The organism is Enterovirga sp. CN4-39, from assembly GCF_049446235.1.
In the GTDB taxonomy this organism is placed as follows: domain Bacteria; phylum Pseudomonadota; class Alphaproteobacteria; order Rhizobiales; family Beijerinckiaceae; genus Enterovirga.
Genome location: NZ_JBMSEF010000005.1, coordinates 163,108 through 220,045, shown reverse-complemented (window position 1 = coordinate 220,045; position 56,938 = coordinate 163,108). Strand labels below are relative to the sequence as shown.

Below are 56,938 nucleotides of genomic sequence, written 5' to 3'. Positions count from 1 at the left end.
AAGCAGGCGAGAAGAACGTCGACCCGCCCATGAAGGCGGTGATGGAGAAGATCCGCGGCGACATCAACCTGTACTCGGGCGGCATTACGATCGTCGATCCGGACTATGACGAGAAGACGGGCGCCATCCTCGAGCCGATCTATGGCGGCCGGCAGGATGTGAACCTTGGCGTTCAGCTCCTACTCCGCACGGGCGCCTCTCTGAAGGACGCATGGTTCCTGTCCAAGCTGAACCTGCCGGGCGGGGCCAAGACGGCCTACGAGACGGCGCAGATCGTCGAGGAGTTCGTTCGCGCCAACATCCCGCTCTTCGAGCCGATGGAGACGGAATACAACGCGGCCATCCTGGAACTCGCCTACTCGATCATGATGCGGGAGCGGGCCTTCAACTACCGCGAGATGCCCCCCGAGCTTGAGGGGAGGGACTTCGAGTTCTCGTTCTCCAACCCGCTTCAGGACGCGATCGAGCGGAACAAGATCAACCAGGCCACGACGGTCTTCGGTGCGCTCGCGGGCGCCATGCAGGTCGACCCGACCGCGGCGAAGACAATCGATGTGAAGCGCATCGTCCGTGACGTGACCCGTGGCTCCGGGGCGCCGGCCGATTGGCTGGTCGACGAGGCGCAGGCGGACGAAGAGATCCAAGGGCAGCAGCAGGCCGGCAACGTCCTCGCCGCTCTCTCGGGGGCCGGTCAGGCCGCAGAGGTCGTAAACCAAGGCGCGGATGCGGCTCTGAAGCTGCAATCGGCGGGCATGCTGCCGGCCCCGGGTGCGGAGATGGTGCAGTGATCGACGGCGACACGATCTCCCGCATAGTCGGGACGCGGTCGCTCCGGACCTACCTGACCGGCGAAGACCCCGCGACCGGCGACACGGTCCGACTGGCATCTGGCGGGCCGCCGATGCTTGTCACGAGCATCGATGCAGAAGGCTTCAGTGACGCGGCGGTTTGCTGGTTTGACAAACACGACCACCTCCAAAGGGCCGCCTTCCCCCTGGGGTTCCTGGTCAAGGTCGAAACTCCCGAATTGCCATCGGACAACGACCGGTGAGCACCGTTGCCGAGCGCATGCTCGCGGCCCCGCCTCTCGACGAGAAGACCGTCTACGCGGTCAAGGCTCTCGCGAAGGGCGAGGCCAGCGGGACGGACCAGATCAAGGCTGTCGAGTTCATCCTGCACGCGCTCTCCGGCGCGGACAACCAGAGCTTCGTCCCGAACGATGCATCGGGCGGGCAGAACACGGCGTTTCTCGAAGGCCGGCGCTTCGTCGGCCGCGAGCTGCGCCGCATCATCATCACGCCCAGCGAGCGGCTGATCCCCAAGCCCGCACGCACGGCGCAACGCAAGGTGACGAATGGCTGAAGGTGCAGGTGGTGATGCCGGTTCCGCTCCGGCGCCAGTTCCCGGTTCTCCCGCGTCCGGTGCCCCTCAGGACGGTGCTGCCGTTCCTGGTGATGCTCCTCTGCTCGGAGGCGGCGCGGGCTCTGACGCGGCGCCTGAGGGCCTGGACGGGGGCGATGGTGGCTCTCCGGCCGAAGCCGCATGGCGCGACGACTGGCGGGACCGCCTGGTCGAGAAGCTGCCGGCTGCGGAGCGCGAGAAGGAACTCGCCCGGCTGAAGCGCTTCGCCTCGCCGGAGAACGTCTACAAGTCGCTCCGCGAACTGGAGCGCAAGCAGTCCACCGGGGCTCTGAAGGCGGCTCTCCCCGAGAACCCGAGCCCGGAAGAGGTCGCGGCCTACCGCAAGGCGAATGGCATCCCGGACAACCCGGACGGCTACGGCCTCGCGTTCCCGGAGACGATCCAGGCCGACGACGGGCTGAAGTCAGATCTCGCCGGCTTTCAGAAGCACATGCACGACGCGAACGTGCCTCCATCCGCGGTCAAGCCTGCCTTCGACTACTTCATGAAGATGACGCAGGATGCGGCCCAGCGCCGGCATGAGGCGGCGAAAGAGGCCAAGGTCAACAACCTCGTCGAGCTTCGCTCGGAATACGGCAAGGACTTCAAGGCGAACGTCTCGGCCGCGAACGGCTTCATCGCGAAGTATGCCGGGGAGAAGGCGCCGGACCTCGTCGGGCTCCAGCTTGCGGACGGGACGGTCCTGGGCGACCACCCCGAGTTCATCCGCTTCGCCGTGAATGCGGGGCTGGAGCTTGCAGAGGACGGCGCGATCGAGACGGGCGGCGGTGCGTCGGGCGGCTCGATGCTCGACCGCTACAAGACGATCATGATGAACCCGCGGTCCACCCCGGCCGAGAAGGCGGAAGCTCAGGAACTCGCCGCCAAGATGGATAAGAAGGGCATCAATTACGCGCTGTGATAGAGGCGGCACTCTCTCAACTGCCGCGATGCTCGCCTGCGCCTATGCCGGTCGGACCCAACAGCTAAGGCCAGAGATCGCCACCACCTAGTCCAAGGCGGCGCACCTAAGCCGAGCCCACCCATGTCGGCCACGGCATGTAATCCGGCCGCTAGTGCGTCGCGCATCCCTGGAATCTAGCTTCGCTCTCACCTGAGAGCAAGAACCCGACGACCTGACGGACAACCCGCATAGCGGCCCCGGAAGCCTCGTCGCCCACCACCACAAGCCAACGAGAAGCCCCGCACCCTGCGGCTCATAGGGCGGCCCTCACCAGAGGCAACCCGCTCTCCAGCCGCGCCCTCGCGGACAACCCGATCGACGGCCCTCCCGAACCTCCCAGACACAGGAGACCGGAATGGCTACGAGCGTTCCCGTCACTCATTATCGCAACGAGTTCGTTGCGGGTTTCGAGGCCCGCCAGTCGGCGGCACGCAACACCGTCACCACCGAGGCGATGGTCAACGGCAAGGAAGCCGTCTTCCTCATCGTCAACACGAACCGCGAGGCCGTCACCCGCGGGCCGAACGGACTGATCCCGGCTGCGGTCGACGACCAGAGCCAGGTCACCGTGCAGCTCAAGGAGAAGCACGACCTCGTCCAGCGCACCCGGTTCAACATCTTCACGGACCAGGGCGACCAGCGCCGCATCATGCAGGAAGGCGGCATGGCGGTGATCAACCGGGACATCGACGCGGAGATCTTCGCGGCGCTGCTCTCCGGGACGATCTCCTTCCCCTCCGCGTCCATGACGAAGGCGGCGGTCAACGAGGCCATCGTCCGTCTCGGCAACGCCAAGGTGCCGCGCCGCGACATCTTCGGGGCCCTCACCCCCGCGGCCTGGGCGGAACTCTCCGACCTGCAGTCCTTCGCGTCGGCTGACTACGTCAACGACCGTCCGCTCGTCGAGGGCATGCCCGAGCCGACCCGGATGAAGGATTGGATGGGCGTGAAGTGGTACGTCCCCGAGACGGACCTTCCCGGCCAGGGCACATCCACCGCCTCCTGCTTCGTCTACTCCAAGAACGCTGTCGGCCACGCGATCAACCGCGCGGGCATCGGCGTCTTCGGCGGCTACGACGAGGAGCAGGACTACTACTGGGCGCGTCACTCGCTCGATCACGGCGCCAAGCTCCTGCTCAACGCAGGCGTCGTCGAGATCGTCCACGACGACACGACCCTCAGCGCCTAACCGGAAGGAGAAGGCATCATGGCATATTCGACTTCCGCACCCCCGGTCGCGATGCACCACGCCGGCATCGCCAATCCCACGGGCGCCCAGCACTGGGCTCTTTCCGGGACCGACGCTGTCACGGCCGTCCGTGTGACCGGCTACATCTCGAACGCCAAGACGCTCGGGATGAAGAAGGGCGACATCGTCTGGTACACGAAGACCGACGCCTCCCCGATCACCTGCCAGATCATGATCGTCTCGGCGATCAACGCGAATGGCTCGGCCGACCTCTCCGATGGGGTCGCTGTGACCGGCACCAACACGGACTGAAGACCACCAGGGGCGGGCTTCGGCCCGCCTCTCCCTCTCGCATGGGTGAACCATGATCCAGCTTTCCCCGACCGCCCTCAAGCAGGCAGGCTTCGGCTTCAACCGCTACGACGTGCTGATCCCCAAGGGGGTCCCGTTCTCGGCTCTGCTCGTGCCGGAGTTCTGGACCAATGTCGGCATGCGCCTGCGCCGGTTCGATGTCGTCCGCGCGGTGGCGGATGACGGTGCCTTCGACGCGGAACTGACCGTGGCGAACGACCCCGCCCCGAAGCCCGGCTTTGCCTCCCTCCCGAACGTGCAGATGCGGCTCCTCCGTTACTGGGACCCGTCCATGGAGGACACGCAGGCCATCGGGGAGATCGCGGGCGACACGGAGGTCGGCTTCCGTGCCGAATGGGGCGGCCCGAACCACAAGTACCGCGTCATAGACCCGAACGGCGGGGTGATCGCCAAGGGCATGACTTCGCAGGCTGAAGCGGATGCGTGGCTGGCCGCCCATCTCGACCAGCGTGCCGGGCGTCAGGCGGCGTGACGACGATCGCTTACCGGTCCGGCGTTCTCGCGGCCGATACGGGCATGACCCGCGGCGCGACTCTCGCTGGGCGCATCGTGAAGATCCACAGCGCTACAGGGGGGAGACTTGCCGCCGCGGCGGGCCGGGCTTCCTACAATGGCGCGTTTCTCAGGTGGGCGGACATCATGGATGGCGATCCGCCTGAGGCCAAATCAGATGATGACTGCCACGACACCGGCATCATCTTCGAACGAGATGGCCGCATCATGCTTTTCGAGCCTGACGGCTGGTTCGAAGCCAGCGCCCCTTACTTCGCCATAGGCTCCGGCCGCGACCAAGCTCTTGGCGCTATGTTCATGGGCGCTGGGGCGGAAGACGCGATCCGGGCAGCTATCGCGCACGATGTATGGACGAACGGCGATGTCGTCACGCTGAGGCATGGTGACGCCTGATGGCCACAAAGCTCTCCGTTTGGAACGATGCGCTCCGCATCCTGGGCGAGCACCCGCTCTCCAGCCTTTCGGAGAACGTCGAGCCGCGATATGTCATCGAAGCCGAGTACGACGCAGCCGTTGTGTTCGTGCTGCGCTCCGCGAGCTGGCGCTTCGCTCTCGTTACTGCCGTCCTCACCCATGACGCCGGCCTTCCGAGCGTCCCCGGCTACACTTACACCTTCGGCAAGCCGGAAGGCTGGCAGCTGACCCACGCGCTCTTTCTTCAGGCGGACGGTGCGCGCGAATGCCCGTTCGACGCGAAAGAGTACCTCAGCACGATCCATGCAAATGCCGCGTCGTCTATCCTCATCCGGTTCGTGTCGGGTGCGCCGACGTTCCGGGACGAGGCGATCTGGCCGGTGCATTTCGCGAAGGCGGTCTCCTCGTATCTCGCATCTGTCATCGCAGAGCGGCTGACGGGCAGCGCTGATTCATCCGCCATGGCTGTCGAGACGTTCCGTCAGTTCATGGCCGATGCTGTTTCTCGGGACGCCATCCCACCTGACCGCTGGCTCCCCTTCCAACTCGACGGCACCCTGAGATCGGCGACGGCCGCGGTCCTCGAGCACGAGTCGTGGCGCTTCGCAACCAAGACCGTCACCCTGACGCCATCAGGGACAGCATCGGCCGGGTTCGGCTATCGCTTCGCCAAGCCCGCCGATTGGGCCAAGACGGTCGACGCTTACGACCTGGTCGGAGGAGGCCGGGTCAATCTCCCTTACCGGGATGAAGGCGGCGCCCTGCACGCCGACCGCAGCACGATCACGCTGCGGTACATCTCGACGGACGGAGCCGAATCTCAGGCCTGGCCCGAAGCGTTCAGTGACGCGGTCTACGCGCGTTGCCTCTATCAGTCGGCAACCACTCCAGAGGGGGTGGCCAACGCCCTGAAGCTCTACAAGGACCGGATCAAGGACGCTGACAACCGCAACGAACTGAACGAGGTACACCGCGTCGTCGGGCCCGGTCGCTTCGCGGCGGCGCGGAGAGGCGGCGTGGGCCGGTTCGGCTATGGCCGTGAGCAGGGCTGGCCGATCTAACGATGTCCGGCCTGAACGCACCGCTTCTGAGCCTGAATGCCGGCACGGTCTCCAAGCTTGCCTTGGCGCGCGTCGACCTGGCCAAGATGCGCCTTGCCATGGAGGTTCAGACCAACCTCCTGCCGAAGGTCATGGGCCCGGCTGAGTTCAGGCCAGGGACGGAGTACCTGACATCGACGAGGGATAACCAGCCCGCCCGGCTGATCCCCTTCGTCTACAACACCGCCACGACGGCCGATATCGAGCTGACGCCAAACCGGATGCGTATCCTGCTCGACGACGGACCGCTGACGCGCCCGGCCGTCTCCGCTGTCATCACCAACCCGGACTTCCCGGCCGACCTGTCCGGCTGGACGAGCATCGACGAAACGGGGGCGTCATCGTTTTGGGGCGGCTTCGGCCGGATGGACCTTCTCGGGACGGGGTTCAATTATGCCGGGCGCCGCCAAGAGGTCGCAACGAGCAACGCAGGGACGGAGCATTCCCTCCGCATCCTGATCGGCCGGGGGCCGGTCGTTCTTCGCATCGGATCGGCTGCCGGCTACGACGATCTCCTGGCCGAAACAAGTCTTTCGGCGGGGTGGCACAGCATCGCCTTCACGCCCACTGGGGGCTCATTCTGGGTAGACGTGAGAGGTCTAGAGGAGTCGGCTCGGGTCGTTAATTTCATCCAGATCGAGTCCGCCGTCACGGTCGAGATCGAGACCCCGTGGGGCACCAACGACATCGCGAATGTTCGGTACGATCAATCCAGCGACGTTCTGTTCTGCGCCGCCGGGGGCCACCGCCAACAGCGTATCGAGCGGAGGTCGCAGCGGTCCTGGTCGATCGTGGGCTACCTCACCGATGACGGGCCGTTCCTCTCGCCGAACCTCACGGCGACCACGATGACGGCAGATTCGACGTTCGGCATCGTCACGGTCACTTCGTCTCGCCCGGTTTTCACGACCGGCCACGTCGGCAGTTTGCTGCGCATGACCACTGCGGGCCAGAGCGCTTCGGCAAACCTGGCCGGCGCGGAACAATGGTCGGACGCGATCCGGGTCACGGGCGTCTCGTCTGATGGCTCCAACTCGCGGTCTATCGGTGTCGCGGTCACCGGGACCTGGGCGGGGACCGTGAAACTCCAGCGCTCCCTCGCGGAGCCGGGGGCCTGGACGGATGTTGCGAGCTACGCAACCAACCAGGGGTTGTTCTACGACGACGAGCTGGACAACCAGATCGTCTATTACCGGGTCGGGTTTCCGAGCGGGGGGTACACGTCGGGGGTCGCGTCGGTTGCGCTGACCTATGGCAGCGGCGTGCAAACGGGCATCGTTCGTATCGACGCGGTGAACAGCACAACGTCGGTGTCAGGCTACTTCCTGAGGCCGATCAGCAGCGCCTCCGCGGCGACCGTGGATTGGGCAGAGGGTTCCTGGTCGGAAGGTCGGGGCTGGCCCACCTCTGTTGCCTTCCATGACGGCCGGCTCTGGTGGTTCCGGCGAGGCATGACCTACGGGTCGGTCTCCGACGCCTACCATAGCTTCGACGCCGATCTGGCGGGGGATGCCGGGCCGATCCAGCGCTCGATCGCCACGGGTGGCAACGAGGGGATCAACTGGGCGCTCTCCCTTCAGAGGCTGCTTGTCGGGACCGCGGCGCAGGAGGTGTCGATCCGCTCCTCCTCGTTCGATGAGCCCTTGACGCCGACCGCCTTCACGGCCCGGAGTTGCTCGACGCGAGGGAGCGCAAATCTCGCGGCGGTCGAGGTCGATACGGCGGGTATCTTCGTCCAGCGGGACGGCAAGCACGTCTTCGAACTGGCATACGACGTTCAGGGGCAGGACTACGCATCGGCGAACCTGACCCGCATCAACGAGGACATCTGCGCCCCCGGCGTGGTGGACATCGCGGTTCAGCGCCAGCCGGACACGCGCATCTGGTTCGTGCTCGCGAATGGAGATTGTGCGGTCCTGACCAGGGAACGCGCCGACGAGGTGGCGGCCTGGACGCTGGTGACCTCCACGCACGGGGCTTTCGAGGCGGTGAGCGTGACCCCGGGCCAGGACCAGGACGACGTGAAGTTCGTCGTCCGCCGCGTCATCGGCGGGGTCACGAAACGGTATATCGAGCGCCTTCGGGGCGCCGGGGAGTGCATCGGCGGAACCCTGTCCCGCAACCTGGACTGCCACGTCACCTATAGCGGGGCTCCCACGACGGTCATCCCCGGGCTCAGCCATCTCGAGGGGCAGGCCGTCGCGGTGTGGGGGGATGGCCGGACCATCGTGTCCGGGCGGAGCACCGTTGCCGTGTCGGGTGGCTCCGTGACGCTGCCCGCGGCCGTGTCCAACGCCGTCGTCGGGATTCCCTACGCCTGGCGCCTGAAGACGACGAAGCTCGCCTATGGCGCCCGTCAAGGATCGACGCCGCTTCTCCAGCGTAAGCGTGTCGACCATGTCGGGTTCGTGGCGCAGCACTTCGGATGGAAGGGCACCCGCATCGGAAGAGATTTCGACACGATGCGGGATCTCAGCTCGATCCTCGACGGGCGGACGCTCTCTCCTGACGAGACGATCGAGGATTACGACTACGACGCGACCTCTTTCCCGGGCGGCTGGTCGACGGACGCCCGGGTCTGCGTCGAGGGTGTTTCGCCATATCCGGCGACGATCCTAGGGATGGTCATCGGCATGAACGCGAACGAACGGGGCCTCGGTGGCAACCCGCGTCCGTCTGGCGAAGGCGGCTGATTTCGTCCGCGCCTTCGGGCGCGAGCCGCCGGCCAAGGTCTGGTTCGGGATGGTGGCGGAGACGGACGGCGAGCCGGTCGGGTTCGGCACCGTCGTCTGGGACGAATACGGCCGGGCCTGGGGCGCCTTCGACAGGATCGGGCCGGTCTCGGCCTTCACGATGCACAAGACGGCGCAGACGGTCATGGGCTGGCTCGCACGGACGGGCCAATCGGCCCTCTACGTCCAGTGCAGCGAGACGATACCGGGCGCTCAGTTCTGGCTCGAAAGGTTGGGGTTTCACCATGAAGCAGATGGGATCTGGGTGAAATGCCTCACGACCTGAGCGTCGGACGCTTTCTCTTCTCCGCATCTCTGCTGCGGGACCCGCTGACGGCAACGCTCGGGGTCATCAGCGGCATCGGGACGATCGGCGGGAGCATCTTGCAGGCCGGCGCGGCTCGGGATCAGGCCGAAGCCGCCGCGCGCGCTCAAGAGATGGAAGCGGCCGCACTGGAGCGTGAGGCTGCGGAGAAGCAGGCCGCCGCGCAACGCCAGGCCATCACGGAAGGCCGGAAGACGGACCTTGTCCTGTCGCGTACGCAGGCCCTCGCGGCGGCAAGCGGGGGCGGAGCTACGGACCCGACCGTGCTCGACATCATGGGCGATGCGGCAGGGCAGGGCGCCTATAACTCGGCGGCAGCGATCTATGAGGGCGCAGCGCAGGCACGCGGGCTCGAGGAGCGCGCGGAGCTTTCCCGCTTCAGGGCCAGGGAGAGCAGGCGAGCGGCAGGGCCCGCCGCAGCGGCGGCCATCCTGTCCGGCATCACGGGCATGGCTGACAAGGGCCTGAGCCTGAGGAGATTCCGGTAAATGCCGCGTCTTCCCTCCGCGGAGCAACTTGGGCGCCGTGATCCACGCGCAGCTTACAGCGCGCCCAACTATCCGACCGACTCCCCGGTTGCCCAGGCCAATGCTGCGCTCGGGCGCGCCGCTCAGGGTTTGGGCCACGTCTTTGGCACGGCAGCTGTCGAGCGAGACAATGAGGCCATCACCCGCGCCGACGTTCTCAACGTAGCCGAGCAGCAGTCGGGCTGGACGACCGACAAGCTGGAACTCGATCGGCGGTTCACGGTCGGCGCAGAGGGGGCGGATACCGATTACGGGACGTGGTCTACCCGGCATGCGGCTGAGTTGGAGCAGCGGCGGCAGGCGCGGGCTGCAGCCATTGCCGATCCAAACAAGCGCGCCCTATTCCTCGCCCACACTGCCGACGATGCGGCGGCAAGCGCCCAACGTGTCGTGGCTCGTGCTTCGGAGGTCGTCAGGACAGAGAACCGGACGCGCTTTGTTCAGTCCTATGACCAGGACATTTCGAACGAAACCGCCCCGAACGCGACGGACGGGGACCGGGAACGCATCCGGGCGGAAAGGCTCGCGAAGGTCGATAGCGCGGCCAAGACGGGCCTGCTGACGCCAGCCGAAGCGCTGGAGCTGAAGCGGAGCGGAGACAGCCGCAGCGCAAAGCTGATCCTCGATCAACTGCCCCCTCAGGAGAGGGTTCAGCTGTTCGGCTCCCCCGCCGAACGCCCGAGCCTGAAGGGGCTCAAGCTGAAGAGTGGCGAAGCTGTGGCCGGTGGGGACATCCACCCCGCTACGGTGGGACTCGCCCACTCGATCCAGCAAGCTGTCCCTGATCTGCGTTACTTCTCCGCGTTCAACGACGACTATCATAAGGGCACTTCGTCTAGGCACGCCAAAGGGTTGGGCATGGACTTTACGGTCCAGGATGCGGCCAACAGCGGGCAGGCGGCCCAAACGGCGAAGGGCCTGCTCCTCAAGGCCGGGCTGAGCGAGAACGACTTCGAGGTCATCGACGAGTACAAGAGCCCGTCTGCGCGTTCGACCGGCGGGCACATCCACGTTGCGTTCCGGACGCCGGAAGCGGCGGCGAAGTTCTCAGGGATCGGGGGCGCGCCGCAGTCGGCCACGGCGAGCCTTGTGGACCGGATCGTCGGTGTGGAATCGGCGGGCGATCCCAACGCGAAGAACCCCAACTCCTCGGCGACAGGGGCAGGCCAGTTCATTGCCTCGACGTGGATCGGGATGGTGCGGAAGTACCGCCCCGAGATAGCGGGCACCATGGGGCGGGACGATATCCTTGCTCTGAGGAACGACCCGGCTCTGTCCCGCGAGATGGTCGCTCGCTATGCGGAAGAGAACGCGGCGACGCTGAAGGCCGCGGGCATCGAGCCGACGCCGGGGCGAATCTATCTGGCGCATTTTCTCGGCCCGGAGGGCGCGAAGGCGGTGCTCAGCGCTGGGGCCGATACGCCGATCTCGGATCTCGTCGGCGCCGATGCGGTCAGCGCAAATCGCTCTATCCTCGCTGGTAAGACCGCGGCGCAGGTCCAGGCATGGGCCGACCAGAAGATGGGCGCCTCCGGTGGCGGGGCTGTGTCGCCCTACAGCCGATATGTAGAGCGGCTCTCGCCAGAGGAGCGGAACGCCCTCTACAAGACATCTGTCACGGGCGCGGTTCAAGTCGCGCTCCAGAGGGCAGAGCAGTACGAGAACGCCGTTCTGAATTTCTCGGCAGGCCGCGGGGCCCTGCCGTCGCGGGAGGCGATCGAGGCCGATCCGCAGCTGGACCTCGCGCGGCGTAATGCAGTGCTGCGGCTGTACGATGCTGCGACTGGCGGCCGGGCCGCACAGCAACAGGGCACGCTCGTCGAGATGTACGAGCGCAACTTCATCGACGCTCAGGAAGGCGCTGGCGAACTCGTCGAGCGCTCGGCCATCGAGAATGACCCGCGCCTCGACCTCAAGCAGAAGAACGACCTCCTCAGGAAGCGCGATCAGGTCCGGCGCGTCGCAGACACGGGGGCTCTCCAGGCATCAGAGAAGCAGCGAAAGGAGGCTGCGGAAAACAGGGAGCAGACCTACAACCGCATGCTCATCGAGGCCGAGCGTGGAGCGGCGCAGCTGCCGGCCCGGACGGTCATCGAGAACGATGCGACACTCGACGAGAAGCAGCGCAACGTGCTGCTGACCAAGTTCGACAAGGCATCGGAGAGCGTGGGGCAGCTCGGCGCGGCCGTGTCCCGGCTCCAAGCAGGGCAACTCGACGGCATGGGCTTCTCGAAGGATGCTCAGAAGGATGTCGATCGGATCATTACGGCGAACATGCCCATCCCCGCAGTACTATTCGCGGAGGACGAGGAAGGCGCCCGATCCCGCTCGCGGGTGACAGAGATCGCGCGGCGGGTTGGCTACGTCCCGGACGTGGCGACGGACATGATCCGCGGCGGCCTGACCTCCGCAGACCCCGCTCGAACCGAGATGGCGCTCTCCTTCGCATCACAGATCATGAGCGCCAACCCGAACGCGTTCGCGACATCTCAGGGGGCGAACGAGATCCAGCAAGCAGTCTCACAGTTCGAGTTCCATGTGAACACGCGGGGACAGAGCCTGCGGGACGCTGCCACCATCATCGCCATGCAGAATGACCCGCAGTGGCGCGCGAAGAACAAGCGCTCGGAAGAAGACCTGCGATCCTTTGAGAAGGGGATCCGGGATGATGATGCCGGGCTCAAGGAGTTGCGCCGGCACCTCTCTTCCTTTTCGGTCGGGCCCGTCACGATCGGCCGCCCCCAGGCGGGGTTCACGGCAGGCGCTGAGAACGAGCTTCTGACGGACTACCTGATCTCGGCGCGCTATCACTACGAGCGAACCGGCGATGCCGAAGCGGCGAAGAAGATCGCCCGCAATGAACTCCTCGGCGACCCCGCCAAGGGCAATCGTGGGGTATACGGGGCGACTTGGTTCAACGGCTCCCGGACGCTGATGAAGTTCGCGCCCGATGCCGCACCCGGCTATCCGGCCATGCCCGACACCGGGCACGAATACGTCGCGGATCAGGCGGTGGCGCACATCAAGGCGACGACCGGCCTCGACATCAAGAAGAGCGACATCATCATCGATATGGCGACTCGGCCGCGGGATACGGCGGAGGCCTTCAAACAAGGGGTCCGGGTCCCGTACCGGCTCCTCTATCGGGATAAGGATGGGCTCATCCAGGAGGCCAGGCCAAACGTTCGGGAGGGGTGGGCTGCTGACCCCGTGAAGGCCCGGGCTGAGTTCGATGAGCGGTCGAGCATGATGGCCGTGGAAAGTCGGGCTCGCGCCGCTGGCCCCGCGGTCCCAGGGCCGGAGGCGATCACGACGCCGTCTAACCCAGGGCGCGCGCCGACCGCCGCCCTTGAGGCAGAGCGGCGCGAGCAGGAGGCCTTGCGGCAAAGGGTAGAGGACCAGAAGGCCTTCTATGCGCGCCAGCGAGCCGCAGATCTGGAGAATGAGCGGAAACGTCGGGAGGCGCTAGACGCGCCTTCGGCGCCCCGCAAAGGGCAGCCAGGCCGCGGCGCTATTCAGTAGGCCTTGGGGGGAGAGATCAGACGGGCGGCCATCTCGGGGAACCAGTAGCGGGACCACGTGATAGCGCTCATGCAGCCCCCCTTCGGGTGCTGCTCGAAGCTCGCCGCTTCGGCCGCGAGACTCACATCGATCGCTTGCTGATTGGCGCGGGGCGAGCCGGGACCGACGCTTTCGGCCCCCAGTTTCAGGAACAGTTCGTCCCACGCCTTACTGTCCACCCGGTAGCCCAAGGCCGGGCAGTGCTTCTCGACCCCAGCGCGGTAGCCCATCGCGCTCACGGCCATGATGTGCACAGGCGGGCGAGCGGGTGGGGCGAACTGAGCCCCGGCCGACCCCGCCCATAAGGGCAGCGAGAGAATCGCAATGATGCGCATGTACGAGAGATATGGAACCGAACGCCTCGCCTGACAACTCGGCGTTGCCGTCCGTCTTCCCCGGAGGGTCGGCCGGCGCCCCAGCGGCGCCGCTATCCTTTGCGCCCGTGGGCTTCGACGAGATCAACAAGGGCTCGGACGCGCTCGATAGGCCGTCGCTTCTGGGTGCTGCGTTCCGGACGGAGAACGTCGTCGGATCGGGCATTGCTTCGAACGCGCTTGGCGTGTCGAACGACCTCGACCCGATCTTCGACGCTTGGAGCGCAGTGAAGGGCACGAGCTTCGAGCCCCATTGGGGCAGGTTGTCGGGCGCCTTGAATCCGACGCGCATGGCGGCGCTCATGCGGGACATCACGCGAGAGGAGGAGGACAGGAAGACCCTCGCGGGCAGCCCGGTTCTGGGCACCCTCGCCAGCATGGGCGCCTCGATCGTTGACGTTCCGACGCTGCTCCCCGGCGGGGCGCTCGCACGAGGCGGTGCGCTCGGGTACTCGGTCGGCCGATCCGCCCTCGCCGTGGGAGCCGCAGCCGCGGCCGGCACGGCTGTCCAGGAAGCGGGCTTGCAGGCCACGCAGCAGACGCGGCCGCTCACGGACACTGCCATCGCAATCGGCGGTTCGGCGATCGTCGGCGGGCTTCTCGGGGCGGCCGGCGCCCACCTGTTCACGAATGCCGAGTGGAACCAACTCGCGAAGAAGGCCGACGCGGTCCTTCAGGAGGCGCAAGGGGCACAGCAGCGGCTTTCCGATTTCGAGGCCGGAGCGCGAGAGGCCGCGAACAACAACATGCCCCTGGCTGATGCCGGTGCCGCAGCGGTTCCGGCGCCACGCATTGAGGATTTGACCCTGTCGGGGAAGGCGGCCCGCGCGGTGGGCGCCGCAACAGCATGGCTTAACCCGTCGCTCCGGCTCGGCAGTTCGCCGTCTCCAGAGGTCCGAGCTGTCAGCGAGAAGCTTCTCAAGAACAGCCTATACCTCAACATGCACGATGAGGGCCGGACCCTCGGCGTCGCGGCCGAAACGGCCATGATCGAGCATATGGGCGCCTATGCCCGCTCGGTGCAGGCAATGGATGCCATCTACGGCGAGGCCCGGAAATCGGGGCTCAACATCGCGCCCGACGAGTTCAACCGTGTGGTTGGGCGAGCTATGCGTCGGAACGACACGGCGGACCCGGCAGACGCGCAGCTGTGGGAGCCGGTCAAGCGGTTGGTCGACGAGTCGGACGATGCGTACTCGGCCCGCATCCGCGCGGCAGCCGAGCCTGTTTCACGGGCCGCCAAGGCATGGCGAGAGACCCTGATCGAGCCCCTGAAGGAGCAGGCGATCAAGCAGGGTCTTCTCCCCGAAGATGTCTCGGTTGAGACCGCGGCCTCGTATTTCTCCCGTGTCTGGCGGCGGGAGATGATGGTGGCCCAAGAAGGGGCGTTCAAAGCAAAGGTCGCGGAATACTACTCGCGGGCCGTCGAGGGCGAATACGGCAAGGCGGTTCAGTCCCTCACGTCGCGGTTCTCGCGGATCGATCGCGAACTCGAGGATCTTCAACTCGGCCCTGAGCAAAGGACCGCGGCGCTCGCTGAGATCGAGGGGCGGCTTGAGCAGCTTCCGTCCAGAGTTTCCACCGAGACGATCGAACGAGCGGACAGGCTAAGCCAGATCCGGGCCGATCTCCGCCTCGCCCGGGAAGGCGGGGACACTGCGCTCGTCGCGCAATCGCGCGATGCCATCAAGCAGATCGAACAGGAGGGCGGACAGGAACTCGTCGACTTTCTGAAAGAGAGGGCGACACTCCGTTCCCGCATGAACACGGTCAGCATGAACACGGCTGGCCTTCGTGAGCGTTCGGACGAGATACTCAACCGGCTGGCGGACCTGGAAGAAGCGAACCTCCGGTCGATGGGGCGTCTCGTCCAAAAGGGCGAGCAGCTCCAGCGGGAACTGGATCGTCTCGACCCGGAAAGGCTGGAGGCCCGCGTTGGCCAGCTGCGCGATCAATTCGAGGCGGCGGCGCAACGCGCGGAAGCCTCGGCCGAGCGGGCCAGGCGCGACATCGAACGGGTCAAGACACAGGCCCAGCGTCGGCTCGACAAGGAGGCCACAAACGCTCAGCGGGCCTCGGTAGAGGCAGGGCTCCTGCCCGCGGACCAGAAGGCCGGGAAGCTGGGCGAGGCGTCTGCGGCCCGCCAGCGCGCCCTTGAGACGGCAGCGAAACGTGACGCAGCGGTACAGGCTAGACTTGAGAAGGAAGCGCTTCGTCAGGCGCGCCGCGCGGAGGATCTCACCCGGATCGCCCGCCGCCTGGAAACGGCAGAGCGCTTCGACCGGCAAGGCATCCTGGACGAGGTCATGGCCGGCGTCGGGCGGCTCAAAGAAGAGGTCTCTGGCGCATCGCTGCGCCGGGGCGAGCGGGCGGCGCGTTTGACCGATCGGCTGAAGGAGCTCGACCCTGCGCGCGTTGAGGCCCGGGTGAAGACCTTGGCGCAGATGCGTAAGGACATCGAGCGCCGCTTCTACGACACGTGGGAAATCGCGCGGGGCGGCGAGGGGGTCGACGCCGCAGGAGGCGGGAAGGCCGACTTCTCCGAGATGGGGAGGACCATCGCGGACGCCGTCTTCGATCGACTGACGGGGCGGGACTTGCAGACGATGCCCTCCGGGCTCGGCATCACGGTGAAAGCCCGTGGGCCGCTGGCCGAGCGCACGTTCAATGTTCCGGATCAGCTCATCGAGGAATTCCTCGAAGATGACGTGAGCCAGGTCGGGAAGCGATATGCCCGCGTCATGGGTGCCGATGTCGAGTTGGCGCGGAACTTCCAAGGGGACCCAACGCTCCAGAAGGCCATCGACGCCATCAAAGCCGACTACGAGAAGCTTCGGGCGGGGGTGAGCGACGAGGCGCAGCTGAGAGCCCTCGACGGGCGCCAGAAAGCCGACATCGCGGATATCGAGGCGCTCCGAGACATGCTGCGCGGGAACGTGAGCGCGTCGCACGCGGAGCAGAGCTTCGACCGGATCGTCCGGGTTGCGAACATGATGAACTACGTCCGCTTGATGGGCGGGGTGGTTGTTGCGTCCTTGGCAGACGTGGTGCGCGTGCCAATGGTTCACGGCCTCAAGTCGCTCGGGGTCGGTCCGCTCGCAGCCACGCTCGGCAGCACCCTCAAAAAGGAAGCTATCCAGCTATCTGTCAGGGAGGCCCAACTCGCCGGCAACGTCCTAGAGAAGGTGCACAACTCGAGGCTGGCAGCCATCATCGACGTGACGGACCCGTATCGGACGAAGAGCGCCGCGGAAGTCTTCATGGAGAAGATGACCGACGTTGCCTCCAAGTGGAACGGCATCCGCAAGTGGACCGACACGATGAAGGGCTGGGCCTCCGTCGTGACGCAGAACCGGGTCCTGGAGGGTGTCTCACGGTATGGGGATCTGCCCGCCAGTGAACGGCGCTATCTCGCATTCCTGGGCATCGACAAGAACATGGCGGAGCGGATTGCCCGCTTGGCAGAGCAGCACGGCAACATCACTGAAGGGGTGCGCGTCGCCGGGACGGCGGCGTGGGACGACGAAGCGGCTCGCCGTGTCTTCTACGGTGCCATCAACAAGGACGTGGATTCGATCATCATCCAGCAGTCCAGGGGTGATGTCCCGCTGTTCGCCAACACTCCTCTCGGGCGGATGGCGCTTCAGTTCAAGAGCTTCGCCCTCGCTTCGAACCAGCGCGTTCTCATGCGGGGCCTGCAAGAGGACCAGGCGCGGTTCTGGGGCGGCGTGATTGCGTCGTCCGCGGTCGGCATGATGATCGCGTATATCAAGGCGATCGAAAGCAATCGGGCGCACCAACTCTCTGACAACCCAGGCTACTGGCTGACGGAAGGCCTGGACCGCTCCGGCATCCTCGCGATCCCGTTCGAGCTGTCGAACACGGCCGAGAAGCTGAACATCTACGGCGCAAAAAGGGCGGCGATCGATATCGGCGAGGTCTTGTTCCCGGGGGTGTCCGGGAAGGAAGGGCCGAGCCGGTACGGCTCCCGCGGCAAGATGAGTTCTCTGTTCGGGCCGACTGTCGGCTTCGCGGAGGACGTGGCCACTGTCCTCTCGATCCCGGAAGCCTTGGCTCGCGATGGCGAGGTCAAGGACGTGCAGCGTAACGCGGTGAAGAACCTCGTGCCGTTCGGCTCATATACCGGCGTCAAGCAGTTCCTGAATTTCGCGGTCCTGCCCCCCGGCAACTAGCCGCCCCAAGTCCTATCCCGTCCGCAAGGGCCGCCCGGAGGGGCGGCCTTTTTCATGTCGCGCCAAGGCCCCGCTCCAACGGGGCCTTTTTCTATGGGAACTCGCCATGGCCTATAAGCCCTACGACCAGCTGACCGTGATGGTGGATTCGATCGGCGGCGGCGCGCTGCGCATCCACCATCTGGCGGCCGAAGACGACCTCGAAACGGTCACCTCGCCCGGCTACCTGCACGACGCCGAGAAGTGGGGTATCCGCGAAGCCGACTTCGTCATCATCACGACGGCGGACAGCAAGACCGAACTTGCGACCGTTGCCGAGATCACGGCGAGCGGCGCGGCGACCCTCGATCTCGACCCGAGCTACCTCAACACGCTCGGCACGTTCCTGGCGGCGCCGCGGCTCCCCCAGCACATCAAGACCATGACCATGGTCGGTCACACCATGCCCGGCGACGTGGGGCGCCCGTTCCGGATCTCCCGGATGGGGTCTGCCCCGCTTCAGCCGAAGGCATGGCACTATCCGCGGCCGGACGGCTCATGGTGGTACCTCGACGAATGCGAGGACATCGAGCCCGAATTCTTCGGTGGGTTCGGTGCCCCGCCCGCGGTCTCCGACGGCTCTCTCCCGGATGCAACCGCTGGCATCCAGGCCGCTATCGATTTCGTGGCCGGCATTGGCAAGGGCAAGGTGAAGTTCCGGGGCATGTGGTCGTACAAGATCACCTCTCCCCTCGTGATCCATCAGCGCGAAGGGTTCGTGAGCGACCCCGACAACGTCGCGAACAAGCCCGGCATCCACTGGAACCGCATCCCTCAGATACGCCTCTCCTCAGACGGGGATGCGCGGATCGTGGCCGGGGCGGCGATGACCCGGATGCTCTACTACACCGACAATTCGAGCGGCCAGTACCCGCCCTATTCGACACTCATCGAAGGCATCTCCTTCGACGGCGCAAACCTCGCGAATCGCTGCATCGAGAACTTCTACGCCTTCAACCTCCGCATCGTCCGGTGCAAATTCATCCGGGCGGTGTTCGGATACTACAACAACGGCGCTGGCATCGCCTCTATACACTACAACAAGTTCTTCACTCGGTTCGGCGTGTACAACATCAAGGGGGGAGATAACGAGATTTACGAGAATGACTTCTATCCGATGGAGGATGGAGCGGGCGTTTATCTCGCGTGCGGCACGGGCAACGAGCGGATCCACAACAACACGTTCACTGTCCTGCCTGGCCAGGAGCCGGCTTTTGGCGTTCACGTCAACGCAAAGGATACGGCTGGCGTGCCGGCCGGCGCCGAGTACGGCATTCTCGGCACTATCCGGAACGTGAAGGTCAACAACAACGAGTTCAACAACACCTCGCGGGCGGTCCTCCTGACGGCAATGGACGCCACCGAACGTGCTGCCTGGGTCGCCTCCCATCCTGGATTCGCCTTCCCGTTCACGTCGCTCGGCGAAGACCGCAACCTGTTTGGCGTCGAGATCGAAGGCAACCACGTCTTCGGCAGCACCAGCCCGGCCAATGTGGCGTTGCTCGATGCGACCGACGCGAAGGACATCCGGGTCGGCCCGAACTTCGTCGGGCAGACCTACTTCGAGTCCCAGAACCAGGAAATCGCCATCGCCACGGTACGCTGCCTGGACGTGGCGGTGAGCGGCGGAAAGTACGACGGGTGCGAGGCGCCGATGTACTTCACCGACTCCAGCCGTGTGGCCGTTACCGACGTGAACTTCGTCCGTGGCGGGTCCGCTCTGAACGCCAACATCGTCTTTGACGGGGGCGGCGCGACGCACTCGGTAGACGGGTGCAAATTCACGGGTGGGACGGGGTACAGCACGGTTGCCGTCGCGGTCCTGAACGGCGCGACGGTCACCACCTCCAACAACCGCAACTGGGGCTCCGTCACGACCGGGCTGTAATTGCGGCCGTGCCTCTCTGGCGCTTCTACGTCTTCACGGGCTGCTGGCAGCAGACCTCCGACCCACAGTTCCAGGGAACCCCCGAAGAAGCAGAGCAGCGCGCCGTAGCAATCGGCGTGCGCCTTGGCGCGCCTGTCTGCGCCGAGGAGATCGACCCAGGAGAAACCCATGACGCCAGCGTTCAAGGAGCGGGTCGAGAAGTTCGGCCCGCGGTTCAAAACTGACCTTGGCCTGACCAACCTTCAGGTTGCCGGCATGTTCGGGAACTTCGCAGTTGAGACTGGCGAGTTTAAGTACATGCAGGAAATCGCGCCCGTCGTGAAGGGCTCGAAAGGCGGCCGCGGCTGGGCTCAGTGGACCGGCTACACGAAGAACAACCCGCGCCGGAAGAACTTCGAGGAATGGTGCGCGGCCAAGGGCCTGAACCCGGACCACGATGAGGCCAATTACGGCTTCGTGGTGCACGAGCTGCGTGGGTCAGAGAAGGCAGCCCTGGCGGCCCTGAAGCGCACCAAGACGCTCGACACCGCGGCCGAGACCTTCATGAAGAAGTACGAGCGGCCGGGCGTTCCTCACCTCCAGAAGCGGAAGGACTACGCGCTGGAGGCGTTGCACGTTTTGGAAGCAGTCGTCGGGGTAGAGGCCGCGGGGAAGGCGGCCACCGCTCCGAAGCCGATCGAGGCCCCGAAGGTCCAGACCGTCGAGCCCACCGGCAAGAAGCCCGGCATCCTCGACGTGCTCGGCTCCCTCTTCGGCCGCAAGCCGTCGAAGCCTGCGGTGCCGGTCCTCGCTGAGAGCAAGGGCGACCCGACCATCTACTACGTCCAGAAGATGCTTCGGGAGCGCGCCTACTACCAGCAGGGCTTCGTGGACGGCCTCGACGGGCCGATGACACAGGAAGCGGTATCCCAGGCCCGCAAGGACAATGGCATGGGCGACGGCGGGGTGGACGATGAGTTCCTTCGCCGGCTGCCGTCCATGCCGCAGCGGCCGGTCTCGAAAGCTCGGGCGCAGATCAGCCTGCCGGACGCCATCAAGCACGCCCCCGAGCCGGCCTCAGGCGGTTTGACGAAGATCGGGGCCGGCATCCTGGCGACCATCTTGGGGGCCGGAACGTCCGATACCGTACAGCAGACGCTTGACGGCGCGAGCAAGGCCGTGACGGGGGCCAACGACTTGATCGGGCAGGCTCAGAACGGTCTCGCGACGGCTTCCCGCGTTGTGCTTTGGGTGGTCGACAACAAGACGCTGATCCTCATCGGGCTCGGCATCTGGGCTCTGCTCTGGGGAGTGAAACAGCTTGCGGATTTCTGGGCGAAGGTCCGCGCTGCGTGGTTCTAACCTTTTGAACCGACTATAGAAAATAAACCAGCGGCCCCCGGAGAAGGCTGGCACCAACTCCGGGAGCCTAACCACACGAAAGCCCGGGGGCTCTCGAATGGCTGACGCTAAGAGGCCGCGATTCCGCGGCGCCGCGCAAGATCCGACAACAGAGGCGCTATGCGGTGGCTCTTGATGATGAAGGCGGGCTCCCTCGCCGCACGCTCGACGAGCTTGCTGACCTACTCTCAAGGACTGCCGCAGCACCGATGCCTTCGACCTTCGCGGACCTCCCAAGGGAAACGCAAGCATGGCTCAAAGGCCTTCGCGAGGAGGACATCACGGAGATCCGAGAGGCCGTGAAGTTCCTGCGGGACGCCCGCACCGTTGGGCGCTTTGGCCGGTGGGCGATCCTGACCGCCGTCGCCTTCTTCGTCAGCGCCGTCACCTTCGGCGAAAAGATCCTGGTCGGCTGGAAATGGTTGATTGGGGCTCCAAAATGATCTGGCGCACCGTAACGCTCGGCACCGTGGGCCTGACGGCCGGCATCTTAGGCCTGTGGGTTGCTCAGCGGGAACCTCCCGTCCGCATCCTCCGGGCTACCGTGCTGACGCCCCAGGTCCCGCCAGGCGGGCAGCTCCGCATCGAGTACGATGTCGAGCGGGTGAAATCCTGCGGGCTGCGGGTCGACCGGCTGTTCTACGACAAAGACAGGGTCCGAAAGCCGCTCGAGCCGCTGGAATGGAACGTCGATCCGGGGCGGATCGGCCGCGACACGCTCCGGGTCGTGGTGGATGTGCCGCGCTCCTTCGCTGAAGGCCGGGCGATCTACCGAACCATTGCGCGCTACGAGTGCAACCTCGTGCACCGGCTATGGCCGATCATCCCGCCATCTCGGGACATTGAGTTCGAGGTGAAGGGCGCGCCCGTCTAAGCGCACCACACAACCTGAGCCTACCCCGCCCGCCTCTGGCGGGCTTTTTCATGTTCGAAAGGATGTCACATGCCCGAGCCGACTCTCCTTCAGCAGCTCGTCCGAAAGGTCGATCTGACCTCTGACAAGGAAGGTCTCAAGGCTGCGCTGAGTGAGGCGATCGATTTGCCCGAACAGGTCGGCGCGGCGATCGAGGCGCAGGTGCCGGGAATCGTTAGCGGTCAAGTAGAACCTCTCTCCAGTCAAGTGTCCGCGCTCGCAGCGGCTGTTGCGACCGGCGAAACTCTCCCGGCTTTGGCGGCGCGCACAGTGTCGGTCGAGCAAACGTCCGCCGCGCTCAACTCAGCAGCGGGGGGCGCCGCGAAGCTGGCGTACCTCTCCGAAGTGAGCAGCGGGGTCCTGAGCGACTTTCACTCGGGCGACGGTCCAGCTTGGGCGCTCGTCAGCGAAAACGGGCAAATCTTGCAGGAGGCGAACTCTCAAGGGGCCGTGACGGTCACGAGCACCACGGCTGAGTTCTACACCGGGAGCGATGGGGCTACGGAGTTGACCCTCGTCGATGAGGGTGGCGTCGTCCTCATGGAGTGGAACGGCGACGGGGAACCGGAGAATATCGCCCCCGAATTGACCGAGAACGTGGGCAAGCTCCTGGCGGTCATCACGCCGAATGAGCAAGGGTCGGTCACGGCGAAGTCGACCATTTCCGAATTCTTCAGTGGGAACGACGGCTCGGACGAATTTCTGCTGATCGACGAAGCGGGCGTTGTCCTTCTCGCGTGGGATGCTGACGGCGCCCCGCAGGATGTCGGTGGCGGGATCGACCCGGAGATCGAGAACCGCGTCGAAGAACTGGAAGGCTCGATCGTTGAACTCGGCTCGTCCGTTCAGGCTCTCGTGGATAGTGGCGTCCCGGGCTTTGCGAGCCTGCCGTCCACGGCAGAGGGCCTGGCGGCCGGCTCGCCGTTCACTGAAGCGAGGGCGCTAAGGTTCGTCCCCTCGTATTCAAGGTTCTACAGCCAACTGAACCCGATCACCAACGGACACCAGAGCGTCTACGACCACTATGACGAGTTGATGGCGGATTTCCCGGACTACATCACGCGCGTTACCCTAGGGAACGACGGTCTAGGCAACCCGATCCACCAGTACACGTTCGCCCCCGCTCGGCTGGTCAACGGCGGGTCGCAGCTGGAAGAACTGAAAAAGCCTAAGATCGTCTATTGCACCGGGACGCATGGCCTGGAGCGCACGGCGATGATCGGGGGCATGGCCTTCTTCGACGAGCTGTGCCGCGATTGGAAAAACCGGGACATGATGTTCGAGATGCGCTGGGGCTGCGACTTCGTCGTGGTCCCGTGCGTGAACCCATCGGGGATCGACCTCAACACGAGAGGGAACCACAACGGCGTCGACATCAACCGCAATGCGCCGAGCGGCTGGGAAGACGCAATCTCCGATCCGAGCAGCATCCAGTATCGGGGGCCATCTCCGTTGTCCGAGCCCGAGACGGTGATCGCAACCTCGCTGTCGACGCTCCATCCCGACGCCTGCGCGATGATCGACCACCACATGTCGAGTTCGATGGCATCGCAGGGCTATGCCCTCTGGGTCTCCACGGGCAATCCGCGGGCTGCGTCGATCGCGCTTCCGTTCCTGTACCAGATGACCGGCTATCTAAAGCGCGAGTTCGCCCAGGTCGATCAGAGCAATAGCGAGACCCAGCGGCTCGCCGGAATGATTATCGCCTCGCTGCACCGACACTGGCATGAGGCGGGTATCACGTCTTACCTGTTCGAGGTCCCGACGAGCATCGGATATTCGGACATCATCCATATCCGGCGCCACAACATCGAGGCTCTGCGTCGCTTCATGTGGGCAAATTACTGCGCCGAAGTCGAGCGTCGCCGCGTCGCCGCACTGTCTGTCTAGCACCAAAGGGGTCAGTATCATGAAAAGGTATCAAGTCGTCGGCGGGCTCAACCTTCCCGCGAGCCCGTCCGCTAAGCGCCTGACCCGCACCCCGGAGGGGATGGCGATGGCCGGCATTCCAGGCTGGAGCATCTTTTTGGACCCAGCCTATCTGTCGGGCGGGGCGCTCATCAACCGAGCCTTGCCGAACAACGTCACTCAGAACCTAGATGCCGCACAGACCCCGGCTACGTTCTCAAATGACGCGCCGGCGCTGTCGATGACCTCTGCGCGTCGCGTTCAACCCAACACCGCGGTTGATCCGAACGTCTGGACATTCTTCTGGGTCATCAACGGCTCGACGCCCACGTCGCTGATGGATCTGGCAGGCTCGGTCACGCCGGCGACCAGCCCCAACTTGTCGCTCAAGATCGGCATTTCCTCGGATGGGGCCAGGACGGGCATCTACCCGAACACGGCGACTGTCACGCCGCGCTTGGCCTACACACCCGGCAGCAATCTCTTCGGCCGTACGGCGCTGCTCATGTACACATTCTCGACCCGCGACGGGCTGCGGATCTACGAAAACGGGAACCTTGTCGCGACGGATGCCAGCGACAAGACACCCCTGACGAGCGGCTATACCGCAGGCCAGTGGCGGCTCTTCACGAACGCTCGGGGGCTCATCGGAATGACGGGGCACCTCAACATCGATCTTAGCTGGCCCGAATACGCAGCCCAGCGAGTGGCGATGGAGACGTTCCTGAAGGCGAAGTACGGGATCACCTAGCCTTACGGTCGACGAATTGCATCCCGCGCAGCGGCGACTAGCGCGCGAGCGTCGTTCGTTCGGTTGCGAGCTCCGCCGCTGTCAAGCGTGACGGCCACAACCCGCCTGCCCGCGATATCCCAAATCGCGACCAGGGCCCCCGTCTGAGACGATCGAGGAGAGGCGCCGGTCGAGCCGGTTTTCGCGCCAAGGAAGCCGTCATCTCGCGCCAAGGAAGCCGTCCGCGACTTTATCGAGTGGGCGCGTGCATTCGGGCCTGTGACCACGATGGTGTAAGTGGGAGCTCTCAAGACCTCAAGCACGTCCGGGTGGCGAGACGCCTCTGCTCCGATCAGGGCTAAATCTCGGGCAGTCGAGACTGGGCGACCTGACGCCCCCGAGGGAGCAGTGAAGTTGCTGGACCGGCATCCTAGCTCTTTCGCCACGACATTCATCTCTTCGACAAAACGAGCTATGTTTTCGTTCGTCGTCCCTGCTTTGGCCCCGCCCCTCTCCCTTATGAGCCGGCCGACGTAGTCGGCGATCGCCCTTGCTGCTTCGTTGCCGGAAGGCAGTATCATGGCGTAGGCAAGGGCGCCAAGGCTGACCTCGTCGCCCACCTGGAGCCGAGCGGTCGTCCCGTGCTCAAGGTGATCGCCCGTGATCACGACTTTCTGATCGCGATCAGCGACCCACCGATGCCACAAGATCAGTGTCAGCAGTTTAGAAGTCGAGGCCGGGTGGTCTTGCTCGTCTGGAGCGCGGGCGAGCAGAACACGCTTACTGATCGCGTCAATGACGATCCATCGCGGTGCGTGCAGGGAAGGTGACGGCTCCGGGATCGGGGTTAGCGCGAACGCTGCCCCTGTGCCCGCAAAGAAGTACATCGCGAGCACGGCGGCCGGCGGGCGAACAAGCGTGCCGAACATGCCTGAGCCTCACAGCGCCCGGAATTCAAGGGTGCCCCGGTATTCCGAAACGAGATCAGCGAAGGCTGTCTTGCGGCGCCGGCCGCTGTTCTCGAGCAGCACGGAGCCCGCCGCTTTCCGGAATCCGAATGCCTCGCGTGGGACACCGGCCTCTTCGGCGATCCGCCGCGGTATGGGGCGATCGTAGGTGCCGCCGATACGGTAGGGCTTCATCTCGTCGGATGCCCCCAGCTGCGCAATGGCCTCGTTCTGCTCGATACCGATGAATGGCACGGGCACATTGACGAAACCGAGCCCCTTGCGAAACTCGTCTAACCCGGAGCCGCTGTTGTCCCCGCGACGGATCTCGGGCCCGCTTGGGCAGCCCAGCGCCCAGGCCTTGTCCCCGTGGAACCCGGTGAGCACGATGGCGTCGGAAAGGTGCGGCGTGAACGTTGCGAAGAACAGACCTTCGGGTAGTCCGAGCGCAGCCATGAAGATATCATACTCATCGCCCAGGAGAGCGGAGTCCAGCACGGACTCGTTCCGATCTGCCACGCGGCGCTCATGGCCGGATCCAGGCCGGTCGTACTCGTAACACCGCAGTCCCAAAGCCTCTGCTACGGCCAGCCCGCTATCGTCCAGGTTCTTGCGGCCGACCCTCAGGGTCACCGCGGTGTCCGCACCTAAGCCTTTTGCAAGCGCCGCGCATGCTGCGCTGTCGTACCCCGCGCTGCAGGTCGTAATAACATTCGCGTACGGACTCTTCCGGTCGGACGATCGTGCGTTGCTTGCCAGCTGGTTCAGCACGGTCAGCAGGGTCGAGCGATAGGCCTCGAATGTCGTGAACGGGGTCGGGATTGTCGGCCGGGGGCGCTCGGAAAGTGCTCCTGTGGGCAGATCCAGGTCGAAGCCGCCAAAGTGGTATCGGTAAACCTGCCCGCTCGCCGTCTCGTACAACAGGCGAAGGTAATCTTTTGTCCCTTGCTTCGCCGAGCTTGATGCCTTCCGCAGAGCGTCGACGCTGGGCGGTGCCGCGTCTGGCGCGGCGGCGATCAGCGCGTGAACTGAGTTAGAGATCGTGTAATTCTGTCCGCTTCGAAAGCAGTAGACGCTCTCTAGGCAATGTGAAGGCGCAACCACCGACAATCGATCGGTGCCAAATACCACGCCAGAGCCGCAGACGAACCGTGCATCAAGCAGGCCATCTGCAGAGAACCGATCCGACCACGCCCCTTCCGCGATGAAACCGGGGCCGCTCTCAACCTTGTCTCCGCCTGAAAACTCAAAACCACTCCCGGTTGTCCGGACCACCCAAGTGTTGCGTCGCATTCTCGCTCTCAATCACCGTCGCCCCAATTGCACCACAGCCAGACTGGCGCGTCCACTTCCACGGGGCATGAGACCAATGCATACTGTCGCTTGATCGCTCTGACGGCGAGAATGGGCTATATCCCGACGAAGGGAACTGGAGTGCTCTCAATTGGCTTGGCTAAGACTTACACGGAATGGTGGCACAATATTAGTCAACACCGACAACATCCTTCGAATAACAACGTTGAATGGTCGGGGTCGGATCACTAGTGTAGGCAGACAGAAAGACGGCGCCCCTGATGCAATAGGCGTGGCAGAAACCCTCGAGCAAATTGAAGAGATGCTTCGAAGCGCCGGAGCGATGGGCGGAGGCGCTGACTCTGGGGCCGGGCCGGTCCGGGGCTCAAGGCGTAAGTCGCCCTAAGCTGCTGCCCATTTGTTTACGCTCCCAGCCCGCCCGGCTCAAACCGCGGCGGGTTTCTGCATCTCAGGGCTCCGGATCGGGGTCCATCACCCGTGCTCGCCGGGCCTCGCCGACATCCGGCTGTCCATGCCCCTGCGTTACCGGGTTGATCTGGTCGACGCTCTCGACCTTGCGGTGGCACTGGCGGCAGGAAAGGCGCCCGACCAGCGCGCGGATTTCGGTCTCAGGCGGGATGCGCCGCTTCAGCAGCCCGAACGGCCACATGGCCACTCGCCCGCACGAGCACTGGATCTCGAGCCCGTCGAAGCCGGCCTCTTCCATGTTGGCCAGGGTCGCGATGATCACCGCCATGGGCGGGAGCGTATCACCAGATCAGCGGCCAGGCCCACTTTGCGAATGCGGCTCCCGAGGCAACCCCGAGCACGAAGCCGATCAGAGCGTGCCGGCTCATCCCTCGTTCTGAGAGGCGGGCTCTTCTTCGTCTGACCATTCCGGCTTCGCGCCCGGCCGCCAGAACTTACCTTGGAGGCTGCCGCCCTTTTTGGCGGGGTATCCTTCGGCGAGGAGCATGGCCGTCCAGCCGTTGATCGGGCCGCGTCTTTCTCCCATTGTCTCAAGCCAGCATAGGGCGTTGTGCTCCCAGATGAGGGGCTGGCGCGCGCTTGCCCATGTTCCGTCTCGTGGCATCAGGGTTGAGGATAGCAAGTCCGCTAGGCAGCTCGCCGCGCGTTGGATTGCTAGATCATCGTCCATGTCATCCCTCGTTCTGAGAGGCGGGAGGGGAGAGGCGGGCTGCGGATCGGGCAGCCTCAACGCGCATCTCTGCGGTTCGCCGCTTGGCAGCCAACTGCGCCATATCGAGCTCGATCGCGGCGAGATCTGCTAGCTCTTCGTCAAGGGTCCGAAGGTTGTCCAGGTCGATATGTTCCGAGCGGAGATAAACTCCGTACCCTGATGAACTGTTGTCGATCCATCCGTCCTTGAGTGAAATCTGTTCGCTCATCTCACAGTCCTTTCCATATCGCTCTCCCCACCGCCGCCAGAAAAGCAAAAGCTAGAGCTAGACCGATCCAGTTTCCGCGGGGAGTGGGAGAGGGGTAGGGGCGTGGGCGCATAGATCGAGAACTCTCTTAGCAGCCAGAAGACTGTCCCGCTTCCCTTCGACCCACCACGCATCGCCATGGACAGGGTCTTCTTCCGGCTCGCCGCGCTGCTCGCATGTGAGCCAAGCTGTTGGATCGATAGCACGCGCGAGCCGCTCGATCTCGATGGTCATGGGCTTCAGCTGGTAGACTTTGCTCATTCCCCTTCCTCTCGTTGGGCTGACATGGCGCGGGCGAAAGCAGCCAACCTGGCCAGACACTCGCTCTTTGGGTGCTTCCCCTCCGCCGATCGCGAGCCGAACCCGTTATCCTCGTTCAGACGCCAGGCGTGTCCGTCTGGCCCTCCTTCGGCTTCGTAGGACCAGCCGGGGAGTTGTTCGGTTGTCAGGGCCAGGACGGCATCGACGGAGGCGGTGTAGCGCGGAGCTTCGTTGTAGGGGCCGAGCGGTCGCCAATCCGCTACCGCCGTGCCGTATAAGCCGCATGTCACGTCGTGCTCGCGCCGTCCTGCGTGCTCACGATAGAAGCCACCCTCGATCCGGAGCAGCCACCAAGCGGCGTCATCCAGAGCCCGATCCGGCCCTTCAGCCTTCTCAGCCCGTTCAGCGATCTCGAGCCAGTTCATCTCTACCCTCCTCCACGGGGCGGGACGCGGGCGGGGCTGGCACCATAAGGCCGCTGCCCAGAGAAAATGGGCGTACACCTCATGCCGTCGAGCGAGCACGTCGTCTCGGAGACCCCACACCGGGCACACCACCGGCCGCTGAGGCCGTGCGGCTTGGGCTGGGCGTCATGGGTGGCGTTCCACGGCCATTCAGACAGGTCTACGATCACGGCGTTCGGGGCGAGCACGGTAGCCGTCATAGTCTGTTGCTCCTATGGTCTTGGATGATGTGTTTGAAGGCGAGCGACCAAGCCTGACCGGCCGTCGCGACGTAGCCCATGTGAGCGCAGTCCAGGCTCCTGTCGCCGTCAACGACAACGTAACCACCGCCGCCCTTCACCATCTTGGCGTTCGGCCTCGCGCCGAGCACCTGAGACATCTTTCGCTTTTCCGCAGGGCTCACGTCCGATCTCCACTTGGCGGGGAGGGAGAGGCGGGGATGCTTGCCGGAGACGCCCCGCGGCCGTTATATTGCTGAACTGGCCGCCCACGGGACCCGGGATTCCGGGCCGCACCCGGAGCGCTCGAAGTAACGAGGTGCCCTTGTGCGGCTCGGCCGGGCGGCAAGGGTGCGGCCATCATAGCCTTCCCTCTCCTATAGAATTCGCGCAGCTTCTCGTTCGGGACTACGTGTTCGGTTCCGAGCCTCCACCAATCTGGGTTAGCGCTCATGAAGAAGGCCCAAGCAGCCATCGACATATCGCCCTTCATCGTGTTGCAGTGCTGACAAGCGAACACGGTGTCCCGGCCACCGCGAGACTTCGGATGGACGTGATCGAGCGTCTTTTTCCGCGGGTGCCGACCCTTGGAGATCACGAGCGGCTGCTTGCAATAGTAGCAGTACCGGAGTGGTTCAGTGGGTCTCATCAGCAGCCTCCACGGCGGCCAAACCTAACGAGGTAATCTCGTAACCGAGCCCGGAGCCGCGGTAGCGAACGAGGCCACCCTCCAGCATGACCCGGAGGTCATAATCTGCCGTCTCGGGCGGAACGCGCGACCACAAACCCGGCTGCCGCTCTAGGGCTTTCAGTTGGGATATGATGGATCCGGTCACGCGCACCCTGCACGTCCTCTCGCTCATCCACGCCTCCCGAGATAGCGGGGGAGGGGAACTTCGAAATCCTCAACGCGGATGACGGGCAGGCCCTCAGCCTCAGCCTGCCGAACCATGTCTGCCGTGCCGCGCCCTCCCGGCAGCGCGATCACGATGTCAGGCCTGCCCTCGCGCAGCATGCGGGCATTCCGGATCGGCCCCGCCGCCTTCCCGTGCTTCTTCCAATCGGCGTCGAAGCGGAGCACTTTGACGTGCTCGCTCTCGCCCCATCGGGCCGCACCTTCGTCGGCGCCGCGCGCTCCGCCGTGAATAACGGTGTCGATCGTCAGGGCCGAGTAGCAGCCCGTCGCGTGCGCGAGTTCGTCCTTCGCGTTGGCCTCCAGCCAGTTGAAGGCATCTGCCGCGCTCATGTCGCGCCCGCCGCAGACAAGCACCCTCATGGCCGGACTCCCACGAGAGCGGGGAGGGGCTTCGTCCGTTCTGACAACACCGGAAAGTCCTTTCCCATCAATACGGGAACGAACCGGGAAGGTGTCAGAATTGCCCTTGAGAATGCTCGGTTTCCCGAAGCCTCTTAATCAGCGGGTCCAAGGTTCGAATCCTTGTACACCCACCAATCATCTTCCAGTGAAAGCGGCGTTCTAGAGCGAGGCTCCCGTAGGGAGGTCAAGCCTGCGTCCAGGACCTGGATCTCGTAATCGCTGTTCCTCTCCCTCCATGGCATCGGCGCCTGACGACGCGGACCATCGGCTCCAACTCCCCGCACATTTCGGTCGAAGACCCTCACGCTCACACGCGCCGCGGACCATCGGCTCTGACGGTTAGGGCTCAAAGGCGGGCCGAACGTCTGGCCGGGGCCCCGGGTATTGCGGCCGCCCGGGTCGAACACTTCTGCTGAACTCCGTGCCTATTCGATCTTCGCGCCGGAGCGGTGGACGACCTCGCCCCATTTCGTGATCTCGTCCTTGATGAAGGTCCCGAAGGCCGCTGGGCCGAGCGGGCGGGAGACCGCGCCGAGGGCGGCAAATTTCGCCGCGATCTCCGGCTCCGCAAGGGCCTTCACTGTTTCCGCATTCAGCCGCGTGACGATGTCGGCGGGCGTCCCCTTCGGGGCCACGAGCCCGTTCCAGGCGATCGCGACATAGCCGGGGAGCACCGTTTCAGCGACCGTCGGGATGTCCTTGGCGATCGGGAGGCGCTCCGCCGAGGTAATCGCGAGTGCCCTGAGGCGCCCGTCGGCGAGCTGCGGCAGGACGGATTGCGTGGTGTCGAACATCAGGTCGACATGGCTCGCGACGACGTCGGCGATCGCCGGGGCGGAGCCGCGATAGGGCACGAAGGTGAGCTTGATGCCCGCCATGGAGGCGAAGAGCTCGCCCGCGAGATGGGTCGACTGACCGAGCCCGGAGGTCGCGACATTGAGGGCACCGGGCCTGTCCTTAGCCATCGCGATGAGGTTCTCGACGGATTTTGCCCGTGAGCCCGGAGGCACGACCAGGACAAGCGGGTTTTCCGTGAGGAGGGCGACGGGCTCGAAGCTGCCGAGCGCATCGTAGCCGAGCGTCTTGAACAGCGTCATGTTGATCGCATGCGCAGTCGTGTTCACGCCCAGCGTATAGCCGTCGGGAGCGGCCCGGGCCGTGAGCTCCAAACCCAGGTTGCCGCCCGCCCCAGGCTTGTTGTCGATGATCAGCCGCTGGCCGAGGACGGCCGAGAGCCGCTCGCCGACGATGCGGGCCGTGACGTCCGTCGAGCCGCCGGGCGTATAGGGCACGATGACGTTGATCGGCCGGCTCGGCCAGGCATTGGCCGAACTCGGCCTCGTCAGGCTCGCGGCCCCGCCGACGGCAGCGAGGGCAGCCAGAACGTCACGACGCCTCATCTCGGTGTCCCTTCATCGCGCTGCAGGACGACGGCATCGAGCGCCATCCCTTCCTCGTCGCCCGTTCCGACCAGGAAGGGATTGATGTCGACGCTTTCGATCCGGCTGCTCGCCTCCGTCATCAGCCTGCCGAGCGCGAGCGCCGCCGCGACGTAGCCATCGAGCGCGATCGGGGCCTCGCCCCGGGTGCCGCCGAGCAGCGGCGCGATGCGCAGATGCGCCAGGGCCTTGCGCACGTCGTCTTCGGTGAAGGGCGGCAGCAGGATGCGGGTATCCGGCATGGCCTCCACGTATTTCCCGCCGTCGCCGACGAGGATGACGGGGCCGAAGAACGGATCGCGATGGGCGCCGAGCAGCAATTCACGTCGGCCTTTCGCCATCGGCGCGACAAGCACGCCGGAAAAGGACGCGCCGTGATCGGCCAGAGAGGCGCGGCAAGCCTCGAAGGCGCGGCTGACGTCGTCCGCGCCGTCCAGGCCGAGATGAACGAGCCCGAGCTCGCTCTTATGAGCGACATCAGGCGAGCAACCCTTCACGACGACGGGAACGCCGAAACTCGCCGCCGCTGCTACCGCTTCGCCGGCGCTCCTGCAGAGCTTATGCGGGACGGTCGGGATGCCTGCCTGAGACAGGGCGGCGAGGCTTTCGGCTTCGTCGAGAAGGCGCGGAGAGCGCGAGTCTTCGGCGGGCTGAACTGCGCTTCTGATGGCCGCGCCGTCCCCGCCGAAGCGCTCGGCTGCCTTTGCCATCAGCTCGCGATGAACGATGAACTGGCTGAGTGCCGCGATCGCCTCGCCTTCGCCCTCGAAGACGGGCAGGCCGCGGTTTTTGAAGGGCGCGGCAACCATGGCCTGCGGGGCCGTGACCACGACAGGCTTGCCCGTGGCCGCCGCGAAGGCAGAGGTGTCGCGTCCGAAGGCTTCGACGTCGTAGGCCTGGCCGGCAACAGGCACGCCGACCAGGAAGGCGTCGGCGGAGGGGTCCTCTGCGATGACAGGCAGGATCTGGCTGAAGAGGGCGCTGTTGGTGAGGAGCGCGGCTGTGATGTCCACCGGGTTCGCGGTCGCGGCGAAGCCCGGCAGAATGGCGCGCAGTTGCTCCTGCGTACCGTCCGAAAGACGAGGGATTTCCATCTCCGCGGCCGTCGCGGCATCGGCGGCGAGGACGCAGGTTGCGCCGGAATTGCTGATGACGACGAGGCGCCGCCCCTCCGGCTTCCATCCCTGGAGATACAGCTCGGCCGCCTTCACGAGGTCGACCGAATCCTTCGCGCGCCAGATGCCGTGCTGCTCCAAGAACGCGTCGACGACGCGATCCTCGTTGGCGAGCGCGCCCGTATGCGAGCTCGCCGTGGCTTGGCCCGCCGGTGTCCGGCCACTCTTGAGCGCGATGATCGGCAGGTTCCTCCGGCGCGCGATGGCAGCGGCTTCCGCCAGGTGCTCGGGGTCGGGGATGCTCTCCAGGTAGAGCAGCAGCAGCTTCAGGTCCGGATCGGACGCGACGGCAGTCGCGAACTCGCAGACCGTCACGTCCGCATCGTTGCCGGTGGAATGAGCGTGCCGGACGCCGATCCCGCGCGAGCGCAGCAAGCCATAGGGGATCACGCTCATCGCGCCGCTCTGGCTGACGATGCCGACCGGACCGTCTTTCGGCGCTTCCTCAAGGAACATGGACGAGAAGCTGAGGACGGCGCCCGTGCCGAAATTGGCGAGGCCCTGCGTGTTGGGCCCGACCATCCGCATGCCGTGGGCGCGGGCCCGCTCGACCATCGCACGCTCGGCCGCCTTGCCCTCAGGGCCGGTTTCCCCGAAGCCCGACGTCATCATCACGGCGAGCTTCACGCCCATCCCGCCGCATTCGTCGAGTGCCCGCACGGCGTCCTCGCCCGGCACCGCGATGATCGCGACATCCGGTGCCTGGTCGAGATCGGCAAGCCTCGGCACCGCCTTCACGCCCTGCACCTCAGCGCGCTTCGGGTTGATCGGATAGATCGCGCCGCGGAAGCCGAAACGCCGCAGATAGTCGAGCGGCCGGCCCCCGATCTTGTTCGGGTTCTCGGAAGCGCCGATCAGGGCAACAGAGGCGGGATCGAGCGCCGCCTTGAGGTTGGGATTCATCAGGAGCGCCGGGGTTCGACGAAGGGTACGATCCGCTCGCCTAGCGGGCGGAAGCTGGTGAGGACGGCGTCGCCTATGGCGAGGCCGTCTGCTGCATGGCTCATGAAGCGGAAGCCTTCCTCGGCACCGACGAGGGCGATCCGGTAGGGCGCGAACGGGCGCAATTCGGTCGAGGGCGCGCGCGCAACCGTCGTGATGGCGTGGACCTCCCCGCGGCCGGAAGCGATCCGCACCTCGACGTCCTCGGATCCGCAATGAGGGCAGAACGGGCGGCGAAAGTAGCTGACCCTGCCGCAGGCCCGACACTTGCCGTAGGTCAGCGCCTCGGCGCCGCTCGTCCAGTCGGCGATCACGCTCATCGTGTGGCCTCCAGGACCAGGCTGACATGCGAGGAGAGGACGCCGCCATCGCCGTGCAGCAGAGCGAGCGGCGGCCGCTCGATCTGCCTGTCGCCGGCCTCGCCGCGCATCTGGCGGACGGCTTCGACGAGATGCGCCATCGCGCCGCCGACGCCGCAATGGCCGTAGCTGAGGAGCCCGCCATGGGTGTTCAGCGGAATCGCGCCGTCCGGCGAGAAATAGCCCTCGCGGGCGAGCCGGCCGGCGCTTCCGCGCGGGGCGAGCCCGATCTCCTCCAGGAGGATCGTCAGCGTGATCGTGAAGCTGTCGTAGATGCCGGCGTAGCGGATATCTGCGAGCGTGACGCCTGCCTGCCGCATCGCGCGGGAGGTGCAGTCGCCCGCGCCGGACTCGGTGAGCGAGGCGGCTGCGCTGACATGCTGGTGCATATGCGCCTGAGCGGTGCCGATGATCCGAATGCCCGGTCGGCCGCCATCTTCGCGCTCGATCACGAAGGCGGCCCCGCCATCGGAGACGGGGCAGCAATCAAGCAGCTTGAGTGGGGAAGCGATCGGCTTCGAAGCGAGGACGTCCTCGACCGTGATTGGCGCTGTGAGCTGCGCGCCGGGCGTGCGTGCGGCGTTGGCGCGCATGAGCACGGCGAGTTCGGCGAAATCGGCCTCCGTCGAGCCGAATTCGTGCATGTAACGCGAGGCGACGAGTCCGTAATAGGCCGGGATCGTCGGCCCGAGCGGGACCTCGTAGACCGGATGGCCGACCTGCGCGAGCGTTTGGATCGCGCTGTCGCGGGATTGCCCGGTCAGCCGGTTCTCCCCCGCGACGACCAGGATGCGGCGGGCCGCACCCGCATCCACGAGCAGATGGGCGAGCATCACGAGGCCGAACCCGGTCGCGCCGCCGAGTTGGATCGCATGCGCGTAAGTCGGCCGGATGCCGAAATGCTCCGCGAACACGGTCGAGAGCATGAGGTGCGGCAGCGTTGTCGAGTAGCCGGTGAGCAGGCCATCGACGTCTTGTCGCTCCACGCCGGCGTGGTTCAGAGCCGCTGCCGCTGCCTCGCTCATCAGCGCCAGGGTGTCGCGGCCTTCCAGCTTGCCATAGGGCGTGAGACCTACGCCGGTGATCAGGCTCATGAGGCAGACCCCTTCGGACGTGAGGACGTCGCGAGGCCCCGGCCCATCTCGCGGCGGATGAGATCGGTCTCGCGCAGGAGCGCGCCACAGAGCATCTCGGCTCGCTCGGAGATGCGTTCGGTCAAGGCAGCGATGCTGAGAGCGCCGATGACGGCGCCCGTTTCCGAAAGGATTGGGACGCCGATCGCCGACATACGGTCCACCACGCGATCGAGAAGCACGACGCAACCTCGCGTCCGGCTTTCGAGGACAAGTTCCCGGATGAGGTCGACCGACATCCGCGGATAGGGGCCGAGATGCGGGCCGATCACGCCCAGAATGGCGTCGATCTCGCGTACCGGGAGCCAGGTGAGAATGGCGAGAGCTCCGGCCCCGACGCCGAGCGGGCGGCGGCTGCCAATGTCCAGATAGTTCGCCCGGATTGGGAAAGAGCCTACCTGCCGGTCGATGCAGACGGATTCGATGCCGCTGCGCACGGAGAGAAGCGCCGTGTCCTCCGACAACTCCGCCAGGCGCACAAGGCTCGGCCGCGCCAGCTCACGCAAGTCGTGCGAGCGTCCGGCCGACGCCGCAAGAGCCAGGAATTCGGGCCCGCGCGCAAAGCCGCGGCCGTCCGGCTCGCGCTCGGCGAAGCCTTCTTCGATTAGTGTCTCAAGGATGCGGAGGGCGGTGACCTTATTCAGGCCCGTCCAGGCCGAAATCTCCGCCAGGCGTTGCGGCGAGCGCGCCGACAGTGCGCGAAGGATGGCGCAGACCTTTTGGGTGGAGTTCGTCGCCCGGCCCTCGTCCGCGGCATCCGGTTCTGCGGATGTCTGCTTCGCTTGCTCGGCCATCATGACGCCGCCGGTTCAGACCCGCCGAGATAGATCCTCTTCAGGAGGTCGCTGTCCCCGAGCTCCTCCGCCGGGCCTTCGCCCCCGATGGCCCCCGTCTCGAGCAGGTACCCGTAATGGGCGTGCTTCAGCGCCTTCTCGACCAGTTGCTCGACGAGCAAGATGGCGAGACCCCGTCCGGCGAGGCTGGCCGCGACCGCCAGGATGCGGTCGACGACGATCGGCGCGAGGCCTCCCGAGGGTTCGTCCAGGATCAGCAGCCGTGGATCGGCCATCATGCCCTGGGCTACGGCGAGGATCTGCTGCTGCCCGCCCGAGAGCCGCGACGCCTGCTGGTGTCGCTTCTCGGCGATCTCGGGGAAGTCGGCATAGATCCGGTCCAGGCTCTCGCGCTGGTCGGGAGAGTGCCGGGCATAAGACCCGAGGAGGAGGTTGTCCTCCACCGAGAGGCTCGTAAAGACCCGGTGGCCTTCCAGCACCTGCACAAGTCCCGCCCGGACGATGTCGGCGGAAGACGCGCGAGAGATGTCCTTTCCCGCGAAGGTGATGGCGCCCGCCTTCTTCGGCACCAGGCCGGATATGGCGTGCAGGATGGTGCTCTTGCCTGCGCCGTTCCGGCCGAGCATGACGACGAACTCGCCGGGGTGCACGTCGAAGCTGACACCGTGGACGACGTGGGCCTTGCCGTAGGCGACGTGGAGGTCGGACACGGCGAGGAGGGGTGATCCGGCTCGGCGGGCGCTCACGCGTCAGGCTCCCAGATAGACTCGGACGACCTCGGCGTCCGTGCGGACCTCGTCGGGCGTGCCATGCTTGATGAGGCGCCCGCGATCCAGCGTGGTCACACGCGAGCAGATGCGGAAGACGAAGTCGGTATGGTGCTCGACAAGCAGCACTCCGATCCCGGCATCCCGAATGGTCGCGATGATGCGGCCGAGATGCTCGATCTCGGCCCCCGTGAGCCCGCCGGCGGGTTCGTCGAGCAGGAGGAAGCGCGGCCGGAGCGCAAGGGCGCGAGCGATCTCGAGAAAGCGTTGCTCGGCGTGTTCGAGGAGATTGGCGCGCCGGTTTATCGCGTGGCCGAGCCCGACGCCGTGCACCAGCTCCTCAGCCCGGCGGCGGATTTCGCGCTCCTCGCGCAGAGCCTTGGGCAGCGACAGCGCCGTCGTGATGAAGTCGGAACGGACGTCGCGCCAGGCACCCAGCATCGCATTGTCCAGGACCGTCAGGGTCGGCAGTAGCCGCGGCTTTTGGAAGGTGCGGGCGATGCCAAGGTTCGGACGCCGCTGGACCGAGTGACCGGACAGCGCCTCGGCGCCGAGGAGGATCTCGCCCCCGTCTGGCCGGTAATAGCCTGACATGAGGTTGAGCATCGTCGTCTTGCCGCTGCCGTTCGGACCGATAAGGCCGTGCACCTCGCCGGGCTGGAGATCGAGCGATACGTCGTCGAGCGCGACCAGGCCGCCGAAGCGCTTGCTCGCCCTGCGTGCAATGAGGGCGCTCATGCCGGGCTCCGCTCCGAGGCGAGGACGCCGCGTAGCCGGCCGAGGTCCGGCTTCACCTCGTGGCTGCGGTGCGGCTCTCCAAACCGCTCGGCGACGAGGGCGAACACCCGGCCGAAGCCTTCGGGGATGAGGAGGACGACGGCGAGCAGCAGCACGCCGTAGAAGAACGACCCGAGCTTCGCGAGCGGCGCTACGAGCTCCGGCAGGGCCGTCAGGATGACGGTGCCGACGAGTGGGCCGAGTATCGTCCCGCGTCCGCCGATGATGATGCAGACGAAGAAGAAGAGGCCGATCTCGAACACGAAGGTGTCGGGCGTGATGTAGCTCTGCAGCGAGGCGAAGAGCGCGCCGCCGACCCCCGCCGTCACGCCCGAGAAAACGAAGACGGCAAGCTTGAGGCGGAACAGGCGGACGCCCACCGAGGTCGCCGCGACCTCGCTGTCCCGGATCGCAACGAGCGCGCGACCCCACATCAGCCGGCTCACATTCCAGGTAAGCCAAGTGACGAGGGCCGCGAGGCCAAGGATCAGCCAGTAATAGCCCCAGGGCGTATTGAATGGGGCAGGGAAGCTCGGGACGCTCAACCCCGTGCCGCCGCCCGTAAGGTGGCCTTCCGCTAGCGACAGCTCGGTCACGATGAGCGCAAAGGCCATCGTGGCCATGGCAAAGTAGAAACCTGGGAGCCGGAGCGACGGCAGGCCGAGGAGGAGGCCCGCGAGCCCCCCGACGATGCCGCAGGCGAGGACTGCCAGGAAGGGGTCGATCCCGTGCGTGCCGGCCAGGATGGCGAAGCAGTAGGAGCCGACCGCGAGCAGGCCGACATGGCCGATCGAGAGCTGGCCGGCATAGCCGACGACGAGGTTCAGCCCGGCGATCAGGATCCAGTAGGCGCCGATTAGGGAGGCGAGGTGAAGCTGGTAGAGGTCGCCTGCCCAGTAGGGCAGGGCGACGAGGGCGAGGCCGCCGACGAGGAGGAGAGCGCCCTTGATGCGATGGGGCGTCATACCGGCCTCACCCGCTTGGCGCCGAACAGTCCCTCGGGTTGCACGAGCAGCACGACCATGAGGAGGCCGACCGCGATGGTCTGCTGGTACTCTCCGCCGAAAAAGTAGGTCGCGAAGGCCGAGAGAAGACCGAGCGCGGCACCGCCGACGAGCGCGCCGATGTTGCTGCCGAGCCCGCCCACCGCCAGGGCGATGAAGCCGTTCAGCGTGAGCGTCAGGCCGAGGGCGAAGAACGCGAAGGTGAGCTGCCCGGCCGCAAAGCCTGCGAGACCGCCGAGAGCCCCGGCCAGGAGATAGGAAAAGGAGCGGACACGGTCCGTCGGGATGCCGCGGGCGCGGGCTGCGAAGGCATCCTCCGAGGTTGCCTGGAACAGCTTGCCCCAGAGGGTACGGCGGTAGAACAGCTCGAGTCCTGCCGCCATGACGAGGACAGTGGCGATCGGCAGCCAGTATTTCTGGTCGGCGAGCCCGGCCGAGAAGTCCTGCGGGATCAGCCGCGGGAAGGGCCGCGGCTCCGTCCCCCACCACAGGCCCACCGCCTGCTGCACGATCGTGGCCAGCGCGAGCGTCGAGAGTAGCCAGAGGTGCTCGTCGGATCGGGCGAGCACGCGGCGGACGCCGACAATCTCCGTGATCCAGCCGAACAGGGCGCCTACCGCGATCGCACCCACGAGCCCAACGAGCACCGGCAGGCCCAGATTGCCGATGAACCATGCCCCGAATACGCCGCCGAGCATGCAGAGGTGGCCCGTGGTCACGCTCAGCACCTTCGAGGTCGAGTACATCACGTTGTACGCTAGTGCCGTGGCGGCATAGAGCGCGCCGATGGCGAGGCCCGAGACGAGGACGCTCAGCATGGCATCATCCGCTCATGCCGGCGACGGCCGGCATCCAGCCTCAGCATCAGGAACGACCCCGGCTTTCGCCGGGGTGAGCGCTTGAAAACGGTCATCACATCGGGGCCCGGTCGTAGCTGCCGTCCTTGAATGTGTTGGCAGTGTTCACGACGATGTTCTTGTCAGGAAACCCGTTGTGGTTGTCGGGCGTCCAGGTGTAGCTCGCATAGACGCCGGGGAAGTCCTTCGTCTTCTCGAGCAGCTCCTTGAACTTCTGCGGGTCGGTCGAGCCGTTCGTCTTCACGGCGTGCTCGATGATCTTCACGGTGTCGTAGCCGAGCGCGACCCACCAGAAGGTGAAATCGATCTTGCCGCCCAGCGCCGGCTTGATCTGGTCAACGAGCTTCTGCGTGCGCTCGGGCAGCTTGCCGTCGACATAGGTGGTGGATTGGTAGCCCGCCGCGTAGGCGTTCTCCCAGTATTCCGGCTTGTTGAGCAGCGCCTTGATGGGCAGCGCCATGATGGCCGGGTGGCCCACCACTGGCACGTCCCAGCCCATGTTGCCGCGCGTGTTGAGGATGCGGGCCATCAGCCCGGTCGCGGCGGACCACGGCATGATGACGTCGGCGCCGGCCGCCTTGGCTTTGGTGATCTCGTCCGTGAGGTCGGTCTTGTTGGGGTCGATCAGCACGGAATAGACCGGCTTCACGCCCGCTTTCTCCAGCAGCTCGGCCGCCGTCTTGGCGCTTGACGTGCCGTAGCCCGACGTATCGCCGATGACGGCGACCTTCTTCCGCTTCAGGACGTTCAGCGCGTAGTCGTTGCCGCCCTGGATCCACTGCGTGTTGGTGTTGATTGCCCGGAAGGCGAGCGGGAAGCGCTTCTCGTTGATCAACTCGTCCACGCTGCCGATCACGATGTTCGGGATGCCCGCTTTCGCGACGATCGGGACCGTGGCGAGCGACTCGCCCGAGTTCACCGGGCCGATCACGAAATGCACCTTGTCTGAAAAGACGAGCTGCTGGGCGAGGTTCACGGCCTTGGTCGGCTCGCCGGCGGTGTCGCGCGTGAGAAGTTCGAGCTTGCGGCCGTTGATCCCACCCGCCTTGTTGATCTCGTCGACGGCGAACTGGACGCCCTGGTTCTCGGCGATCGCGGCCGACGACAGCGGGCCCGTCAGCGACGACAGCCAGCCGATCTTGATGGGCTCTTGCGCATTGGCAGAGCCCGCTATCCCGCAGGCAAGCAAGCCGGCCGCGAAGGCGCGGCGCGACACGGTTATCGGCAGCATTACGTAGTCCCTCCCTGACCGGGCCGTTCATGGCCTCTCGTCGCCAAGATGGTTGTTTTTCCGCAGCGACCTGTCAACAATGTTCCGCGAGTAGAAACGAGATGCAACGTTTCTGCCGGGGAGGGCTGGTCTGCGCGTGTATTCGTTCCGTGTGACGGAACGGTCGCTCGGGCCGGAAAACAAGGGGGATGGCGCTTTTGCTGCGTCGGACATGTCTCGCCGTACTGGCCGCGCTCGCGGTCTCGACAGGCGCTCTGGCCGAGTATCCGGAGCGGGTCGTAAAGATCATCGTGCCGTTCCCTGCCGGCGGGACGACGGACATCCTGGCGCGCCTTGTCGCCGACCGGCTCGACAAACGGCTTGGGCAGCGCTTCATCGTCGAGAATCGCGGCGGTGCCTCCGGCAGCATCGGCACGCAGACCGTCGCGGCGAGCGAACCCGACGGCTACACGCTGGTTATGGCGACCATCAACACGCACGGCATCAACGCCGCGGTGTTCAAGAGCCTGCCCTATGACCCGGTGCGGGACTTCGCCCCGATCACCGTTGTGGCGTCCACGCCCAACGTGCTGATGGTCAATCCGTCGCTCGGGGTGTCCGACCTCACGAGCTTCCTGAAGCTGGCCAAGGAAAATCCCGGCAAGATCGACTTCGGGTCCACGTCGCTCGGCGGCTCGCCGCACATGTCGGGCGAACTCCTCAAGACGATGGCCGGCGTGAACCTCAACCACGTCCCGTACCGGGGCGGCGGGCCGATGCTGAACGACCTCATCGCCGGGCACATAAGGGTCGGGTTCGACAACCTCCCGTCAGCGGTGGGGCATGTCCGGGCCGGCAGCGTGAAGGCGCTCGCGGTCACGACGCCCGAGCGCTTCCCGAGCCTGCCCGAGGTGCCGACGATCGCCGAGAGCGGCGTGCCCGGCTACGAAGTCTCTGCCTGGTTCGGCCTCCTTGCTCCCGCCAAGACGCCGCGCCCCGTCGTCGAGAAGCTGCAGCGCGAGATTGCGGCGGTCCTGGCTGAGCCGGACATGAAGGCGAAGCTGCTGGAACTCGGCGGCGTGCCGGGCGGGATGAGCCCGGATGCGTTCGGCGAAATCGTCAGGCGCGAGGTCGCCAAGTGGCCGGACGTCGTCGCGAAGACGGGCGTCAAGGTCGAGTGATGGGGAGAGGCATGACAGGTCTACGTATCGGTTCAGGATCGGCCTGGTGGGGCGACCGCCTGGAGCCCGCCCGCCTGAACGCGGAGAAAGGCGACCTCGATTATCTCTGCTTCGAGACCATGGCGGAGGCGACAATCTCGGCCGCCCAGGTTCGGAAGCGGCGTGATCCCGAATTCCCCGGCTACGACACCTATCTCGACGACCGCATGCAGCGGGTCATCCCCGGCTGCCTTCGGCGCGGCACGAAGATCATCTCCAACCAGGGCTGGATCAATCCGGAAGGCGCGGCGCAGCGCATCGTGCATTGGCTGCGCGAATGCGGTGCCCCTCGCGGCACGAAGGTCGCGGCGGTATCGGGCAGCCTGATCACGGACAGCGTGCTCGACCTGACTGACACGCTCATGGAGAACGGCAAGCCGTCCTCGTCCCTCGCCGGGAGCATCGTGTCGGCCGAGGCGTATATGGGCGCCGAGCCGATCGTGCAGGCATTGAAGAACGGCGCGCAGGTGGTCGTGACCGGCCGCGTCGCCGACCCGTCGATCTTCATGGCGCCGATGATGCACGAATTCGGCTGGGACGCGCTGGACCACGACCGGCTCGGGCCGGGGAACGGCATCGGCCACGTGCTCGAATGCGGCGCGCAGGTCACCGGCGGATATTTCTGCGACCCTGGCTTCAAGGATGTGCCCGATCCGTGGGACCTCGCCTTCCCGATCGCGGAGATAGAGAGCGACGGCTCGGCCGTCATCACCAAGGTCGCTGGCACGGGCGGGGCGGTGAACCTCCGTACTCTCAAGGAGCAGCTGTTCTACGAGGTGCACGACCCGGCCAACTACATCACGCCGGACGTAGTGGTCGATTTCACCACCACCGATCTCGAGGAGGTCGGGCACGACCGGGTGAGGGTGAGCCGCATCTCCGGCAAGCCCCGCACGCCGACCTTGAAGGTGTCGATCGCCTGCCAGGAAGGCTTCATCGGCGAGGACATGTTTTTCTATGCCGGTCCGGGAGCGCTGCGCCGGGCGGAGCTCGCCAAGCGCATTCTCGAAGAACGTTTCAAGATTGTCGGGCTGGAGGCGGAGGATTATCGCGTCGACTTCGTCGGCGTGAACGCGATCCATGGCGGCTCCTCCCCGCGCGTCGAAGCCGAGCCCTACGAGGTCGCGGTCCGCGTCGCGGCGCGCTGCAAGACGCGCGAGGAGGCCCTGAAGGTCGGCCGCGAGGTCGACGGCATGGCGGTGTCGGGTGTCGGCATGACAGGCAAGCGCGTCCCGCACCAGGACCGCACCCGCGAGGTCATCGGCGTCTGGTCCTCGCTCGTGCCGCGCGAGGCCGTGAAGCCCGTCATCACCATGTACGAGAGCTGAGCCGATGAAGCTGAAGCTGCAGCACGTTGCCCATGTCCGCTCGGGCGACAAGGGCAACACCTCCAACATCACGGTCATCGCCTACGAGCCGGACCTTTATCCCATCCTCAAGGAGCAGCTCACGGCCGAGCGCTTCAAGGAGTTCTATGCCGGCATGGTGACTGGCAAGGTCACCCGCTACGAGGTCGACAAGCTCGGCGTCCTGAACTTCGTGGCGGAAGGCGCATTGGGCGGCGGCGTCTCGCGTTCGCTCTGCCTCGACAATTACGGCAAGGCCCTGTCCGCTGCCGTGCTCGGGTTCGAGATCGAAGTGCCGGACTCGAAGGCGAACCTGCTGCGCAACTGGCGGCCGGAGGCTGCCTAGCAGCCCCCATAGCCGGGCGCGGTCCGGCCGTTCACTCAGCAACACAGAACAAGAGGCGGCCGCTCACCCGGTCGCTCCAGGGAGATGTCGTGATGGTTCCCGAACTCACTGAACTCGCGTCAGGACTCCGGTTCCCCGAGGGCCCGGTAGCGATGCCCGACGGATCGATCCTCCTCGTCGAGATCGAGCGCGGGACGGTGACGAAGGTCGCGCCGGACGGGGCTGTCTCCTATGTCGCGAGGCCCGGCGGCGGGCCGAACGGTGCGGCGCTCGGGCCGGACGGTCGCCTCTTCATCTGCAACAACGGTGGGTTCCGCTGGACCCCGGAGGGCGACGAGAGCGGCCTCCGCCCGATCGGCATCGCCGAAGACTATTCCGGCGGCCGGATCGAGGCGCTCGACCTTGAGACCGGTGAGATCGAGGTGCTCTATCGCGAGTGCGACGGGCGCCTCCTCTGCGGCCCGAACGACCTCGTCTTCGATGGCGAGGGCGGCTTCTACTTCACGGACCTCGGCAAGGTGCGCCACCGCGACCAGGATCGCGGTGCGGTCTACTACGCCCGAGCGGACGGCAGCATGATCCGGGAGGTCGTCTTCCCGATCTTCACGCCGAATGGCTGCGGCCTCTCGCCGGACGGACGCGTGCTCTATGTCGCCGAGACGGAAACAGCGCGGCTCTGGGCGTTCGACCTGACTGGGCCCGGGGAGATCCGCCGGCATCCGTTTCCGTCACCGCATGGCGGGCGGCTCGTCACCGGTCTGCCAGGCTACAACCGCTTCGACTCTCTCGCGGTCGATGCGGGCGGCAACATCTGCGTTGCGACGCTCGTCAATGGCGGGATCACGGTCGTGTCGCCCGACGGCCACTCGGTGCGGCACGTCCTCATGCCCGAACGCTGGGTGACCAATATCTGCTTTGGCGGCCCGGACCTGCGCACGGCCTACATCACCCTGTCGTCCACCGGGCGACTGGTCTCGATGCCCTGGGAGCGTCCAGGCCTGCCGCTACACCACCTGAATAAGTGACGTAGCCGATCGCTCAAGCGGCAAGCCGGAACCCAGGCCGATGGACCCCGCCTTCGCCGGAGTGAGCGGGGAGGGAGGATCGAATGAAGCACGCGCTCGTTGTCGGTGCCCTCGGGGTCGTCGGGCAAGGCCTCGTTCAACACCTTGCCGGCCAGCCCGGCTGGAAGGTGACCGGCCTGTCGCGCCGGAACCCAAGCGAAGCGCGCGCAGCAAGCTACATCTCGATCGACTTGCTCGATCGCGATGATGCCGAGCGCAAGCTCGCCGGGCTCGCGGACGTCACGCACATCTTCTACGCCGCCTATCTGGAGCGGCCGAGCTTCGCCGACGAAGTGGCCCCCAATCTCGCGATGCTGCGCAACACCGTCGAGGTGGTCGAGCGCGCCGCACCAGGGCTCGAGCACGTCAGCCTGATGCAGGGCACCAAGGCCTACGGGACGCATCTCGGGCGCTACAGGACGCCGGCCCGCGAGACGGACCCGCGGCACATGCCGCCGAACTTCTACTACGACCAGGAAGACTTCCTCCGGGAGCGCGCGCCCAAGGCTCGGTGGACGTGGTCCGCCATGCGGCCGCGCACGATCTACGGCTACGCGATCAACTCGCCGATGAACATGACTTCTGTCCTCGGCGTCTATGCGTCGATCTCGAAGGAACTCGGCCTGCCGCTGCGCTTCCCGGGTACGCCGGGCGGCTACCGCGCCCTGCAGCAAGCGATCGACACCGACCTTCTCGCCCGCGCGACCGTGTGGGCCGCGACCGAGCCGCGCTGCGCCAACGAGATCTTCAACGTCACCAATGGCGGCCTCTTTCGGTGGGAGCATATGTGGCCGAAGATCGCCGCCTTCTTCGGCATGGAATGCGGGCCGGTGCAGACGATCCGGCTGGCCGAGCAGATGGCCGACAAGGGTTCGCTCTGGGCCCGAATGGTCGAGAAATACGGTCTCCAGCCGACGCCCTACGAGCAACTCGTCGCCTGGAAGTTCGGCGATTTCCAGTGGCACGCCGAGTACGACTCGATCTCGGAGACGACCAAGATCCGCCGCTACGGCTTCCACGACATCGTGGACGACGAGGAGATGTTCGTGCGCCAGATGGCGCGCCTGCAGGAGCTGCGCGTCATCCCGCCCGCAGCGTAGCTGGCCGCTGCTTCGAATCCCAATCAGGGAGGAGACCGCGGCCCGGCCGGATCGGGCTCGCCTGCTATGGCGGCGTGCCGGCCTTCGCCGGACGCCGGATCGGCGGCCACCGCGGGCACGGGAGGGACATCGGCGTTGTTCTCCGCCCGGTCACGATAGAGCGCAGCGCGGGTCAGGAGCATCAGGGTGACAGGCGTCGTGATGAAGACGAAGGCCCCGATCAGCACCTCGTGGACGACGGGGCGAGATCCTAGCGCGGAGAAGAACACCATGGATCCCGCGAGCACGCTCCCGATGCCGAGCGTCGTGCCCAGCGTCGGCGCGTGGACGCGCTGGTAGAACGAGCGAAGGCGCAGCATCCCGACCGACCCGATCAGGGCGAGAGCCGACCCGGTCAAGATGAGGATGGAGACGAGCAGCGCGGCCCAGGCCGGGATGTCGACGGCGTTCGTCACTCGATGATCTCGCCGCGCATGAGGAACTTCGCCGAGGCCGCGGTCGACACGAAGCCCAGCATGGCGATGATGAGCGCCGCCTCGAAATAGACTTGGCTCGCCGTGCGGATGCCGAAGACCAGGAGGAGCATCGTCGCATTCACGTACAACGTGTCGAGGCCCAGAACGCGATCCTGAGCACGCGGGCCGCGCAGAATCCGGTAGGTCGCGCAGGCCATGGCGGCCGTCAGGATGATCTGCGCCGCAAAGACCGACCAGTCGAGGATCGTCGTTGTCATGCGATGATCTCCATCAGCCGGCGCTCATACCTTTCCTTGATGATCCTGACCCATTCCTCCTCGTCCACAAGATCGAGCACGTGGAGGAGCATCGTTCCCTCCGCCGAATCATACTCGACCCAGACCGTGCCAGGGGTCGCCGTTATGATGCAGGCGAGTACCGTCAGCCCGGTGGGATGGCGCATGTCGAGCGGGACACGGACGAAGCCGGAGCGGCGCTCGCTGGCTCCCGGGCCGAGGATGATGCGGGCAACCGCATTGTTGGAACGGACGATCTCGACCGCCACGTCCCACGCCAGCCCCACGGCCATACCGATCCGCCGGAGCCTCGTCCGCGGCGGGGGCAGGGCGGAGAGCGCGAAGCTTGCCAGCAGGGCGGCCGCCACGCCGAGGATCACCGTCCCCGGCGCCACGCTCTCGTTCAGGATGAGCCACATCCCGAACAGGCCGGCCAGGATGAGCGGATATTGCAGCCAGACCCTCACCTCGGTGCTCCCGGTTCTGGGATGCGGGCATCGGGGAAGATGGCGCGGACGTAGTCTCGTGGCGCGTGCAGGCTGCGGGCCGTCGCCTCCATATAGGCCATGACTGGAGCCGGCCGGACCGTCAGGGCGGTACACAAGGCGATAAGGAATACGACCGGGCCTATCTCGACAACCCGCACTCGAGACACCGAAGCGGCCGGCGCCGCCCAGAACACGTCGATGCCGATGCGCGTCATCGCGATCACCGTCGCGAGGCCGGAGAGGATGAAAGCGCAGACCAGCACCCAGGTACCGATGGAGATCGCGTCCGGTCCCGACATGAGGGGGGAGAGGATCGCGAATTTCGCCAGGAAGCCAGACAGTGGCGGCAGCCCGGCGAGCAGCAGCGCGCAGGCTATGAAGCCGATCCCGAGGACGGCTGCGGTGGCCGGAATGGCGACACCGACTTCCTCCTCCCGCTCCTCTTCTTCGTCTGTGCCGAAGGCCTCGCGGGTCACGGCGAGGATGTCGGCGCCCGGCTCCCGACCTCGCTCGACCAGTTCGATGAGAAGAAAGAAGGCGCCGATCGCCGGGACTGCGCTGGCAACATAGAACAGCGCGCCCCCCGTCGCGGAGACGTGGCCCGCCCCGATGGCAGCGAGCAGCGTGCCCGACGAGACGAGGACGCTGGCCCCGGCGACCCTGGCCATGTTCTGGGAGGCGAGGACTGCGATCGAGCCGAAAGCGAGCGTGAGGAGGCCACCGATAAAGAGCCAAGCTCCTCCGAAGCCGGAAGAGGCGCCGGCATCGTCGCCGAACAGCATGAGCCAGAGCCGAAGGACGGCGTAGATGCCGACCTTGCTCAGGATGGACAGCACGGCGGCCGCGGGCGGGCTCGCGGCAGCGTAGGTGGGCGGCAGCCAGAAACCGACGGGCCACATCGCCGCCTTGATCAAGAACGCGATGCCCAGGATCGCGGCGCCCGTCTCCGCGAGAGCACGGTCTTCCGGCGCAACCGCCGGTATCCGAACCGCGAGGTCAGCCATGTTGAGCGTCCCGCTGACGCCGTAGATCATGCTGACGCCGATCAGGAAGAGCAGCGACGCCGTGAGATTGATGACGATGTAGTGCAGGCCTGCCCTGACGCGCGCCGCGCCGGAGCCATGCAGGGCAAGGCCGTAGGAGGCGGCGAGCATCACCTCGAAGAAGACGAAGAGGTTGAAGAGGTCGCCGGTCAGGAACGCACCGTTGATCCCCATAAGCTGGAACTGGAACAGCGGCTGGAAATGGGATCCGGCGCGGTTCCAGCGGGCGATCGAGAAGACCAGCGCCGCCATGCCGAGAAGGCTGGTGAGCAACACCATCAGGGCCGACAGGCGGTCAAGCGCCAGTACGATCCCGAACTGGGCGGGCCAGTTTCCAAGGCGGTAGACGCGCACGATCCCCGCTTCGCTGCCGTCGGCGATACGCACCAGGGCAATGCTGAGGGCGACGAGCAGCAGCACGGAGACGATGCCGAGCCCGGTCACCAGGTTGCGGCGGCGCTCGCCGAGCAGGATGGCCAAGATCCCCGCGACGAGCGGAACGACGATCGGGAGGACCGTCAGGTGGTCGGTCCAGGAGGTCATCGCTCGGGCTCCCGGCCGTCGACGTGGTCGGTGCCGGTGAGGCCCCGCGCAGCTAGGAGAACCACCAGGAAGAGCGCCGTCGTCGCAAAGCTAATGACGATAGCAGTCAGGACGAGCGCCTGAGGCAGCGGATCGGCATAGGTTGCGAGAGTGCCCGCCTCACCTCGCGCGAGGATAGGTGGCTCGCCGATGCGCAGGCCCCCTGTCGAGAAGATGAAGAGGTTCACCGCATAGGACAGCAGCGAGAGGCCGATGATGACCTGGAAGGTCCGTGGCCTGAGCAGGAGCCAGACGCCGGAGCCGGCCAGGATTCCGATTGCCAGGGAGACGATGGCCTCCATCACTGTCCTCCCGAGGCGATCACCGGAGTGGGTACATCCGCCAGCTCGGGCGCCCGCGCGGGGCGCCGGGGCACCGCGCGATGGCCGCGCAGGGATTGGTGCGCCAGCGCGATCAGGATGAGCACCGTCGCCCCGACGACCAGCATGAACACGCCGATGTCGAAGAGGAGCGCGCTCGCAACCGGCATTTTTCCGACCAGAGGGATCTCCGCATAGTTGAAGTAGGACGTCAGGAAGGGGCGCCCGAAGAACCATGCCGCAAGCCCGGTTCCTGCCGAAAGCAGCAGGCCGAAGCCCATCCAGCGCAGGGGGTGAACCTGCACGCGGGCTTCCGCGACCTGGGTCCCGCTCGTCATGTATTGCAGGATCAGGCCGATGGATGCCGTCAGGCCCGCGACGAATCCGCCGCCCGGCTGATCGTGGCCGCGCAGGAGAAGGTAGATCGCCACGAGCGTGATGACCGGGAAGAGCAGCCGCGCGATCACGGAGGGGACAAGGAGCCAGTCGGCGACCGTGTCGCCTTCGCTCCGGTCCGGCCGCGCCTCATCGTGCGCGCTCTGGTCCCGCTGCTGCTCGGGCGTCTCGACACTGTCCGGCGCCGGCCGGAAGCGCCGAAGAAGCGCGTAGACAGTCAGCGCGACCGCGGCGAGGACGGTGATCTCGCCCATCGTATCGAAGCCGCGGAAATCGACGAGGATGACGTTCACGACATTCGTGCCGCCACCTTCATTGTAGGCTCGCTCCAGGAAGTGCTGGGCCAGGACGTCCGGCGGCAGGCGCGTCATCACGCCATAGGCGAGCGCGGCCATGCTCAGTCCGCACAGGACCGCGATTGCGAGATCGATGAAGCGGCGCGTGCGCGAGATCCTCTCCGGCCCCGCGCTGCCGGGAACCTGGAAGCGCTTCGGCAGCCAGCGCAGCCCGAGAAGCAGCAGGACTGTCGTGACGACCTCGACGAGGAGCTGCGTCAGCGCAAGGTCCGGCGCGGAGAACCAGATCAGGGTGAGGCAGGTAACGAGCCCCGCCCCGCTGACAAGGAGCAGTGCCGCCAGGCGGTGAAACTTCGCCGTCCAGGCCGCGCCGAGCGCGCAGATGCCGCCGACCGCCCAGGCCGCGGCGAGGACGGGATCGACGGCCGCAGACGGCAGATTGCCCGGTCCGAGGCCGCGCAGCGCGACGGCCGAGACACCGGCCAGCAGCGTGAGGCAGAGGATCAGCCGCAGCTGGGGCTGCAGGCGACGGGTGCCGAGGACAAGCTCCGCCGAACGGGCGAGCCGCCAGGACAGGAACACCATCGTGCGCTCGAAGATCCGCCTGCCTTCAAAGGCGCGGATCAGCGGCGGGCCCTCGATCCCCTTTAGGAGATGAGGCTGTAGCGCAAGGTAGAGCAATGCGCCAGCCACGAGAGCGACGACGCTCATCAGGAGTGGAAGATTGAAGCCGTGCCAAAGCGCCAGGCTGTATTCCGGCGTCGCTGGCCCGAGGACTGACTGGACAGCCATGTGGAGGAATGGGCCGACGGTCGCGGCCGGGAAGATGCCGACCACGATGCAGATCAGGACCAGGATTTCGATCGGCAGCCGCATCCAGCCGGGGGGCTCGTGCGGTTGGCGCGGCAGGTCGACCGGGTCGGGTCCGAAGAAGGCGCCGTGGATGAACCGGAGCGAATAGGTCACGCTGAAAGCGCTGGCGATGACCGCGAAAAGGGGGAGGACGTCCAGCAGCAAGGGAACGGGAGAGGGTGCGGAAAGCGCCTCCGCGAAGAACATCTCCTTCGACAGGAACCCGTTGAGGAGCGGCACTCCCGCCATTGCTGCCGCCGCGACCATCGCGAGGGCCGACGTGAACGGCATGTAGCGACTCAGCCCGGAGAGCTTGCGGATGTCCCGGGTGCCGGTCTCGTGATCCACGATCCCGGCCGCCATGAAGAGCGACGCCTTGAAGGTCGCATGGTTCATCATGTGGAAGATGGCAGCGACAAGCGCGAGTTTGGTGCCAAGCCCGAGCAGGAGCGTGGTCAAGCCGAGATGGCTGATGGTGGAATAGGCGAGAAGACCCTTCAAGTCGTGCTGGAAGATGGCGATGTAGGCGCCGAGGACGAGGGTCACGAGCCCCGCTGTTCCCACGATCCAGAACCACGCGTCCGTCCCGGCGAGAACCGGCCAGAGGCGAGCCAGGAGGAACACGCCTGCCTTCACCAGCGTCGCAGAATGCAGATAGGCGGAAACAGGCGTCGGCGCCGCCATCGCGTGCGGCAGCCAGAAGTGGAAGGGGAACTGAGCGCTCTTCGTGAGAGCGCCAAGCAGGATGAGGATCAGAGCGGGCAGATAGAGCGGGTGCGCGCGGATCCGGTCGCCTTCCGAGAGCACCGTGGCCAGATCATAGCTGCCCGCGATGTGGCCGAGGATCAGCATACCCGCAAAGAGCGCGAGGCCGCCCGTGGCCGTGATCGTCAGGGATATGCGCGCGCCGTCTCGGGCTGCGGCGCTCTGATGCCAGTAGCCGATGAGCAGGAATGAGAAGAGACTCGTCAGCTCCCAGAAGAAGGCGATCTGGATCAGGTTGCCCGACGTGACCACGCCGAGCATGGAGCCCATGAAAGCGAGGAGGAACGCGAAGAACCGCGGAACGGGGTCCTCCGCCGACATGTAGTACCGCGCGTAGAGCACGACGAGCGCGCCGATACCGGCGACCAGCCCCGCGAAAAGCCAAGCCAGCCCGTCCAAGCGCAAAGTGAAGTTGAGCCCGAGCGAGGGCATCCACGCCGCTTCGTACCGCACCATCGAGCCCGAGTGCACGGCCGGGAACGCTCCCCAGATCACCGCCAGGCAGCCCACGGCGACGGCTCCGGCGAGCCAGGATGCGGCATTCCGGGAATAGGTGGGCAGGAGCCCGGCGACGATCGCACCCGCGAACGGGAGAACGAGCAGAAGGAGAAGAAACGAGTCGGGCATAACTCCTGCAGGGTCGGGTCTCGAACGGGCTCGGATACCCTTTAAGCGGGGAGAGTCTCGTGGGGAAAGCCCTTATGGCGCTTGAAGATCCGCATTCCGCATGAGGTGGGTCCTGCAGGGCGGTGGATGAGGTGGGGCTCCCGCGCCGGGCGGGCAGCCCAACCACCGCCAGGGCCGCCAGGAACGCGGCAGAGCGCTGAGCCAGCGCGGCTGAAGGAGATAGCCGAGAGCCGGACCCGCCCGGGCCAGCCTTGCCCGCCGCGAGAACCTTCGCGACAATCCGGCACACGTGGCGAGCAGTCGGGCAGGATCGTATGCCGGCCGTGAAGATCATCAGGCGGAACTCGCGCCCTGTCGTCCGGCGTGTCCTCAACGCCGGTTCGGGTCCGAAGCCGTCCCGACTCCACCCGATCTTCGCTTCGAGGTCCTGGGAGCACGTCCGGCTCGACGCGAACCCCGCCGCCGAGCCAGACCTGCTCGGTTCGGTCGCCGATATGACGACCCTCATCGCGGACGAGACATTCGATGCCGTGTGGTCCTCACACAACCTCGAGCACCTGCATGATCACGAGGTCGGGCCTGCGCTGAAGGAGATCAAGCGGATCCTCCGACCGGGCGGCTTTGCCCTGATAACCTGCCCCAGTCTCGAAGCAATCTGCCGCAGCATGTCGCGCCTCGATGTGGAGGCGCCCGTCTATGTCTCGCCAGCCGGCCCGATATCGGCCCTCGACATGATCTTCGGACACCAGGCGTCGATACGTGCCGGCAACGAGTACATGGCCCACCGGACCGGATTCACAGCCGAGCGCCTCGCATCCGACTTGATGGAGGCCGGGTTCGAGGCCGTCAGGGTCACCGCCGGTTCGGGTCTCGATCTCTGGGCAGCCGCCGTGAAGAACAAGGCGTATCAGGCTGGCATCGAGGATGAGCTGAGGCGATCGAGCTTGGGTCAGGTGCTCTTTGAAGGGGCGGTATTGTTGCTGTGAGTTTTCTTCGTTCCAAGGGAGGGCGAGGTTATTGTGCTTAAGTATGACGCGTCGCGCTCAAATCAGACATTGTCGATGCAGCGCTATTCTGAGAGCGTGCATTGCGGCGAATGTTTGTGGGCCCACATGACCCCGGCCGGGCGCAAATCGTTTCAGAGATATTGTCATCTTATGATGCTCATACGCCCGGCTTGCTCAAAGATCTGACGATGTCGGACTGCTCAAATCCACCATCTATCACGGCAGTCATCTGCACTTACGATCGGTACGACGTCCTTGTCGAGGCACTGCGGTCGCTTGAACAGCAGACGCTCCCGAAGGAGCAGTACGAACTTGTTGTCGTCGACAACTCACCCTCGTCCGAAAAAAAGGAGCGGTTCTGGGAGGGGTTGCACCTCGCCTGCGAGTGCCGGGCCGTGTTTGAAGACGAGCCGGGCCTGTCCCGCGCGCGCAACATCGGTCTCGAGGAGGCGAGGGGGCGACACATCGCCTTCCTGGACGATGATGCTGTGGCGAGCCCTGGATGGCTCGAGGCCGCCGTTACGGTTCTGGACGAACGGCCGAAGGTCGGGATTGTCGGTGGGCCTGTGGAGCCGATCTGGCCGGAACGGCGCCCGGCCTGGCTGCACGAGTGGCAGGAAGGCTATCTTACGATCCTCGATCGCGGGCCTGACCTCCGCGAGCTTGGCCCGGCGGAGTGGGTGGCCGGGACGAACATGGCACTGCCGCGCGAGGTGCTCCAACGGGCAGGCGGGTTCGACACCGCCATCGGCAGGATCGGAAGATCGCTGCTGTCGAACGAGGAACTTGCGCTGACGAAGAAGCTGAGCGCTCTCGGCTACACCTCCGTCTATTCGCCGAATATGCGTGTGCGACACCGCGTCCATGCCGACAGGCTCAACCAGGACTGGTTCGTGCGACGGGCGTCCTGGCAGGCTGTCTCGGACCTTCTCTCCTCTTCGGAGGCCGGATCGGGCGACCGATCATCGGACGAGCGGACTATCGAGCGCTTCTTCTCGTCGTTGCCAATCAGACGGCGAAAGTTCGAGAGCTTCTTTGCGGGTTCGGCGACCAAGGAGGAGTTCCAACTGAGACTGTCCGCCGTGGAGGCCCTTGCGCGTCTCCTGCTGCGCGAGGAGCGGGGCGCGGCTTCCTTGCGCTCCTCGGCGTAAGCGAGCCTGGCTGCGCGCTCGCGGTCTGAGCCTCGATGAGACGTCCCACAGCGCTGATTCTCTCTCCGACGCCTCCCGTCCCGGCGGATTATGGCAACCGCAATCGCGTTCGCCAGACGTACGATTTCCTGGCCAGCCGCGGCTTCGAGGTGTCGTTTCTACTCTACCCGATGGACCGGGACTGGGAGAAGGAGATCCCCGCTTATTACAAATGTCTCCAGTCGATGTTCTTCTACTTCGACGTAGTGGGAAATTCGCGCCCGCTTCATTCTCGGGCGGCTCGCCACCACCATGACATAGATGAATGGTGGGACGAAAACATCGCGGTCGAACTCGAGTGGCTGTTTAGGCGCAAGCGCTTCGACATCTTTCTCGTGAACTATCCCTTTCTGAGTCGGGGCTTCGAGTTCTGCCCCGCCGGCACGTTGAAGATCCTCGACAGCCATGATGCGTTTGCCGGCCGTCGTGAGATGTTCGAGAAGTTCGGCGTCGCGCCCGAGTACTTCTACACGAACGAGATTGAGGAGGCGGTAGCGTTCGACCGCGCCGATGTCGTGATCGGAATCAAGAAGACGGAGGCGCAGACGTTCAGGTCCCGCACTTCGGCGCGCGTGGTCTCCATCCCGTACTGGAAGCCGGCTACCCGCTCACGGTCGAAGGAAGAACGGTCGCGGCCAAAGGGGAAGGCGCTCTCGGTGGGGTTCATCGGTGCAGCCAACTCGGTGAACGCGGTCAACATGCGGGCCTTCGTCGGCCTCCTGGCGGAGGACCCTCGAATCCTGTCGGGCACCCTGCGGCTGGTGGTCGTCGGGAACGTTTGCGACAGCCTCTCCCCGAGGGGCGAATGGCTCGAGCTGCGTGGCCGGGTCCCATCGGTCGAGGCGTTCTACGCGGAGGTCGACATCGTCGTGGCGCCTTTGCGGTTCTCGACGGGGATCAAGATCAAGGTCGGGGAGGCGCTCGCCCACGGCAAACCGGTGGTGGCGACGGAGAACGCATTCGACGGGTTCACGCCGTATCATCCGACTCAGCACCTTCATGACCTCGAAGAGGTTGTGGACACTCTGTTCGAGATCGCGGACGGGCGTATCCCGCTGGCAGAGCTTCGGACCGCAGCCAAGTCTGCCGCGGCGGCGGCCGCCCATAATGCCCGGAAGGGCCTCGCCGAGCTTGGGGCTATCATCGGCGAGCGCGTTCGGCGGATCTACGTGATCGTGGATCGCGACATCTGGTATCGCGCCTGCTTCGTCGACGAGTTCGCCTGCCAGGCGATCGAGTTCCTGAGCCACATCGCTGGCGTGGTCATCGCCTACACAGGGAGAGGCACGCCGGATCCGAGCCGCATCTTTGCCGATGTCGAGTTCATCAAGATCGCCCGGGACGACGTCGCCTCAGAAGTCGTTGCGCTCTCGAAGACGTGCCGGGCGGCGGCCGTGCTCTGCGCGGCCGAGGAGCGGGCCATCGCGGATGAGATCAAGGCTGCGTGCCATCCTGGATCGACCGTTTTCGCGCTCGCTCCCCTCCACGAATTCCGGACGGGATTCCGCCTAAGGCAAGCCGCAGAAGGCGAGGGGCCTCGCCTGTTCGACCTTGCTCCGCTGCGCTATGTGCCCGTCGCGGTGCAGGGCGGAGAGAGCGTGCCGCAGGCCGAGTTCGTGGTCGCCCTGCAGCACGATGCCTCCAAGCAGGACCGGGCGCTCGCTGCACAGATCATCGCCCACCTCGGCCGGAATGGCAGAGCGGCCTCGCTCTACGAGATGCCGGCATAAGGCGAGTACTCGACCGATCTGTTCCAGTATTCCGGACGAGCGAGGAGTGCCCGGTGGGTTCTGATCGGAGAGGATACATTGGCCTGGGCATGCGTCAGGCACCTGCTCCTGCTCAGCGATTCCCACGGTCTGTGCCTGCGCCGGCCGGGTGCTCGCGAGGTTGCGGAGATCGCGCCTCATATCGCTGGCACGTTCGAGAGCTACCGCCACTCGACCGGCGGGCTCAAAGAGGAGCTAACGGAGCTTCACGACCTGAACCAGGGATGGGATCGGCTTTGGGGAGCCATCGCGTGAAACGCCGGGCTTTCTATCCTGCCCGGCGCAGGCTGGGACCCTCTCGCAATGGAGGTTTGCGGACATCATGAAGGGTGCGCAGATCGCCTCCGTGTCTGACCTGCTCGATCTGCTTGCCCCCCGGCTTGTGGATGAGAGCCAGACGATCACCCAGGACACGCGCTGCTGGGCGAAGTGGTACGGGGGCGACACTTGGTACGCCAAGGAGCTGGGATCAGATCCAGTCCACGACCGGAAGCCGGACGAGCATTTCAGGCTTCTTTTTCGAAAGCTCCCCGAGTTTCGCAGCCTCTTCGACTATCGCTGCCACGGCGATCCGACCCTCGTTCAAATCGCTGGGGCCGTGCCGACAGCTCCGAGAGCGACAGAACTGCATCTCCGCGCCGGATCGATAGGGCCTCGCTGCCGCATCCAGCACGGCCACAATGCCCGGGTTTCGGCGGAGTCGATCGGGTCCGACTTTTTCGTTTCACATAACGTCACGATCGGCTGGGCCCACGGGCAGCGGCCCACCATAGGCAACCGTGTGGCGATCCTGGTCGGGGCCGTGGTGGCGGGCGGGATCACTATTGGCGACGACGTCACCATCGGC

Annotated in this window: 53 protein-coding genes (2 of these 53 running past the window's edge); 29 read left to right on the top strand and 24 right to left on the bottom strand. The window is 65.7% G+C overall.

Annotated features, from left to right (window positions below; all coding sequences use genetic code 11):
- From ACO2SS_RS11165 to ACO2SS_RS11105, 13 genes are all read left to right on the top strand, one after another.
- On the top strand, positions 1–788 hold the 3' portion of the coding sequence (locus ACO2SS_RS11165) for a portal protein (protein WP_423277713.1). It extends 889 nt beyond the left edge of the window; 788 of the gene's 1,677 nt are visible here — the last part of the coding sequence; its start codon lies off the left edge, out of view; the stop codon is at positions 786–788.
- A complete protein-coding gene (locus ACO2SS_RS11160; RefSeq protein WP_423277712.1) occupies positions 785–1,051 on the top strand; it encodes a YodC family protein in 267 nt (88 codons plus the stop codon). Before ACO2SS_RS11165 ends, ACO2SS_RS11160 begins: the two co-directional genes overlap by 4 nt.
- Complete coding sequence (locus ACO2SS_RS11155) at positions 1,048–1,362, top strand: hypothetical protein (RefSeq protein WP_423277711.1); 315 nt, start codon at positions 1,048–1,050, stop codon at positions 1,360–1,362. The genes ACO2SS_RS11160 and ACO2SS_RS11155 overlap by 4 nt, the downstream gene beginning before the upstream one ends.
- Complete coding sequence (locus ACO2SS_RS11150; RefSeq protein WP_423277710.1) at positions 1,355–2,323, top strand: hypothetical protein; 969 nt, start codon at positions 1,355–1,357, stop codon at positions 2,321–2,323. Before ACO2SS_RS11155 ends, ACO2SS_RS11150 begins: the two co-directional genes overlap by 8 nt.
- Positions 2,324–2,720: 397 nt before the next feature.
- Positions 2,721–3,554 (top strand): phage capsid protein, encoded by an 834-nt coding sequence (locus ACO2SS_RS11145; RefSeq protein WP_423277709.1) that lies wholly within the window; start codon positions 2,721–2,723, stop codon positions 3,552–3,554.
- A gap of 18 nt (positions 3,555–3,572) precedes the next feature.
- On the top strand, positions 3,573–3,866 hold the full coding sequence (locus tag ACO2SS_RS11140; RefSeq protein WP_423277708.1) for a hypothetical protein: 294 nt from the start codon (positions 3,573–3,575) through the stop codon (positions 3,864–3,866).
- 52 nt (positions 3,867–3,918) lie between these two features.
- Positions 3,919–4,398 (top strand): hypothetical protein, encoded by a 480-nt coding sequence (locus ACO2SS_RS11135; protein ID WP_423277707.1) that lies wholly within the window; start codon positions 3,919–3,921, stop codon positions 4,396–4,398.
- A gap of 44 nt (positions 4,399–4,442) precedes the next feature.
- The gene (locus ACO2SS_RS11130; protein ID WP_423277706.1) at positions 4,443–4,832 is read left to right on the top strand and encodes a hypothetical protein; all 390 of its coding nucleotides are present in this window, start codon (positions 4,443–4,445) and stop codon (positions 4,830–4,832) included.
- A complete protein-coding gene (locus ACO2SS_RS11125; protein WP_423277705.1) occupies positions 4,832–5,914 on the top strand; it encodes a hypothetical protein in 1,083 nt (360 codons plus the stop codon). The genes ACO2SS_RS11130 and ACO2SS_RS11125 overlap by 1 nt, the downstream gene beginning before the upstream one ends.
- 2 nt (positions 5,915–5,916) lie before the next feature.
- Positions 5,917–8,646, top strand: a complete 2,730-nt coding sequence (locus tag ACO2SS_RS11120) for a hypothetical protein (protein ID WP_423277704.1) — start codon at positions 5,917–5,919, stop codon at positions 8,644–8,646.
- Positions 8,612–8,971 carry a hypothetical protein gene (locus ACO2SS_RS11115; protein ID WP_423277703.1) on the top strand — a complete coding sequence of 120 codons (360 nt, stop codon included), beginning with the start codon at positions 8,612–8,614 and terminating at the stop codon, positions 8,969–8,971. Before ACO2SS_RS11120 ends, ACO2SS_RS11115 begins: the two co-directional genes overlap by 35 nt.
- Positions 8,956–9,498: a hypothetical protein gene (locus ACO2SS_RS11110; RefSeq protein ID WP_423277702.1), complete on the top strand. Its 543-nt coding sequence runs from the start codon at positions 8,956–8,958 to the stop codon at positions 9,496–9,498. The genes ACO2SS_RS11115 and ACO2SS_RS11110 overlap by 16 nt, the downstream gene beginning before the upstream one ends.
- Complete coding sequence (locus ACO2SS_RS11105; RefSeq protein ID WP_423277701.1) at positions 9,499–13,059, top strand: hypothetical protein; 3,561 nt, start codon at positions 9,499–9,501, stop codon at positions 13,057–13,059.
- On the opposite strand, the gene ACO2SS_RS11100 is transcribed toward ACO2SS_RS11105, so the two are convergent.
- Positions 13,053–13,343 (bottom strand): hypothetical protein, encoded by a 291-nt coding sequence (locus tag ACO2SS_RS11100; protein WP_423277700.1) that lies wholly within the window; start codon positions 13,341–13,343, stop codon positions 13,053–13,055. The genes ACO2SS_RS11105 and ACO2SS_RS11100 overlap by 7 nt on opposite strands.
- A gap of 101 nt (positions 13,344–13,444) precedes the next feature.
- Here ACO2SS_RS11100 and ACO2SS_RS11095 point away from each other — a divergent pair, with 101 nt between their 5' ends.
- The 7 genes from ACO2SS_RS11095 (at position 13,445) to ACO2SS_RS11065 (ending at position 24,544) form a co-directional block, all read left to right on the top strand.
- Positions 13,445–17,665, top strand: coding sequence for a hypothetical protein (locus ACO2SS_RS11095; protein ID WP_423277699.1), 4,221 nt, complete (start codon positions 13,445–13,447; stop codon positions 17,663–17,665).
- A gap of 106 nt (positions 17,666–17,771) precedes the next feature.
- Positions 17,772–19,592: a hypothetical protein gene (locus ACO2SS_RS11090; RefSeq protein WP_423277698.1), complete on the top strand. Its 1,821-nt coding sequence runs from the start codon at positions 17,772–17,774 to the stop codon at positions 19,590–19,592.
- Positions 19,593–19,760: 168 nt separating this feature from the next.
- Positions 19,761–20,933 (top strand): phage tail tip lysozyme, encoded by a 1,173-nt coding sequence (locus tag ACO2SS_RS11085; protein WP_423277697.1) that lies wholly within the window; start codon positions 19,761–19,763, stop codon positions 20,931–20,933.
- A 338-nt stretch (positions 20,934–21,271) separates the two neighbouring features.
- Positions 21,272–21,415, top strand: coding sequence for a hypothetical protein (locus ACO2SS_RS11080; RefSeq protein ID WP_423277696.1), 144 nt, complete (start codon positions 21,272–21,274; stop codon positions 21,413–21,415).
- Complete coding sequence (locus ACO2SS_RS11075; RefSeq protein WP_423277695.1) at positions 21,412–21,846, top strand: hypothetical protein; 435 nt, start codon at positions 21,412–21,414, stop codon at positions 21,844–21,846. The genes ACO2SS_RS11080 and ACO2SS_RS11075 overlap by 4 nt, the downstream gene beginning before the upstream one ends.
- A gap of 69 nt (positions 21,847–21,915) precedes the next feature.
- Positions 21,916–23,775, top strand: coding sequence for a M14 family metallopeptidase (locus ACO2SS_RS11070; protein WP_423277694.1), 1,860 nt, complete (start codon positions 21,916–21,918; stop codon positions 23,773–23,775).
- A 106-nt stretch (positions 23,776–23,881) separates the two neighbouring features.
- Positions 23,882–24,544: a hypothetical protein gene (locus ACO2SS_RS11065; RefSeq protein ID WP_423277693.1), complete on the top strand. Its 663-nt coding sequence runs from the start codon at positions 23,882–23,884 to the stop codon at positions 24,542–24,544.
- A 2-nt stretch (positions 24,545–24,546) separates the two neighbouring features.
- Here ACO2SS_RS11065 and ACO2SS_RS11060 read toward each other — a convergent pair whose 3' ends face one another.
- From ACO2SS_RS11060 to ACO2SS_RS10980, 17 genes are all read right to left on the bottom strand, one after another.
- Positions 24,547–25,452, bottom strand: coding sequence for a D-alanyl-D-alanine carboxypeptidase family protein (locus ACO2SS_RS11060; protein ID WP_423277692.1), 906 nt, complete (start codon positions 25,450–25,452; stop codon positions 24,547–24,549).
- Between the two features lie 9 nt (positions 25,453–25,461).
- Positions 25,462–26,763 (bottom strand): hypothetical protein, encoded by a 1,302-nt coding sequence (locus ACO2SS_RS11055; RefSeq protein ID WP_423277691.1) that lies wholly within the window; start codon positions 26,761–26,763, stop codon positions 25,462–25,464.
- 469 nt (positions 26,764–27,232) lie between these two features.
- On the bottom strand, positions 27,233–27,520 hold the full coding sequence (locus ACO2SS_RS11050; protein ID WP_423277690.1) for a hypothetical protein: 288 nt from the start codon (positions 27,518–27,520) through the stop codon (positions 27,233–27,235).
- Positions 27,521–27,923: 403 nt separating this feature from the next.
- Positions 27,924–28,172: a hypothetical protein gene (locus ACO2SS_RS11045; protein WP_423277689.1), complete on the bottom strand. Its 249-nt coding sequence runs from the start codon at positions 28,170–28,172 to the stop codon at positions 27,924–27,926.
- Positions 28,173–28,468: 296 nt separating this feature from the next.
- The gene (locus ACO2SS_RS11040; protein ID WP_423277688.1) at positions 28,469–28,897 is read right to left on the bottom strand and encodes a hypothetical protein; all 429 of its coding nucleotides are present in this window, start codon (positions 28,895–28,897) and stop codon (positions 28,469–28,471) included.
- Positions 28,898–29,335: 438 nt separating this feature from the next.
- Positions 29,336–29,803, bottom strand: coding sequence for an HNH endonuclease signature motif containing protein (locus ACO2SS_RS11035; protein WP_423277687.1), 468 nt, complete (start codon positions 29,801–29,803; stop codon positions 29,336–29,338).
- Positions 29,804–30,013: 210 nt separating this feature from the next.
- Positions 30,014–30,430 (bottom strand): SLOG family protein, encoded by a 417-nt coding sequence (locus ACO2SS_RS11030; RefSeq protein WP_423277686.1) that lies wholly within the window; start codon positions 30,428–30,430, stop codon positions 30,014–30,016.
- A 467-nt stretch (positions 30,431–30,897) separates the two neighbouring features.
- Entirely contained in the window at positions 30,898–31,872 is a 975-nt protein-coding gene (locus tag ACO2SS_RS11025; RefSeq protein ID WP_423277685.1) for a Bug family tripartite tricarboxylate transporter substrate binding protein, read from the bottom strand.
- Complete coding sequence (locus ACO2SS_RS11020) at positions 31,869–33,989, bottom strand: acetate--CoA ligase family protein (RefSeq protein WP_423277684.1); 2,121 nt, start codon at positions 33,987–33,989, stop codon at positions 31,869–31,871. Before ACO2SS_RS11020 ends, ACO2SS_RS11025 begins: the two co-directional genes overlap by 4 nt.
- Positions 33,989–34,348 carry a Zn-ribbon domain-containing OB-fold protein gene (locus ACO2SS_RS11015; protein ID WP_423277683.1) on the bottom strand — a complete coding sequence of 120 codons (360 nt, stop codon included), beginning with the start codon at positions 34,346–34,348 and terminating at the stop codon, positions 33,989–33,991. Before ACO2SS_RS11015 ends, ACO2SS_RS11020 begins: the two co-directional genes overlap by 1 nt.
- A complete protein-coding gene (locus ACO2SS_RS11010; protein WP_423277682.1) occupies positions 34,345–35,481 on the bottom strand; it encodes a thiolase family protein in 1,137 nt (378 codons plus the stop codon). The genes ACO2SS_RS11015 and ACO2SS_RS11010 overlap by 4 nt, the downstream gene beginning before the upstream one ends.
- Complete coding sequence (locus ACO2SS_RS11005; protein ID WP_423277681.1) at positions 35,478–36,317, bottom strand: IclR family transcriptional regulator; 840 nt, start codon at positions 36,315–36,317, stop codon at positions 35,478–35,480. The genes ACO2SS_RS11010 and ACO2SS_RS11005 overlap by 4 nt, the downstream gene beginning before the upstream one ends.
- A complete protein-coding gene (locus ACO2SS_RS11000) occupies positions 36,314–37,060 on the bottom strand; it encodes an ABC transporter ATP-binding protein (RefSeq protein ID WP_423277680.1) in 747 nt (248 codons plus the stop codon). Before ACO2SS_RS11000 ends, ACO2SS_RS11005 begins: the two co-directional genes overlap by 4 nt.
- A gap of 3 nt (positions 37,061–37,063) precedes the next feature.
- Positions 37,064–37,819 carry an ABC transporter ATP-binding protein gene (locus ACO2SS_RS10995; RefSeq protein WP_423277679.1) on the bottom strand — a complete coding sequence of 252 codons (756 nt, stop codon included), beginning with the start codon at positions 37,817–37,819 and terminating at the stop codon, positions 37,064–37,066.
- Positions 37,816–38,823 carry a branched-chain amino acid ABC transporter permease gene (locus ACO2SS_RS10990; protein ID WP_423277678.1) on the bottom strand — a complete coding sequence of 336 codons (1,008 nt, stop codon included), beginning with the start codon at positions 38,821–38,823 and terminating at the stop codon, positions 37,816–37,818. The genes ACO2SS_RS10995 and ACO2SS_RS10990 overlap by 4 nt, the downstream gene beginning before the upstream one ends.
- Positions 38,820–39,680, bottom strand: coding sequence for a branched-chain amino acid ABC transporter permease (locus ACO2SS_RS10985; RefSeq protein ID WP_423277677.1), 861 nt, complete (start codon positions 39,678–39,680; stop codon positions 38,820–38,822). Before ACO2SS_RS10985 ends, ACO2SS_RS10990 begins: the two co-directional genes overlap by 4 nt.
- Positions 39,681–39,774: 94 nt before the next feature.
- Positions 39,775–40,950, bottom strand: coding sequence for an ABC transporter substrate-binding protein (locus ACO2SS_RS10980; protein WP_423277676.1), 1,176 nt, complete (start codon positions 40,948–40,950; stop codon positions 39,775–39,777).
- 188 nt (positions 40,951–41,138) lie between these two features.
- Here ACO2SS_RS10980 and ACO2SS_RS10975 point away from each other — a divergent pair, with 188 nt between their 5' ends.
- The 5 genes from ACO2SS_RS10975 to ACO2SS_RS10955 all read left to right on the top strand — a co-directional run bounded on the left by ACO2SS_RS10975 (position 41,139) and on the right by ACO2SS_RS10955 (position 46,005).
- Complete coding sequence (locus ACO2SS_RS10975; RefSeq protein ID WP_423277675.1) at positions 41,139–42,110, top strand: Bug family tripartite tricarboxylate transporter substrate binding protein; 972 nt, start codon at positions 41,139–41,141, stop codon at positions 42,108–42,110.
- A gap of 11 nt (positions 42,111–42,121) precedes the next feature.
- Positions 42,122–43,477: an acyclic terpene utilization AtuA family protein gene (locus tag ACO2SS_RS10970; protein ID WP_423277674.1), complete on the top strand. Its 1,356-nt coding sequence runs from the start codon at positions 42,122–42,124 to the stop codon at positions 43,475–43,477.
- A 4-nt stretch (positions 43,478–43,481) separates the two neighbouring features.
- Positions 43,482–43,841 carry an AtuA-related protein gene (locus tag ACO2SS_RS10965; protein WP_423277673.1) on the top strand — a complete coding sequence of 120 codons (360 nt, stop codon included), beginning with the start codon at positions 43,482–43,484 and terminating at the stop codon, positions 43,839–43,841.
- Positions 43,842–43,933: 92 nt separating this feature from the next.
- Positions 43,934–44,866: an SMP-30/gluconolactonase/LRE family protein gene (locus tag ACO2SS_RS10960; protein ID WP_423277672.1), complete on the top strand. Its 933-nt coding sequence runs from the start codon at positions 43,934–43,936 to the stop codon at positions 44,864–44,866.
- A gap of 83 nt (positions 44,867–44,949) precedes the next feature.
- Complete coding sequence (locus ACO2SS_RS10955; protein WP_423277671.1) at positions 44,950–46,005, top strand: SDR family oxidoreductase; 1,056 nt, start codon at positions 44,950–44,952, stop codon at positions 46,003–46,005.
- A gap of 23 nt (positions 46,006–46,028) precedes the next feature.
- Here the strand turns inward: ACO2SS_RS10955 and mnhG are convergent, their stop codons facing one another.
- Genes mnhG through ACO2SS_RS10925 form a run of 6 tightly spaced genes read right to left on the bottom strand, consistent with a single transcriptional unit; the run spans position 46,029 to position 52,125 of the window.
- Positions 46,029–46,460, bottom strand: coding sequence for a monovalent cation/H(+) antiporter subunit G (gene mnhG, locus ACO2SS_RS10950; protein WP_423277670.1), 432 nt, complete (start codon positions 46,458–46,460; stop codon positions 46,029–46,031).
- Positions 46,457–46,738, bottom strand: coding sequence for a K+/H+ antiporter subunit F (locus tag ACO2SS_RS10945; protein ID WP_423277669.1), 282 nt, complete (start codon positions 46,736–46,738; stop codon positions 46,457–46,459). The genes mnhG and ACO2SS_RS10945 overlap by 4 nt, the downstream gene beginning before the upstream one ends.
- Positions 46,735–47,223 (bottom strand): Na+/H+ antiporter subunit E, encoded by a 489-nt coding sequence (locus tag ACO2SS_RS10940; RefSeq protein ID WP_423277668.1) that lies wholly within the window; start codon positions 47,221–47,223, stop codon positions 46,735–46,737. Before ACO2SS_RS10940 ends, ACO2SS_RS10945 begins: the two co-directional genes overlap by 4 nt.
- Positions 47,220–48,830: a monovalent cation/H+ antiporter subunit D gene (locus ACO2SS_RS10935; protein WP_423277667.1), complete on the bottom strand. Its 1,611-nt coding sequence runs from the start codon at positions 48,828–48,830 to the stop codon at positions 47,220–47,222. The genes ACO2SS_RS10940 and ACO2SS_RS10935 overlap by 4 nt, the downstream gene beginning before the upstream one ends.
- A complete protein-coding gene (locus ACO2SS_RS10930) occupies positions 48,827–49,171 on the bottom strand; it encodes a Na+/H+ antiporter subunit C (RefSeq protein WP_423277666.1) in 345 nt (114 codons plus the stop codon). Before ACO2SS_RS10930 ends, ACO2SS_RS10935 begins: the two co-directional genes overlap by 4 nt.
- Entirely contained in the window at positions 49,171–52,125 is a 2,955-nt protein-coding gene (locus ACO2SS_RS10925; RefSeq protein ID WP_423277665.1) for a monovalent cation/H+ antiporter subunit A, read from the bottom strand. Before ACO2SS_RS10925 ends, ACO2SS_RS10930 begins: the two co-directional genes overlap by 1 nt.
- A 323-nt stretch (positions 52,126–52,448) precedes the next feature.
- On the opposite strand from ACO2SS_RS10925, the gene ACO2SS_RS10920 reads away from it, so the two are divergent.
- The 4 genes from ACO2SS_RS10920 to ACO2SS_RS10905 form a co-directional block, all read left to right on the top strand.
- Positions 52,449–53,111, top strand: coding sequence for a class I SAM-dependent methyltransferase (locus ACO2SS_RS10920; RefSeq protein ID WP_423277664.1), 663 nt, complete (start codon positions 52,449–52,451; stop codon positions 53,109–53,111).
- 209 nt (positions 53,112–53,320) lie between these two features.
- The gene (locus ACO2SS_RS10915) at positions 53,321–54,283 is read left to right on the top strand and encodes a glycosyltransferase family 2 protein (protein WP_423277663.1); all 963 of its coding nucleotides are present in this window, start codon (positions 53,321–53,323) and stop codon (positions 54,281–54,283) included.
- Between the two features lie 35 nt (positions 54,284–54,318).
- Positions 54,319–56,052, top strand: a complete 1,734-nt coding sequence (locus ACO2SS_RS10910) for a glycosyltransferase (protein ID WP_423277662.1) — start codon at positions 54,319–54,321, stop codon at positions 56,050–56,052.
- A gap of 361 nt (positions 56,053–56,413) precedes the next feature.
- On the top strand, positions 56,414–56,938 hold the 5' portion of the coding sequence (locus ACO2SS_RS10905; RefSeq protein ID WP_423277661.1) for a hypothetical protein. Its footprint extends 90 nt past the window's final position; the window shows 525 of its 615 coding nt (coding positions 1–525); its start codon is at positions 56,414–56,416; its stop codon lies off the right edge, out of view.

Excerpts from the sequence above, each read along its gene's own strand:
- ACO2SS_RS10930 (WP_423277666.1), bottom strand. The coding sequence starts at position 49,171 with ATGGAGGCCATCGTCTCCCTGGCAATCGGAATCCTGGCCGGCTCCGGC.
- ACO2SS_RS11040 (WP_423277688.1), bottom strand. The coding sequence starts at position 28,897 with ATGAACTGGCTCGAGATCGCTGAACGGGCTGAGAAGGCTGAAGGGCCG.
- ACO2SS_RS11150 (WP_423277710.1), top strand. The coding sequence starts at position 1,355 with ATGGCTGAAGGTGCAGGTGGTGATGCCGGTTCCGCTCCGGCGCCAGTT.
- ACO2SS_RS10945 (WP_423277669.1), bottom strand. The coding sequence starts at position 46,738 with ATGACAACGACGATCCTCGACTGGTCGGTCTTTGCGGCGCAGATCATC.
- ACO2SS_RS11130 (WP_423277706.1), top strand. The coding sequence starts at position 4,443 with ATGACCCGCGGCGCGACTCTCGCTGGGCGCATCGTGAAGATCCACAGC.
- ACO2SS_RS11090 (WP_423277698.1), top strand. The coding sequence starts at position 17,772 with ATGGCCTATAAGCCCTACGACCAGCTGACCGTGATGGTGGATTCGATC.
- ACO2SS_RS10975 (WP_423277675.1), top strand. The coding sequence starts at position 41,139 with ATGGCGCTTTTGCTGCGTCGGACATGTCTCGCCGTACTGGCCGCGCTC.
- ACO2SS_RS11060 (WP_423277692.1), bottom strand. The coding sequence starts at position 25,452 with ATGTTCGGCACGCTTGTTCGCCCGCCGGCCGCCGTGCTCGCGATGTAC.
- ACO2SS_RS11025 (WP_423277685.1), bottom strand. The coding sequence starts at position 31,872 with ATGAGGCGTCGTGACGTTCTGGCTGCCCTCGCTGCCGTCGGCGGGGCC.
- ACO2SS_RS11015 (WP_423277683.1), bottom strand. The coding sequence starts at position 34,348 with ATGAGCGTGATCGCCGACTGGACGAGCGGCGCCGAGGCGCTGACCTAC.
- ACO2SS_RS11030 (WP_423277686.1), bottom strand. The coding sequence starts at position 30,430 with ATGAGGGTGCTTGTCTGCGGCGGGCGCGACATGAGCGCGGCAGATGCC.
- ACO2SS_RS11095 (WP_423277699.1), top strand. The coding sequence starts at position 13,445 with ATGGAACCGAACGCCTCGCCTGACAACTCGGCGTTGCCGTCCGTCTTC.
- ACO2SS_RS11010 (WP_423277682.1), bottom strand. The coding sequence starts at position 35,481 with ATGAGCCTGATCACCGGCGTAGGTCTCACGCCCTATGGCAAGCTGGAA.
- ACO2SS_RS10935 (WP_423277667.1), bottom strand. The coding sequence starts at position 48,830 with ATGACCTCCTGGACCGACCACCTGACGGTCCTCCCGATCGTCGTTCCG.
- ACO2SS_RS10925 (WP_423277665.1), bottom strand. The coding sequence starts at position 52,125 with ATGCCCGACTCGTTTCTTCTCCTTCTGCTCGTTCTCCCGTTCGCGGGT.
- ACO2SS_RS10995 (WP_423277679.1), bottom strand. The coding sequence starts at position 37,819 with ATGAGCGCCCTCATTGCACGCAGGGCGAGCAAGCGCTTCGGCGGCCTG.
- ACO2SS_RS10910 (WP_423277662.1), top strand. The coding sequence starts at position 54,319 with ATGAGACGTCCCACAGCGCTGATTCTCTCTCCGACGCCTCCCGTCCCG.
- ACO2SS_RS11125 (WP_423277705.1), top strand. The coding sequence starts at position 4,832 with ATGGCCACAAAGCTCTCCGTTTGGAACGATGCGCTCCGCATCCTGGGC.
- ACO2SS_RS10990 (WP_423277678.1), bottom strand. The coding sequence starts at position 38,823 with ATGACGCCCCATCGCATCAAGGGCGCTCTCCTCCTCGTCGGCGGCCTC.
- ACO2SS_RS10960 (WP_423277672.1), top strand. The coding sequence starts at position 43,934 with ATGGTTCCCGAACTCACTGAACTCGCGTCAGGACTCCGGTTCCCCGAG.
- ACO2SS_RS10915 (WP_423277663.1), top strand. The coding sequence starts at position 53,321 with ATGTCGGACTGCTCAAATCCACCATCTATCACGGCAGTCATCTGCACT.
- ACO2SS_RS11075 (WP_423277695.1), top strand. The coding sequence starts at position 21,412 with ATGATCTGGCGCACCGTAACGCTCGGCACCGTGGGCCTGACGGCCGGC.
- ACO2SS_RS10985 (WP_423277677.1), bottom strand. The coding sequence starts at position 39,680 with ATGCTGAGCGTCCTCGTCTCGGGCCTCGCCATCGGCGCGCTCTATGCC.
- ACO2SS_RS11065 (WP_423277693.1), top strand. The coding sequence starts at position 23,882 with ATGGCCGGCATTCCAGGCTGGAGCATCTTTTTGGACCCAGCCTATCTG.
- ACO2SS_RS11135 (WP_423277707.1), top strand. The coding sequence starts at position 3,919 with ATGATCCAGCTTTCCCCGACCGCCCTCAAGCAGGCAGGCTTCGGCTTC.
- ACO2SS_RS11055 (WP_423277691.1), bottom strand. The coding sequence starts at position 26,763 with ATGCGACGCAACACTTGGGTGGTCCGGACAACCGGGAGTGGTTTTGAG.
- ACO2SS_RS11050 (WP_423277690.1), bottom strand. The coding sequence starts at position 27,520 with ATGGCGGTGATCATCGCGACCCTGGCCAACATGGAAGAGGCCGGCTTC.
- ACO2SS_RS11045 (WP_423277689.1), bottom strand. The coding sequence starts at position 28,172 with ATGAGCGAACAGATTTCACTCAAGGACGGATGGATCGACAACAGTTCA.
- ACO2SS_RS11105 (WP_423277701.1), top strand. The coding sequence starts at position 9,499 with ATGCCGCGTCTTCCCTCCGCGGAGCAACTTGGGCGCCGTGATCCACGC.
- ACO2SS_RS11085 (WP_423277697.1), top strand. The coding sequence starts at position 19,761 with ATGACGCCAGCGTTCAAGGAGCGGGTCGAGAAGTTCGGCCCGCGGTTC.
- ACO2SS_RS10955 (WP_423277671.1), top strand. The coding sequence starts at position 44,950 with ATGAAGCACGCGCTCGTTGTCGGTGCCCTCGGGGTCGTCGGGCAAGGC.
- ACO2SS_RS11100 (WP_423277700.1), bottom strand. The coding sequence starts at position 13,343 with ATGGCCGTGAGCGCGATGGGCTACCGCGCTGGGGTCGAGAAGCACTGC.
- ACO2SS_RS11110 (WP_423277702.1), top strand. The coding sequence starts at position 8,956 with ATGCCTCACGACCTGAGCGTCGGACGCTTTCTCTTCTCCGCATCTCTG.
- ACO2SS_RS11035 (WP_423277687.1), bottom strand. The coding sequence starts at position 29,803 with ATGAGACCCACTGAACCACTCCGGTACTGCTACTATTGCAAGCAGCCG.
- ACO2SS_RS11005 (WP_423277681.1), bottom strand. The coding sequence starts at position 36,317 with ATGATGGCCGAGCAAGCGAAGCAGACATCCGCAGAACCGGATGCCGCG.
- ACO2SS_RS11145 (WP_423277709.1), top strand. The coding sequence starts at position 2,721 with ATGGCTACGAGCGTTCCCGTCACTCATTATCGCAACGAGTTCGTTGCG.
- ACO2SS_RS11070 (WP_423277694.1), top strand. The coding sequence starts at position 21,916 with ATGCCCGAGCCGACTCTCCTTCAGCAGCTCGTCCGAAAGGTCGATCTG.
- ACO2SS_RS11020 (WP_423277684.1), bottom strand. The coding sequence starts at position 33,989 with ATGAATCCCAACCTCAAGGCGGCGCTCGATCCCGCCTCTGTTGCCCTG.
- ACO2SS_RS10965 (WP_423277673.1), top strand. The coding sequence starts at position 43,482 with ATGAAGCTGAAGCTGCAGCACGTTGCCCATGTCCGCTCGGGCGACAAG.
- ACO2SS_RS10970 (WP_423277674.1), top strand. The coding sequence starts at position 42,122 with ATGACAGGTCTACGTATCGGTTCAGGATCGGCCTGGTGGGGCGACCGC.
- ACO2SS_RS11120 (WP_423277704.1), top strand. The coding sequence starts at position 5,917 with ATGTCCGGCCTGAACGCACCGCTTCTGAGCCTGAATGCCGGCACGGTC.
- ACO2SS_RS10980 (WP_423277676.1), bottom strand. The coding sequence starts at position 40,950 with ATGCTGCCGATAACCGTGTCGCGCCGCGCCTTCGCGGCCGGCTTGCTT.
- ACO2SS_RS11140 (WP_423277708.1), top strand. The coding sequence starts at position 3,573 with ATGGCATATTCGACTTCCGCACCCCCGGTCGCGATGCACCACGCCGGC.